The sequence below is a fragment of the Actinomadura sp. HBU206391 genome, assembly GCF_014323665.1.
Lineage (GTDB): Bacteria > Actinomycetota > Actinomycetes > Streptosporangiales > Streptosporangiaceae > Actinomadura_C.
The window spans coordinates 1-52,659 of the sequence record NZ_JABVEB010000031.1 but is presented as its reverse complement, the minus strand read 5'-3'; the positions used below and the strand labels follow the sequence as shown (position 1 = coordinate 52,659).

The window sequence follows — 52,659 nt, the reverse complement described above, 5'->3', positions numbered from 1 at the left end:
TCAAATAAAAGGCTTACTTACCAAGTCGTCGAGTCGCATTCTTGGCCACAAAGAGCCCGAATCGGGCATCTAGCCATTCTCTGCCTTGATGATTCACCCCGACGCCGACCTGGGCTGATGAAAGGCGCCGACGGTGATCGCGCACGGACCTGTCGGCCAGCCGATAGTGGTTGCCGCACCGGTCGGCTCACCCGGCCGCGCAAATCTCAGGGCCGGCCGAGCACATCCTCAGGGCTGGCCGAGGGCGGGAATCCCGTGCTTGTGAAGCGGCCGGAAAATGGATTGCCCGCCGCTCACGCCGGACCCTAACGTGACGGGCATGTCCGCCTCCATGTACGCGATCGTGATCGGGTCCGGCCCCTTCGCGGTCGCCAGGTGCGCCGGCAAATGGGCGCCCAACCAGGTGAGAAGGCCGCGGCGGGGCCGTACGGTCCTGGCCGTCCAGGACGCGTTCCGGAGTCTGATCCTTCTGCTCGACTCCGCCGTCACGGGGAACCTCACCGTGACGGGTGGCCGCCGTGCCTCAGGTGAGGCAGGCCGCCTTTTCACGCGTCTTTTTCGTACGCCCAGGGCCGCCGAGGAAGTCCCCATACCTCGGACAGGCCACCGGAGCGTCCATGAGCAAGCCTCATCGCACTGAGCTCATTCCATCTTCATTCTGGCCTGGTGGTGAAGGGGTGAGGATGGCTTGACGAAACCCGTAGACGCGAGTCGCGGTCAGATCGTGGGTCGAGCGAGGAGGGGCGCTGCCGCTCAGATCAGGAAAGCCGCACCTCGCAATAGCCCTGTGTGGACGGTCACGCATTCCGTGACCGTCCACACCCTGCGACTAGCAGGATCAGGATGAGTCACCGCAGTGTCCGCCGTCCTGATCTTGCTGACCGCAGGGTGATCGCTGTCTGAGGATTCTTGCCGTGCTCTCGTCGGCGGGCAGGAACGCTTCCAGGCGCAGTTCCGCGAGCGTGACGTCGACGGCGGTCGCGAACGACGTCAACGTGGTGATCAGGCGCAGTTCGCCTTCCGTCACTCGCAACCGCAGTGGCACGGCGAAGCCGAGATGCTCGGCCGGTGCGTGAACGGCGGGAAGGTAGCCCTCCAGCTCGGCAATGAACTCCTCCAGGCCGGGATCCCGACTCTGCCATGCCTGGGTGCGCAGGCTGCCGGTGACGTGGCGGCCCCACTCGGCCAGGTTCTCGACCCGTCGGGCCATTCCCTCCGGATGCAGAGCGAGGCGCAGCACGTTGATCGGCGGCTCCAGCAGGGCGGGCGCCGCGTCCTCGGTGAGGAGAGAGAACGCCGGGTTGGCGGCGACCAGCTCGCCGTGCGGCCTGACGACGACCGCCGGGTAGGGCCGGTGCCCGTCCAGGATGCGATCAAGCGCCTCGCGCACCGGGCCAAGTTCGGGGGCGTCGAGGCTGGATTCGGGATAGACCGGCGCATAGCCCGCCGACAGCAGGAGTTCGTTGCGTTCGCGCAGCGACATGCCCAGGGACTCGGCGAGCCGTACCACCATGGAACGGCCCGGTCGTGAGCGTCCCTGTTCGAGAAAGCTCAGGTGGCGCTGGGTCGTGTCGGCTGCGATGGCCAGTTCGAGCTGACTCCAGCGGCGGAGCGTCCGCCAGCGCCGCAGCTCGCGAGCGAACTGGCCGTGTTCGGCCGATACCGTCATGGCCCCATTCCTACCCGACCCCCGGCGCTGCGCGATTCCCTCCAGGGAATCGCAAAGGCGAAGGCCGGGAGCGCACACTACGGCGCATGAGCAACGAACTTGATGTGAAGAGGCTGGCCGACCGCTATATCGCCCAGTGGAACGAGCCCGATCCGGCAGCGCGCAGCACGCTCATCCGCGAACTGTGGGCGCAGGACGGAATCCAAGTTCTCCTCGACCCCCCCGAGGAGATTCGCCAGGCCGCCACGAGCCTTGCGTTTGCGGCGCCGCCGCTGGAAGTTCGTGGCCACGATGCCGTGGACGCCCGGGTGACCCGCGCCTACGAGATGTTCGTCGCGCCGGGCGAACACGTCTTCGAAGCCGACGGGGAGACGGTCGTCCTGCTGCCCAACGTGATCGGCGTCCGCTGGTCGATGGTGTCCTCGCGCAACGGCAAGGCCGTCGGCGGCGGCCTGGACATTCTGGCCCTGGACCAGGACGGCAAGATCAGTACCGACCACCAGTTCATCGGGGCGAACTGATGCGCTTCACCAGGATCGCCCGCACCGAGGACGGCGGATCGGCCTTCGAGGACGGCGAAATCGCCCTCGCCGAGCAGCACGTCGCCGACGGAGTGCCGCCCATGGTCGTGGGCGGCCTGCCGTCTGCGGGTGGCGTGGTGTTCCTGCGCAGCGATGAGTTCGGCAGCGCACCGCACCCTGCACCGCGCGAGCAGTGGGTGGTGATGCTGCGCGGGACGATTGAGGTGGAGGTCACCGACGGCAGCCGGCGCCGCTTCGGCCCAGGCGAAATGGTCCTCGCTACCGACACCGCGGGACGGGGCCATATCACCACCGGTGTCGGCGCCCCGCCGTTCGAGGCGCTCTTCATTCCAGTTTGACCAGCGGACAAACGCGGCCACCATCCAGTGCAGCGACTGGGGAGCACGGCCGGGCGTCCAGACCAGTCGCCCGGCCGTGCTCCTTCTCCATACTGGAGATGGTGCACACTCCATCCTCATCCGGCCTGGTAGTGCAGGGTGAGGATAGCCCGGACGATGACGGTCAAGCGGCTGGGTGAGCAGCGGGCTTCCGTAGCAGGTGCCAGCCCCCCGATCAGTGGATCGAGCTCTTCATGGCCCTCCACCGCAGGTGAGGTCCCATCCCCTAGAGGATCTCCAGGGGCTCGGCCTTATCGGGCGGCGGGAACGCAGTGGGCCCGCTCCCAGTGATCCAGGTGCGCCCCTCAGATCGTAAGAGCGCCGTGCGGGACGCTTGGGTCACCGGGAAGAGTCACGGTGACCGTGAGCCCGCCCTCGGGGCGGGGGTCGGCGCGGACTTCGCCGCCGTGCGCGCGGGCCACCGCCTGCACGATCGACAGGCCGAGGCCGGCGCCGGGCGCCCCGGCGCCGACCCGGTCGTCGCCGAGGCGGCGGAAGGGCTCGAAGAGCCTCGGTATCTCGTACCGGGGGACCACCGGCCCGGTGTTGGAAATCTCCAGCACCGCCTCGTCGCCTGGGCCGGTGCGGGTTCGCACGCTCACCCAGCCCTCCTCCGGCACGTTGTACCGGACCGCGTTCTCCACCAGGTTCTGGACCAGCCGCTCCAGCAGCACCGGGTTGCCGGCGGTAGGCGCCTCGCCGGCCTCGGTGCGGACCGTCACCGTGCCCGGCGGCAGCTGTGCCGCGACGTGCTGCACCACATCAGCCAGGTCGACATAGGAGCGTTCGACCAGCTCCCGCTCGGAGCGGGCGAGCAGTAGCAGCCCGTCGATCAGGCGTTCGTGCCGTCCGTTGATCTCCAGCAGGGTCTCGCCGAGCTGCCGGATCTCGACCGACGCGGCCCGGCGGTGCACGGCGACGTCCAGCAGCACCCGGTTGACGCTGAGCGGGGTGCGCAGCTCGTGCGAGGCGTTGGCGATGAACCGGCGCTGCCCGTCGAACGAATGATCGAGCCGCTCCAGCATGACGTCGAACGTGTCGGCCAGCTCCTTGATCTCGTCATGCGGCCCGTTCAGCGCGATCCGCTCGTGCAGGCCCCGGTCGGCCCCCGGCGCGTTCGCGATCCGCCGGGCGGTCTCGGTGACCCGCTGCAGCGGCTGGAGCAGCCGGCCGGCGATCAGCCAGCCGAGCGCGATGGCCACGGCGCTGATCACGGCCAGGGCGATGCCGCCCTGGGTGAGCAGCGTCCTCAGCGTGTCGTCGTGGAGGTCGCGCACGACGGCCTGCACCGGGCGCTGCAACGGCTGCGGCTCACTGCCCGCGACCGCCGCCGGCTTGTCGCGGTAGAACCGGCGGGAGACGAGCACGTATGTCACGCCGAGCAGCAGCACGCCAGTGAGCATCAGCAGCCCGCTGTACACCAGCGTCAGCCGGGCGCGAATGGTGAGCCTCTTCACGGGATCCGGTACCCCACTCCCGGCTCGGTCAGTACCACGGGTGGATCCCCCAGCTTGCGGCGCAGCTTCAGGATCGTCATCCGTACCGTGTGCGTGAACGGGTCGGCGTGCTCGTCCCATGCCTTCTCCAGCAGCTGCTCGGCGGAGACCGCGGCGCCGTCGGCGCGCAGCAGCTCGGTGAGCACCGCGAACTCCTTGGGGGACAGCGGCACGTAGCGGCCGTCCCGGTACACCTCGCGGCGGTGCGGGTCGAGCCGGATGCCGGCGCGCTTCAGCACCGGTGGCACGGCCGGCCGGGAGCGCCGTCCCAGCGCCTGCACCCGCGCGCCCAGTTCCTGCAACGCGAACGGCTTCGGCAGGTAGTCGTCGGCGCCGAGGACGAGCCCGGTGACCCGGTCGTCGATCTCGGCGGCGGCGGTGAGCATGAGCACCCGCGCAGCGCCGCCGCTGTTGACGATCTCCCGGCACACGCGGTCCCCATGGATCACCGGCAGGTCACGGTCGAGCACCACCACGTCGTAGTCATGCACGCCGATCCGCTCCAGGGCCGCGCCTCCGTCGTACACCACGTCGACCGCGTGCATGTCGCCGCGCAGCCAGTCGGCGACCGTGTCGGCGATCAGCGGCTCGTCCTCTACCACCAGGATCCGCATGCCTCCATGGTGACCGACCGTGACGTCACTTGGGCGTCAATGTCTCGCTGACAGCCGGGAAATGCCGTGCTTGCTCTCCTGGTGGGGCCGCCGGGCGCGCGCCCGGCCGTCCACCCACGAAGGGACGACCATGCGTATCAAAGCAGGACTCGCGTTGGGCCTGCTGCTCGCGCTGAGCCTCGCCGGCTGCGGGGGCAACGATGAGAACAATGGGGTCGCCGGCGCCGGCGGCACGCCCAAGGCTTCCGCCGGCGCCGGGTCCGGCGGGAAGGAAGCGGGCCTGAAGTACGCGCAGTGCATGCGCGAGAACGGCGTTCCGAACTTCCCGGACCCGGAGGTCGACGATAGCGGGCAGATCAGATTCAACGTACCCGACGATATAGCCGACTCGATCATCAACGCGGGGGAGGAGAAGTGCCGGGAGTACCGGCCGTTCGGCCGCGGGCAAGGGGGGCCGGATCCGCAGCGGATCGAGCAGCTGCGCAAGCACGCCCAGTGCATGCGCGCGAACGGGATACCGAACTTCCCCGATCCGCAGGACGACGGCAGCTCCCGGATCGACCCGAAAAAGCTCGGGTTGAGCGGTGAAGACGACCCCAAGCTGAAGGCCGCCGAGGACAAGTGCCGTCAGTTCCGGCCGACCGCCCCAACGGGGACGCAACGGGGGAACGGCTGATGAGCGGGGTCGGCGAGCGGCGCCGACTCGCCGGCCGGGTAATGGTGGTGTCGGCGGCCGTGGCCGCCGCCGGCGCAGCCGCCGTGGCCGCGAACGGCATCGGGTTCGGGGGAGGCGACTCGGCCGGCAAGGGCACCACCGGCCTTCCCCCGGCCACGGCGCAGGTCACCCGGCAGACGCTGGTGGACACCAAGAGCGCGAGCGGCGAGCTGGGGTACGGCAACACCACCAAGGTGCCCGGACGGCTCGCCGGCACCCTGACCGGGCTCCCGGCGACCGGCGCCACCGTGTCGCGCGGAAAGGCACTCTACCGGGTGGACAACGCGCCGGTGGTGCTGCTCTACGGCGGGCTGCCCGTGTACCGGGCGCTATCGCCGGGCACGGACGGCGCCGACGTCAAGCAGTTCGAGCAGAACCTCCGCGCCCTTGGATACGACGGGTTCACCGTGGACGACGAGTACACCTCGTCGACCGCCACGGCGGTCAAGCAGTGGCAGGAGGATCTGGGCCTCAAGGAGACCGGCACAGTGGAGCTGGGCCGGGTGTTCTACGCGCCCACAGCCGTGCGTGTGGACAGTCATCAGGTCGCGAAGGGCGACCCCATCGGCCCCGGGACCGCGGTGCTCACCTACACGAGATCGTCCAAGGTGGTGACCGTCGAGCTGACCTTCGACGACCGGCGGCTGGCGAAGAGCAAGGCCGCGGTGACCGTCGAGCTGCCGGACGGCAAGACGGTACCGGGCAAGATCGCCGGGACCGCCATCGTGATCAAACCGGCCGAAGGCTCGGAAGAGGAGGACACGACGATCATCGAGGTCACCGTCACCGTGAACGACCCCAAGACCCTCGCCGGGCTCGACCAAGCCGCGCTGGACGTGGCGTTCACCGCCTCCGAGCGCAAGGACGTGCTCACCGTACCGGTGGCCGCCCTGCTCGCGCTGTCGGAGGGCGGGTACGGCGTCGAGCTGGTCAAGGGCGACAGCACCAGCACCGTGGCGGTGAAGACCGGCTTGTTCGCGGGCGGCCGGGTCGAGGTGTCGGGCGAGGGCGTGACCGAGGGCGCGACGGTGGGGATGCCGGCATGAGCCCGGTCGTCCACCTCGAGGAGGTCACGAAGGAGTACCCCGGCGGGGTCGCCGCGTTGCGCGGCGCGAGTCTGCTGATCGGGTACGGCGAGCTGGTGGCCATCGTAGGCCCCTCCGGCTCCGGCAAGTCCACCATGCTGCACCTGATCGGCACTCTCGATCGGCCCTCGTCCGGGGCGGTGCGCATCGACGGGCACGACGTGGCCGCGCTTTCCGACCGGCAGCTGTCGGCGCTGCGGGCTTACCGCGTCGGGTTCGTGTTCCAGCAGTTCCACCTCGCGACTGGACAGTCCGCATTGGACAACGTCGCGGACGGGCTGCTCTACGCGGGCGTACCGGTGAAGGAGCGCCGGCGGCGCGGGGAGGCCGCGCTGGTGCGGGTGGGCCTGGGTGACCGGCTCGACCATTTGCCGCACGAGCTGTCCGGCGGCGAACGGCAGCGGGTGGCGATCGCCCGCGCGGTCATCGGCGAGCCCGCGCTGCTGCTCGCCGACGAGCCCACCGGCAACCTGGACTCGGCGGCAGGGGCGGGAGTGATGACCCTGCTGCGGGAGCTGCACGACGCCGGAACCACGGTGCTGATCATCACCCACGACCGGGAGATCGCTGCCGGGCTGCCCCGGCAGGTCGTCATGCGCGACGGGCAGGTGGTGTCATGACGACGCCGTTGTCACCGGCGCGGCTGCGCGCCGGAGACGTGATGCGGGTCGGCGGCACCGGACTGCGCACCCGGCCGCTGCGAGCGTTCCTGTCCGCGCTGGGCATCGCGATCGGCATCGCCGCGATGGTCGCGGTCGTGGGCATCTCGTCCTCCAGCCGAGCCGAGCTGGACCGTCGGCTCGCCGCGCTGGGCACCAATCTGCTGACCGTGGCACCCGGCAACACGATGGGGGGCGAAACCGCCGTACTACCCAAGGAGTCGCCGACGATGATCGCGCGGGTCGAGCCGGTCGAACGGGTCTCCGCGACCGGCAAGGTCTCCGAAGCCAAGGTGTACCGCAACGACCAGATCCCGGAGGCGGAAAGCGGCGGCATGACGGTCAAGGCGGCGGACCTGGACCTGCCCGGCACGGTGGCCGCCACGCTGGCCGACGGCGTCTGGCTCAACGAGGCGACCTCCCGATACCCGGCGGTGGTGCTCGGCTCGACAGCGGCCAAGCGGCTCGGCGTCGGCGCCGCCGGCGAGGACAAGCAGGTATATCTCGGCGGCGAGTGGTTCACCGTCATCGGCATCCTCGACGCGGTGACGCTCTCGCCGGAGCTGGACTCGGCGGCGCTGATCGGCTGGCCGGCGGCGGAGTCCTATCTGGACTTCGACGGGTACCCGACGACCATTTACACGCGATCGGCGGACGCCGCCGTCGATGACGTGCGGACGGTCCTGGCGGCGACCGCGAACCCGGAGGCGCCGGGCGAGGTCACGGTGTCCAAGCCGTCCGACGCGCTGGCCGCTCGGCAGGCGACCAACCAGGCGTTCACCGGGCTGCTGCTCGGGCTGGGCGCGGTGGCGCTGCTGGTCGGCGGCGTCGGGGTGGCCAACACGATGGTCATCTCCGTGCTGGAGCGCCGGGCCGAGATCGGGCTGCGCCGCTCTCTTGGCGCCACCCGGGGACAGATCCGGTTCCAGTTCCTCGCCGAGTCTCTGCTGCTGTCGGCGCTCGGCGGGGCGGGCGGGGCCGTGCTGGGCATCGCGGTGACGGGGGTGTACGCGTCCCTTCGGGACTGGTCCATCGTGGTGCCCGCCTGGGCGACCGCGGGCGGGGTCGGCGCCACTCTGATCATCGGCGCCCTCGCCGGCCTGTATCCCGCGGTCCGCGCCTCCCGTCTCGCCCCCACAGAGGCCCTCGCGGCAGCCTGAGCCTCTTGACTCGCCCGTTCGGGCTCAGGACGGCGCGCCGGTGCCCTCTGCCGCCGCGGTCCGTGAGGCGCCCGAGGGCGCGTCGCCGACGCCGAGACGCTGCCGTTCCTCGTCGATGATCTGGCGGGCCAGCGCCTGCTCGGAGATGTCGATCGCATCGGGGGTGGCGTCGGCCAGGTCGCTGCGGCGGGCATAGGCGTCGAAGAGCTGCGCCTTGCCGTGCAGGATGTTCAGCATGCGTTCGTCGACGCTGTCGGCCGCCAGCAGGCGATGCACCTGCACCTTGCGGACCTGTCCCATGCGGTGCGCCCGGGCGACGGCCTGGCTCTCCATCGTCGGCTTGACCTGCGGCTCACAGAGGATGACGACCGAGGCGGCCTGCAGGTTGAGGCCGACGCCTCCGGCCTGGATCTGGCCGAGCAGCACCGCGTGACCCTGCGCCGCGGTGAACTCGTCGACGACCTGCTGGCGGCGGATGGCGGTCAAGCCGCCCGCGATCGGCCCGTGGGCGTGTGGGCCGATGGCCTCGTGGACCGCGGCCAGCACGTCACGGAAGAAGGAGAACACCACGACCTTGAGATCGTTGTCGGCGGCCTCCTGGACCAGTTCGAGCAGCCGCTCCAGCTTCGCCGACCGGTCCGGCACGGCATAGGCGGCGCGGCGCATGGCCATGAAGTTCCCGTCGGCCACGGCTTTCCGGTAGACGGCTAGATCTGCCCGGCTCAGTTCCTCCCACTCGTCCACCTGTACGAGGTCGGGCAGTTCGGTGAGCACGTCCTGCTGATTGCGGCGCAGGTAGACCGGTGCGACGGCGCGGCGGAAGACCTGTGCGCCCGCCGCGGCGTCACTTCCGCGGATCTCGGGGAGCAGCCCGGGGCGAAGGTGGCCGACCAGGCTGCGGAACTCCTCGACGCGGTTCTCCATCGGGGTACCGGTCAGGAACAGCACCCGTTCCGTACGGTCGCACCACGCCGTGACCGCCTTGGATCGGCGGGCCTCCGGATTCTTGACGTAGTGCGCCTCGTCGACCACGAGCAGGTCGAGCGTGACGTCGCGCGGCACCTCCAGCCGGTGCAGGGTGTCGATCGTCGTGACCGCGACGCCGCCGTTGACGAGCCATTCCATCAGCGCGGCGGGACGGCCGGCGCGGTACAGAGGGAAGGCTTCGAGCGTGCTGCGGTTCTCGATCTCCCGGATCCAGTTGATCAGGACGCTGGCCGGGCAGGCCACGAGGAAGTGCCCACCGCCTCGCGCCTTCAGGTGCGCGATGGCGGCGATGGCCTGAATGGTCTTGCCCAGGCCCATCTCGTCACCGAGGATCACCCTGCGCTGCACGAGGGCGAAGCGGGCGCCGAACGACTGGTAGCCGCGCAGCGCGACCCTGAGGTGGGTGTCGTCGAGCTCCTGGGCCTTGACCTTCGCGGAGATGTCATCGGGCAGGAACCCCTCGGCCGAGACGCGCTCGGGTTCGAGCGCGGCGAACTCGGCGAGCAGGCTGTAGAACTCGGGCGCGCGGCGTTCGAAGTCTCTCCACGCCTCGGCGCCCGACACCTTCGGGCGGTGCAGATCCGCCGAGGCCCGGCGCAGCAGGAACTGGGTGCCGGACGACCGTTCCGTCGCCATGACGCCTCCGAGCCGCCCGACGGCCTCGCGTGCCCGGAGCCTGCCCTCGCGGCCCGCCACCAGCATCCGCAGCAGCCCGCCGGCTGGTCGTGCGGCGGGCAGCAGCGCGGCCAGTTCCTCCTCGACCGGCTTGGCGGCGTCGAGGGCACGCGGGTACTCCGGGCCGACGGTGAGCAGCCGGTGCAGCGCGACCAGCAGAGCCGTCGTGCCCGCGTCACGCTGGTCGACGTCGATCCGTACCGGGGCCATCTCCGCCGCCGCCAGCGCGATCTGCCCGGCGGCGGCGTGCACCTGTCCCGCCGTACGCGGCCCGATGCCGGGAACGAGTTGCAGGGCGTTCGGCGTGGTGTCGAGGACGTCGAGCACGGTCTTGTACCCGGCCTGTTCGAGCGCTCCCAGCCGGAGCCGCCCATCGGTGACGTCCTTGATCCGGGTGATCGGCACGGAGGCGAGGTCCGAGTGCGACGCATGCGCCCGTACGCCGGACAGGGCATGGTGGACGTCGGCACGAGCGTCTTGGTCGCCGGCGAGCAGGGCGCGTGCGTCGTCGAGGAGACGATCCGCTTCGCGGACGAGGGCCTTGGCCGCCTTCACCGTCGCGATCGCGCCGTCGCCGGTTGCCTCGTTCAATGCCTCCGCCCCTCCCGCCCGACCTCGGGTCGCAGGAGTCACCGTGGCCACATGCACGGCGATTGTCAACGGGACGCCAGGTCGGGGGACTCCCTTAACGGATCACGCTCGGGGATATATGAGGGTGCCGAATATCCGCGGGACGGGCCGACCGCCGTGGCCTTCGGAAAACAGATGTGGATCTTGTTAATTGGAACGGCGGCGCAGGCTAGGCCCTGAATTGGGGCCGAAATTGGGTCGGCTATGGGCCCAGGGACTCTGGGACGCGGCCCGGCCCTCTCCATACTATGCTCGCATGGCGAACCATCGGGACGCGTATCGAACGGAAGGCGTGCGAAGGCTCCATCGCGATAAGAGAGAGGGGCGCGACAGGGGAGACGGGCCGGTTTCGTATCTCGCCGTCGTCCTCTTGGTGGGCGGTGTCGTAGCCGCCTTGACGCCCGCGGTGGGCGGCACGGTGGTCTCTGGAATCGAGGCCTCGATATGCCGCGTCGCCAAGAGCGACTGCGTTCCCTCCGGCGCACCGCCGAGCGGCGCCTCTGCCGCCGATTCTCCCGCTCCCGCTACGCCTTCGCCTAGAACCGAGGCAAAAGCACCGAGAGTGCCGTTCGCACGCGGATTCACCGGAAACAGCCTGACGCTCAAACAGCAGTCGCCCCCGCAGGATCCGGTCGACGAGACCGCTTCGCTCTGCTCCCAGGGTTCGATCAAAGACCGGTACTGCGAGCAGCAGTTCGGGGAGACCGAAGCAATTCTCAGACAGACCGAAGTGGGCCGGAATGCCTTGAAGTTGCTCAAGGCGGACCATCGGAAGCCATACTATTTCGGGTCCGGCGGTGGAAGCCTGGCCCTCTCGGGGTTCGTCTCGCTCGATTTCAATGAGACTCCCGAGATGAATGCTTTCAACATCATCTCCAGTGTGGCCGACTGGACGCCATATTATCCCACGCTTGATCCCGACAAGATGAGTCGCCAAGAGTATGTCGACGCGCGTATGAATCGCGAGCTGGACAAGGCCGAGGCCAAGGTCCGCGCAGCCCTCATGCTGAAGGGGAATCCGGGTGGGCAGCCCGTCCATTACCTGATCGCTCCCGAGTACTACTACTACGCCGCTTATCGCGAAGCGATCGAGGCGGCGAAGGCGAGAATACCGCCACCTTCGCAGGCGGATATGGAGAGCGAAGCGCACAAAGCCGGCCGCGAGGCTCAGCGGAAATCTCTGGAGGAGACCGGTCGTGGGACCGAAAAGTTCGGAACGGACTGGGCCGCGTCGTGCAACTGGTGGGAGCGGCTGACCAGCAAGGACTGCTGAACGGCTGCACCTCCAGGCCATCGGTCATCGGCCACTCCACTGCTCGCTCTTGCTGCACTGCTCCGGTGCTTTGCTTCGGGGCTACGCCGGTCCGCTCGGCGTCACGGTCATCGGCGACAGTCCGTACGCCGATCACCACGGAGCATCATCATGGGCTCACGTGCTTTTCGCAACGGCGTTACGCCGGGAGCGCGGGCAGGCGGACGGTCACGATGAGACCGCCACCCGAGCGCGGTTTCGCGGTCACCGTGCCGCCGTGGGCGGTGGCGGTGGCACGGACGATGGACAGGCCGAGGCCGGACCCCCGGTCGGAGTGGACCCGGTCGGTCCCGAGCCGGCGGAACGGCTCGAAGATCGTCTCGATCTCGTAGGGCGGCACGACCGGTCCGGTGTTGGTGACGACGAGCTCGGCCCGGCCGTCGCGGCCGCGCGTGGCGACCGAGAGTTCGCCGCCCTCGCGGTTGTGCCGGATCGCGTTCTCGACCAGGTTCTGTACGAGGCGTTCGATCAGGACCGGGTCGCCCATGGCCGGCGCGCGGCCGAGATCGCGGTGGGCGGTGACGCCACGGGCGGTGGCCTCGGCGGCGGCCTGGCCGAGGACGTGCCCGGCCACGTCGGCGAGGTCGAGCGGGCTCGTGTCGACCACGGTGTTCTCGCTGCCCGCGAGTGTGAGCAGCCCGTCGATGAGCCGTTCGTGCCTGCCGTTGACGACGAGCAGCGACTCGCCCAGTCGCTTGACGTCGTCTGTCGCGTCGGGACGCCGCACGGCCACGTCGACGAGGGTCCGGTTGATGGCCAGCGGGGTGCGCAGTTCGTGCGAGGCGTTCGCGACGAACCGCCGTTGACCATCGAAGGCCCTGGCCAGCCGACCGAGCATGGTGTCGAAGGTGTCGGCCAGCTCCTTCACGTCGTCGCGCGGCCCCGCGTAGGCGATCCGCTCGGTGAGGTCGTGGCTGCGCGCCACCCGCCGGGCCGTCTCGGTGATCTTGTGTACGGGATGGAGCGCCCGGTCGGCGAGCAGCCAGCCGAGTGCCAGCGCGGCCGTCCCGACCACGCCCAGGGCGATGCCGCCCTGGGTCAGCAGCGACTTCAGCGTGTCCCGCTGGTAGTTCGCCTCGGCCTTGTCCAGCGCCCCCTGGAACTGCCCGATCGTGATGCTCGCCCCTGGCGGTGCCTGCTTGAGCAGAGAGGGTGGAGGGGCCTCCTTGCCTTCGATCCTGGTGGCGTGGACTCCGGGCTCGCCCGGCGGCCGGAGGTTGTTCTTGACCAGAAAGTAGGTCAGGGCGAGCAGGACGACCCCGGCGGCCAGGAACAGACCGCCGTAGAGCAGCGTGAGCCGGACCCGGATCGTGGGCCTCAGCCGGTCGGTGAGCGTCGTCATGGAATGCGGTACCCCACTCCCGGTACGGTCTCGATGACGGGCGGATCACCGAGCTTGCGGCGCAGCTTCATCAGCGTCACCCGGACGGTGTTGGTGAACGGGTCGGTGTGCTCGTCCCACACCTTCTCCAGCAGTCGCTCCGCCGACACGACCGTCCCGTCCGCGCGCATCAGTTCGGCCAGCAGCCCGAACTCCTTACGCGCCAACTGCACGAACCGTCCGTCCCGGTAGACCTCGCGGCGGTTCGGGTCGAGCCGGACACCGGCCCGCTCCAGCATCGGCGGGTCGGCCGGGCGGGCGCGGCGCCCCAGCGCATGGACCCGGGCCACCAGTTCCTCGAACGCGAACGGCTTGGTCAGGTAGTCGTCCGCGCCGAGCCGGAGTCCGTCGACCCGAGCCGGCACGGTGACGGCGGCGGTGAGCATGAGCACCCGGACGTGGGCCCCGGAGTCCACCACCGCACGGCACACGTCGTCACCGTGGACGACCGGCAGGTCCCGGTCGAGGATCAGCACGTCGTAGTCGTTCACGCCCAGATGCTCGAGCGCGGCGTCGCCGTCGTACACCACGTCCACGGCCAGTGCCTCCGCCCGAAGCCCCTCGGCGATCGAGTCGGCGAGCATCCGCTCGTCCTCGGCGATCAATACACGCACGTTCCCCGCCCTTTGGCTTCGTTACTGCCGCTGCCTGTCGCACAGCCTGCGCCAACGGGCGTAACGCGGGCATAACGAGAGGTGTTGCCATCGCCTGTCGACTGCTCATCTTCCCGGGACGGTCCAACGCACGGGCTCGGGTCGGCGTAACGCCGGCATAACCAGATCTGGTTACGGCGGGTTTAGCGGTCGAGGGCTGGACTGCTCGTCGACGGCCGGGAAACCCCTCCCGGCGCAGCCGACAAGGAGACTTACCGATGCGAGGACGAAGACTCGCGTTGCTGGCCCTGATCCCGATGTTGGTTCTCGGGTCGGCGGCCTGCGGCGCCGACGGCCCCTCGAGCGCCTCCACCCCCACGAGCAAGAAGACCGATGAGGCAAGTGCGATGCGCGCTTTCGCCAAGTGCATGCGCGAGAACGGCGTGAACATGTCCGACCCCGTACAAGACGGCGGCGGAATCCGGATCGAGGTGAAAGAGGGGCAGGGCGACGGCCCGGAGAAGCACAAAGCGGCCGAGGCGAAATGCCGCCATCTGCAGCCGAACGGTGGCGAGCCTCCCAAGATGAGCGCCGAGCAGGTGGCCAAGATGCGCGAGCATGCGAAGTGCATGCGCCAACACGGCATCGACATGCCCGACCCCGACGAGAACGGCAGGGTCACGATCAAGAGGACGAACAAGCCCGGCTCCAGCGGCGGGAGTAACAGCGTTAGCGTCGGCGGTGACCCGAGGAGCCAGAAGTTCAAGGACGCCGACAAGGCCTGCCGTCATCTCCGCCCCAAGCTCGGTCCCCCTGAGAAGGGGAACGGCAGTTGAACGGGAAGCGGGCCGCGCTCTTGAGCGTGGCCGGGGTGATCGCGATAGGCGGCGCCGGCCTCGCCACCGCGGGTCTGGGCGGGGGCGGCGAAGCGCCCCTCGCGCACAGCTCACTTCCGCCCGCGACGGCGCCGATCGAACGGACGACGCTGGTCGAGACCCAGACGGTGGGCGGCACGCTCGGCTACGGCACCACGAGTACCGCGACCAGCGGGGGCGGTGGCGGTGTGCTGACCTGGTTGCCGGGGCCGGGCGCCGTGATCACACGGGGGCGGGCCGCCTACCGGGTCGACAACGAGCCCGTGCCGCTGCTGTACGGGTCGCTCCCGCTCTACCGGACCCTATCCGCCGGCACCGAGGGCCCCGATGTGAAGCAGTTCGAGCGGAATCTGCGGGCCCTCGGCTACACCGGGTTCACGGTCGACGACACCTACAGCTCCGCCACCGCGGCCGCGGTGCGGCGCTGGCAGGACGACCTCGGGGTCGACGAGACCGGCAGGGTGGTTCCCGGGTCGGTGCTGATCGCCCCCCGCGCGATCCGGGTGGCCGAGCGGAAGGCGAACGTCGGCGACCGGGCCGGCGGACCGGTGTTCACCCACACCGGCACCACCCGGGTGGTGAGCGTGGACCTCGACGTGACGTACCAGAAGCTCGCCAAGAAGGGCGCTGAGGTGTCGATCGAGCTGACCGAGGACGAGACCACCAAGGGAAAGATCACCAAGATCGGCAAGGTCGCCAAGGAGGGCCAGGGGGAGGAGGACCCGACCACGATCGAGGTCACCATCGCGGTCCGCCGGCAGCGGGCGCTCGGCACGTACGACAAGGCGCCGGTGAACGTCAACCTCACCGCCAACCGGAAACCGGATGTCCTCGCCGTGCCGATCGGGGCGCTCGTCGCGCAGCCCGGCGGCGGCTACGGCGTCCAGGTCGTCTCGGGCGGAAGCGTCCGTACGGTGCGGGTCGAGACCGGCCTGTTCACCGAGGGCCAGGTCGAGATCTCCGGCTCGGGCCTGGCCGAAGGCCAGAGGGTGGGGGTCCCCGCATGACCCCGGTCGTGGAACTCCGCGAGGTCACCAAGACCTACCCGGGTGGCGTCACCGCACTGGACGGGGTGTCGGTGGCGATCGACGCCGGCGAACTGGTCGCCGTCGTCGGGCCCTCCGGTTCCGGCAAGTCGACGATGCTGCACCTGCTCGGCACGCTCGACCGGCCGAGCGGCGGCACCGTACTCGTCGGGGACCGGGACGTGTCCCGGCTCTCCGACCGGCGCCTCTCGGCACTGCGCGCCCGGCAGATCGGGTTCGTCTTCCAGCAGTTCCATCTCGCCGCCGGGGTGAGCGCGCTCGACAACGTCGCCGACGGCCTGCTGTACGGGGGCGTGCCGCCGGCGCAGCGGCGCCGCCGGGCCCGTACGGCCCTGGAGCGGGTCGGGCTCGGGCACCGGCTTGGCCACCGGCCGCATCAGCTGTCCGGCGGCGAGAAGCAGCGGGTGGCGATCGCCCGGGCGGTGGTCGGCGAGCCGGCGATGCTGCTCGCCGACGAGCCCACCGGCGCCCTCGACTCCGTCACCGGCGCCGGGGTGATCGATCTGCTTCGCGAGCTGGCCACGGCCGGCACCACGGTCATCCTGATCACCCACGACCGCGATATCGCCGAGCTTCTACCGCGGCAGGTCCAGATGCGTGACGGGCGGATCGTGCACGACGACGTTCGGGCGGGGGCGACGCGATGACCGGGCCGGCACTTCTGATGCGTGACGAGGACCTGCCGGCGAGGCTGGGGCCCAGGGATGTGCTCAAGGTGGGCGGAGCGGGCCTACGGGCCCGGCCGCTCCGGGTGTTCCTGTCCGCGCTGGGCATCGCGATCGGCATCGCCGCCATGATCGGCGTGGTCGGCATCTCGACCTCCAGCCGGGCGCAGCTCCAGGCCACCCTGGACCGGCTCGGTACCAACCTGCTGACCGTGGCGCCCGGCCAGGACTTCTTCGGTTCGGACGCCAAGCTGCCCAAGGACTCGGTCGGCATGATCGGCCGGATCCCCGACGTCACGGCCGCATCCGCCACCGGCAAGGTCCCCGACACGAAGGTCTACCGCAACGATCGCATCCCGGAGGGGGAGAGCGGCGGGATCAGCGTGCAGGCGGCCCGGCTCGACCTGCCCGGCACGATCGGCCTGTCCATGGCGACGGGTAGCTGGCTCAACGCCGGGACGGGCCGGTACCCGGCCGTGGTGCTCGGGTCGGCGGCGGCCGAGCGCCTGGGCGTCGCTCAGCCGAACCAGCAGGTCTGGCTCGGCTCGCAGTGGTTCACCGTGGTGGGCATCCTGAGTTCGAACCCTCTCGCGCCGGAACTGGACTCCGCCGCGCTGGTCGGCTGGGAGGCGGCGGCGTCCCGCCTGGGGTTCGACGGCCACCCCACGACCATCTACAGCCGGGCGGACAAGCACGCGATCGAGTCCGTACGGGCTCTGCTGGCCGAGACCGCCAACCCTCAGGCGCCCAACGAGATCAAGGTCAGCCAGCCGTCGGACGCGCTGGCCGCCGAGAACGCCGCCGACACCGCGTTCACCGGGCTGCTCCTCGGGCTCGGCGGGGTGGCGCTGCTGGTCGGCGGTGTCGGGGTCGCCAACACGATGGTCATCTCGGTCCTCGAGCGCCGCGCCGAGATCGGGCTGCGCCGCTCACTCGGCGCGACCCGGGGCCAGATCAGGCTGCAGTTCCTCACCGAGTCGCAGATGCTGGCGGCGCTCGGCGGCGTCGGCGGTGTGGGCCTCGGCATCGTCGTCACGGCGGTCTTCGCGGTGTCGCAGGGCTGGCCGACGGTGGTGCCCCCGTGGGCGATGGCCGGCGGTGTCGGCGCGACGCTCGTCATCGGCGCGATCGCCGGTCTCTATCCGGCGATCCGCGCCGCCCGCCTCGCACCGACCGAGGCTCTCGGCACCATCTGACCCGCCGCCGCCGGCTCCTGCCCATGGGGACGGGGGCCGGCCGCGCCGCGGCACCGACTCGGCCTCGGCCTCGCCCGCGCTCAGGACGCACACGATGGCAGTGGATCACCGCTACGGTCGAGCCATGGTTCGAGTGAACGGCGACGACGAGACCGGCACCGGACGGCTCACAACGCTCCACGGACGGCGATGTACGTGGGCACCGAAGGAGACCGCTCATGAACGACTTCGACTTCCTCACCGGTGACTGGGACGTCGCCAACCGGTGGCGGACGGATTTCCTCGATGAGACGAGCGAGTGGGAGGAGTTCCCGGCCGTCAGCATGGCCTCCCGGCATTTCGAGGGCGCGGCGAACTTCGACGAGATCGAGTTCCCGACGAAGGGCTTCGCCGGGCTCACCGTGCGTCTGTACGACCCCGTGCGCGAGGAGTGGTCCCTGTACTGGGCGAGCAGGCGTACCGGCACGCTGCGCCCGCCGGTCGTCGGCCGGTTCACCGGCGATCGGGGCGAGTTCTACGGGGACGACACCCACGCGGGCAAGGAGGTCCGGGCACGCTTCGTCTGGTCGGACATCACCGCTGAGTCCGCCCGATGGGAGCAGGCGTTCTCGGTGGACGGGGAGAAGACCTGGGTGACCAACTGGATCATGGAGTTCACCCGCCGTTGAGGATCGATGGCGTGCGGTCTCAGCGCTGGCCGGCGGTGAGAAGCAGGACGCCCGGCTCGATGCCGAGCCGGGCGTCCTGACGTCCCCCTCCCCAATGGGGGACCGGGTCAGCCGATGACCTTCACGAAGTCGTCGGCCTTGGAGTCGCCGAGACGGCCGCTGGTGAACCGCACGCTCCAGGTGCCGGACTGGTAGGCCCTGACCCGGGTGCTGAAGCTCCCGTTGGATCTGGTCTCGGTCGAGTCGATGTGCCGCCAACCGTGAGAGTTGTTCGGCCGGAAGTAGACGTGAACGCGCTGGTGGCCGAGCCCCTTCTCATGGCCGGAGCGGCTGCGCAGCGTGCCGCGAAGCTTGAGACGGCCGCCCTTGTGCACCCGGCTGGGATCGGCGTCGAAACCGACGATCTTCGTTCCCCTGTCGCGCTTCGGCCTGGCGGACCTGTCGTCCTTGGCCGACCGCGAGCGCGAATCGGTCAGGCCGGATACTTGACCGGTGGCGCCGTTCGTGAGCAGGCTTCTCGACGCGGTCCCGTGCCCCGAGGCCGCATCCGCGTACGCCGGCGTCGTCGCGAGCGCCAAGGCGCCGATGACGATGCCCCCGAGGGCGGTCGCGATTCGTCGATTCACCATGATGAAACTCCCCGTTTCTGCTGAACACCTGAATGGCGTTCATCGTGCTATGACGCGAATATTTTGAATCTGCTCATTGCGCGGTGGATCTCACCGCTCTGAGCAGCTGAGTGACCGTCCGGGCGGGTGCGTGATGACGCCGGTGAAGACCCCGAGCGTGCCGTCCGCGGCTCACCGCCCCGGACCGGTGGGCCGGCGTGTACCGGCGCCGAGTCGCCGCCGTTCGAGCTTGTTCCTGGAGGCCCGCCTGAGTGGCGTCGTGGGGGTGCCCCGGCCAGGTGAGCTTCTCCCAGGCCTCGCGGAAGGCCGTCGCGATCTCTTTGGAGACCGGACCGGTCGGCGGCGAAGGTGAGTCGACATGCAGCGGGTGCGCCATGTCTTGTCCTCCAAACTCGAACGAACAGAACTTCTGCTCAAAATATATGCTGTGCAGCAGAACATCTGTCAAGATGCTCATGTGTGACATAGGCCTCTGACCTGCACGGGAATCATCCGAGCTGCGCCGCGGTACGCCGTTGGGATTGGATCCGCGTACAGCGGAGCGAGGCGGCGGCTTCGGACGAGGCGGCGCAGAGCGCCTTTCGAGGCGCCGCCGAGGAGCGCCGGCAGGGGCGCAGGCAATGGCAGGGGGCACCGGCACGGGCGCCGGCCGGACGAGCTAGCGGCGCGCGGTGGAACGCCGTCCGCGACGGAGCCTCGGCGAAGCCGCGGTCGTTTCGGCGACCTCGATGTCGTCGACCACCTGACAGGGGTTGGCCTCTGGATCGAGCGTGTTGGCATGGGTCGCTAGGCTCCGCACCAGGTCGCGGAACGTGTCGCGCTTGGGTTCGTCCAGAGCGGCCAGTACATGATCTTCGGCCAGCCGCAGCCGTTGCTGCAGTTCCGCCAGGCGTGCGTGCCCCTTGTCGGTGGCGATGATGCGCCGGGCGCGCCGATCCGCGGGGTCGGGCTGACGCTCGACGAGGCCCGCGCTCTCGAGGTCGTCGAGCAGATACGTCATGACCGTACGGTCGACGCCGAGCTGCTGGGCGATCGCCAGCTGCGTCGCCGGGAGGGCTCGTGCGGCGATGGTGAGGAGCTGGTAGCCCCGGGGGCCACCGGGCAGGTCGGCCACCGCGTGGTTCGCGGCCTTGACGTAGGCCCGGAAGACCATGCCGAGCGCCCATCCCAGATCGGTATCGACCGCGCTCGCGCAGGAGTCCGCGTAGTCGCCGGTCGTGGGTGTGGAAACTTGCATGGCGCTCATCACCTGATCATAGCCTGTTGCAAAGATGTTCTGTGACACAGATTACTTCACGATCGGCCTGCTCGCATGGCCCCCACCGGTACCGGTCGTGCCCCGCCGGTGCACGCCGCTCATCGCCCCATGCGGTCATCGAGGGGGTCTCCGTCCGGAGTCGGCCATAAAGGAATGCTCGACAACTCGCTGATGCTCTCTGCCATCGGACAGAGCGCCGACCGGCACGACCGAGCCGACGGCACACCAGCGATGTGACCGCGAAGGTCACCGAGGAGACGCCCTGTGAACGTCACTGTGACGGCCCGTGCCGCCGCGCCGCCCGCCACCCGCCGTCCGTTTCCGCGTCGTCCGATCAAACGACCGGCGCCCGCGGGGCGTACCCGCCAACCGACCGGACGTGGCTTCGCAGGCGTCGCATGTTCAGTGACGGTCTTGGAGCGGCTCCCCGGCCAGGTCGGCGACGACCGCGGCATGGTCGGAGGGCCATACGCCGTCGACGGGGCCGTCGCCTACGCGCTGCACGGAGCGAACGCGCCCGATACCGCCGGGGCCGGGGGCCCCGACGTGGATGTAGTCGATCCGCACGCTCGGTTCGAAGGTCTGCGCGGCGAAAGGGTTCGCGGCATCCCAGGTGGCTGACGGCGTCGTCGGGTCCGCGTACTCCCAGGCGTCCACGAGAACCTGGCCGGGGACGGCGGGGGCCGTTTTGTAGCCGCCGAACAGCCGGACCTCATCCGAGTCCGGCCATGCGTTGTAGTCCCCGGTGGTCACCGGCGGGAAGGGGCCGTCGCGACGGTGGGCGGCGATGAACTCGGCGAAGGCCCTGACCTGTTCGCAGCGCACCGCCGACGCATGAGGGGCGGAGCTCAGTTGGGTGGTGAAGAACGGCAGTGGGTGCGCGGGCGCGTCCACCAGCGCATGCAGGGCCAGCCGGCCGTCGTCGTCGCCCTCCGCGGCCGGTAGCCGCACCACGTCGCGGTCCGCGATGGGCCACCGGCTGAGCACGGCGTTACCGATCTCGACGGCCGAGTCTCCGAGGCGTTCCTGCCACCTTTCGGGTGCGTCGGAGGCGGCCCAGGTCCAGTGCATGCCGAGTTCTTTCGCCAGCCAGGCCGCCAGGTTCTCCTCACCACGGGCCCACACCTCTTGCAAACCGACGACATCGGGCCGCGCCGTGCGCAGCACGGTGAGGATCGCTTTCCGCCGCTGCTCCCATGGGCCGAACCGCCACCACACATTCCACGTCATCACGCGCATCCGCAGCCCCTTTCCGTTTCCGCCCGTCCAGCGAACTTCGATCCGCCGCTCGCCGGGGTTCCCGCCGTGGTGATGGACACAGCAGGCCGAGTTGTGGATCGTCGGGCCCGTCCCGACCGTCTGTAAGGGGTAAGGGCCGTATCCGCCGCTCTCCAGAGGAGGCCAGGTGACCACCACGGCACCCCACAGGTCCGCCGCCCACACCGAGACCGGGGCGGCCCCGGGCACCTCGTCCCGGACGCGTCTCCGGCTACTGCGCAAGATCGTGGTCGCCGTCGTCGGGGTCGCCGTGATCCTCGTGGGCATCGTGATGATGGTGCTTCCGGGGCCCGGTGTGGTGGCGATCCTCGCCGGGCTGGGCCTGCTGGGCACCGAGTTCCCCGCGGCCCGTCGCGTCAGCGAGCGGCTACAAGCCCTCCTCCGCACCACCTGGCACAAGCTCCGACCACCCAAGAACAAAGAGCCGAAGCCCTGACCAGGGGCGCAGAAGGCGCGTGACCGGATCTCAGGCGTGCTTAGGGCTGCTATTGGTGAACAGCCAGTAGCCGTCCTTACCATCACTCGCGACGTCATGGTAGGCGAAACCGCGGGCGTAGAAACTAACATTCGCCTTGTTCTTCAGCTTGACATAGCAGGCGGAGTTTCCCCAATCCTGATTCATCTTGATCGCCGCGCGGACATCGCTGGTGATATCGCACTCGTGCTCTTTGGAGCGGCCGAGCGTGGGATAGATGTTAACCCCGATCTTTACTTTCGTCGGCGCCTTTCGAGTTTTGCGCAGTTCGACCTTCACAAGTACCCTCGCCGTGATGTAGCCGCCAGCGGACTCATAGACGCACGCCTGTGCGGTGTACCGTGGGTCGCCGCTGCTCGGTACGGGGACGGTCATCGAGCTCCGCTTACTGCAGAGCGTGTGGGCGTCGGCCGCCGGCGAGACCACCGCAAGGCCGCCCAACAGGCCGGCCGCCGCGATACCCATTACACCCGCTCGCCTCATGAGGTTCATGCGCACTCTTCCGTGGTAGGGGGTGCTCATTCTTACTTCTCACGTTGCCCGGCAAATAGGGTCTGTGGGCCTGTAACCAACGGGGCCCGGGGCTCACTGGTGACGTTCGAGGATGAGGGTGACCGGTGATCCGGTTCTTTGGGCTTATGAAGTGTGGGACTGGTCGACAATGCGATGGTCCTGGCAGAGGTCAGCGGAGATCGGCGAGCAAGTGCGGGATGAGACGTTCTTCCATGACGGCCTGGCCCGTCTCGGCGAGTAGCGGTGCGAGTGCCGGGTCCCACGAGCTGTCGGCCGGTGTACCGCGCAACGGTTCTGACGCGCCGGCTTCGAGAGCCGCGGCTGGTCGCGAGCAACACGCTCAGCACCCGGCGGTCCACGTCATAGAAGGCGTCGCCGCTGCGGTTGACGAACGACACCTAGTCGCCCGCGACCTTGACCAGCACGCTGATCTCGAGGAGGAGCTGGGCGACGGCGACCTGCGCGGCCGGCTGCTCCCGCTGCTTCGACCGGTCGCGCAGGTCGATGGTGCGCTGTAGCGAGCCCATGAAGGCGCTCGCAATCGCGGCCAGGCTGCCAGCCTGCCGATCAGTTCCAGCAGCAGGTTGTGGACGACCGCGGGATCGGGATGCGCGGGCTGGTCGGCTGCACGGAGTCCCCCACTCGGCCGACGACACGATCGAAGATCACCTTGCGGCTGACCACGTCTTCAGGAGGCTGTGTCGCCTTCAAAACCGCCTCTGAGGGCGCAGGCGCCCAGATAGTATTACTGAGCTGCACCGCTGAATTATGATTGTACGATGTCCGCCCTCGAACGCATGTCGATCAGCATGACACCGAGCGACAGAGCCCTCATCGAGGCCGCCGCCAAGACGGCCGGTGTCTCGGTTTCCGCGTGGATGGTGCACGCGGCCCGCGAGGAGGCCCGATGGGCCGTCGCGAATCAGATCGCTGACGAGATCGCCGCGGAGGTCGGGGTCACGGACACCGACCTTGCCTGGGCGGCCGAGGCGCTTGGTCTGGACGCGGATGTCTGACAAGGCGCTGCACCGTCAGTACATCCTCGACGCGGGTGCCCTGATAGCGTATGAGAAGCGCAGCAAGCGGGTCGCCGCGCTCGTCAAGCTTGCGGCTGCGAACCGCATCGAGCTGGTGCTTCCGTCGGCGGTGCTGGCACAGGTCTGGCGCGATGGATCCCGGCAGGCGCTGCTGGCTCGTGCGTTGCGCAATCCGGGTCTGGTCGAAGCCCCACTGCATCACGACGACGCTCGCCGGGTAGGCGACCTACTTCGGGAGTCCGGAACGGCCGACGTCGTCGACGCACACGTCGCCGTACTGTCGGACCATCTGCACGCTCCGGTCATCACGTCTGATCCCGGCGACCTCACGAAGCTCTCAGCGCACCTCGAGTTGATCACGGTGTGACGCAGGCTCGCCTTGCCTCCGCGCCGCGTGGGGTGGTGCGCCGCGTGTGTGCGTGTGCCGGAGGTGACAGCTTGGACCTTGATGTAGGAGCCGCCCGAGTCGCCTGCCATGACGGTGACGAAGGCGGCCGGGTCGCAGCTGCCCGACCCGGCCGCCGGCTCCTGGGTGAGATATCAGTCAGTAGGTATAGGCGTTCGTGAGTCCGACCCTGGTGACCATGCCGCTGGCCTGTTCCACGGCGAGCACGACTGCGGGGAGGAGGTCCCCGCCATAGGGCTCCACCCGGGCGAACCTGACCCCGCGCGGGTCGGCGTTGGAGATGGCGCCCAGCGCGTTGACCGGCACGGGGGAGCCGACCAGAAAGGGAGTCATCGATCTCTCAGGACGGATCACCCAGAACCGAACCTGCCCGTTCGGGATCAGGCCGTTCCCCCACGCCCACAGGTAGTTTCCAGCGTGGTACTCCTTGAGCTCCGTGGTCAGCCGAATGGTCGAGTCCGGGGCGTTCGCGGGTTCGAGCATCCGCAAGGGCGCGTAGTAGTTGTCGTTGTAGGCCTGGGTGCGGCTGTCGGGAGTGACACAGACCAGGTCGTTCGGCCGCACCAGACGCCAGACGAACCCGGCCTTGCAGGTGTTCGGCCCATAGGCCCCGCCACCCGGTTGCCGACGCGATGCGGCCAGCGCGTTCTCGGTCGCCGCCTGGTCACGGATCTGCGGCGTCACGCACACCTGGTCGTACGGCACCGCGTCGCGCCACACGAAGCCGTTCTTGCAGGTGTACGGCCCGTACGGCGCGGCGCCGGCCGGAGCCTGGACCGCCACCAAACCGGCGGCCAGTGCCAGCGTTGCGACCGAGCCACCCAACACCCGGCGCCACAAGCTCCCGGCGCCACCCTCTCCACGCTGCGCGGCCTTCTTCATCTGCACTCTCGTTGACCTTCCTCCCGTGAACCCGTCAGGCGATAAGACGCACCGGGCCGACGTGACGACCGGGTATCGAAGATCATGTCCACTTCCGGATCACAGACGATCAAAAGAACGGGAGCCGGCGTCTAAGGCGCTGTCCGCACGTGATCGTGAGCACGCCGGCCGGCGGGGACGGCGCGCCCACTCAGGTATCTCGGGCAGGGAAAGGGCGGACCCCGCAGCCCTCGGGCGTGCAGGTGCGGCCGCCCGCCCCGAACGGGGCCGATGAGCACTTGGTCGACCTAGGCGGGCTTGCTCACGTCCATGGCGCGTTCTCCGAAGTCGGCAGGCCACGGCGCACCCAGAGCGTCCCACCATGCGAGGTACGGCTCGCCGAGAGTCGACGGCCGTGCCCCGTCGAGGCTCCAGGTCGCGGAGACCTTGTCCAGTGGCGCCGGGTCGACCCCGAACAGTTCGGCGGCCGCCCGGCGTGCCTCTGGTGTGTCGTGGTCCGGCAGCGTGGATTCCTCGTTCTGCTCGTCGATCGACGCGACGTGAACGGACTCGCCGTCGGGACCGACCACCTCGTGAAGCACGCCGTACTCGTCGAAGTCGGCCGCGGTGATGGCGCGCCGGGCCCAGGCCGGGACGAGAGTGCTGATCGTCGCTGACAGGTGAGGCGTGAAATCGGCCAGAATGTAGACCCGGCCACCCTCGACCAGGGTGAGCAGGGGCCGGTCGCCCATCTCGAGGTTCTCGGACAACGCGGCGAGGAAGCCGCCGCTGTCCTGTCCGTCCTTAAGATCCACGCACGCCCAGCCGCTGAATGATGACATGCCGGAAACGGTAGCCAAGAACACCGACATGAGGGCCACGAACGCGACTCCGCTGACCGATCACCGACGCCTACGACGTGCCGGGTGATGCCTGGTCCAGCCGGTGCAGGACGGATCCGGCCTGTGCCCGCTGCCGGTCGCAGGCCTCCGGCTCGGTCGCCGCGAGCGCGTCGTACCGGGCGACCGCTTCTTCGGCGGCGCGGCGTCCCTCATCGAGGGCGTCCATCGCGGCAAGGCGAGCCTGGGCGAACACCATGAGCGCGTGCGCGCACTCGCGCTGTAGCGGCCCGGGTTCTGCTCGGCGAGCGGCCGATACATCCGTACCGCCTCGCTCGCGGCGGCCAGCGCCTCCTCATACCTCGCCATGTCGTCGAGGATGACCGACCGGTTGTTCAGCGCCGTCGCCAGTTGCGGCTCGCTCGCCGCCGCGTCGGCGTCAACGTGCCCGCGCTCGATCTCGACGGCCTCGGCGTTCGCCGCCAGGGCCTCGTCGAACCGGCCGACCTTACGCAGGCGGGAGCTCAGATTGACCAACGCGATGCACAACCTCAGCTCGACCTTGCGGACCTCCGCCTGGGCTTTGTCTCGTTCGTACCGGCGGTAGGCGCGGTCCGGGTAGTCCAGGAGCTCGTCCGGCTCGTCGAACGAGAGCTCCATCGCCTGCTGATCCGCTCGTTCCCGCTCCACTACCTCGCGGTAGCGCGCCACCGCCTCCTCACCGGCGGCCAGCGCCTCACGATGCGAGCCCAGCGAGGCCAGGCGGTTGCCGTGGTTGTTCAGCGCGCCGGCGAGCGTGCCTCGAAGGCACTCATCGGTGTCCGCAGGCCCGCGGAGCACCTGCACGACGTCCGCGAAGGCCGCACGCGCCTCTTCATACCGCCCGACACAGGCGAGCCGCCGGCCCAGCGTCTCCAGGGCGCCGGCGTACTTGACCGGCTCGTCCTCGGCCTTCCTGCGCCAGAACCGCACGGCCTCGGCAGCGGCCGTCAGGGCGTCCTCGAAGCGGCCGACGCGATCGAGGCGCTCCGAGTAGTCGTCCAGCGCGTAGGCGAGGACGTACCCCTTCGGCGTGCCCGCGCGCTTAGCGGGCTGCTCCCGGATCTCATCGACCGCGGCGGCCGCGGACTCCACCGCCTCGTCGTACCGGCCGAGCTTGACCAGGATCTCGGTGAGCCAGTAGCGCGCGGTGTTCGCCAACTGCAGCGCGTACGTTTCGGTGCCGACCAGGCTCAGGCTCAGCCGCCGCTCCTCACGGGCGATCGGCAGCGCCTCTTCGTATCGCCCGAGTCCCATGAGATTGGAGCGAAGCGCGGTCAGGGTGCGGCGAAGACCTACGGCGTACGTTCCCGGCCAGGTGGCTTCCAGCCTCCGATACACCGCGAGCTCTTCGAGGTACGCGAGCCGTGCGAGGTCGTGCCAGGTCAGTTCCTCCAGTGCCTCAGCGACGTAGTTCAACGATCGGGGGAGATCGTCCGGGCTCGACCACGTCCCCGGCGGCCGGTCGCGCATCTCCTCGACCCGGTCCAGGTGTCCCCGCGCCATCCGCAGCGAACGGCCGGGACGATCCAAGCCGGGCGGCACGTCGCGCTGAAGCATCTGATGGTCGATCCGCTCGACGTTCACCTCGTTCACCGCTCGTGAATAGCACACCCGATGGCCATGGGCCATCAAAGGTCATCACGATTTCCAATTCTCGTGCTGTAGGAGCTGGCGGATTGCTTCCTCGGCCATGAACTCAGTACGCAGTTCGGCACGTAGCCGGCTCCCCTGTGCTCGGGAGGCCGCAATAGCTGTTATTCCTGCGGTAATGAAGGCGACGATGATGGGGACACCTACTGAAGCTATCCCTTGGGTCATGTAGATCACGTTAGACGGCCCGTACCGCGGCCGGACAGGGCCGTACAGGAAACGGCCTCAAGCGGCCGCAAGCCTTCCGACCACCTCAGCCAGCGGGCTCGGGCCTATGACCGGCTCAAATCCGCGAAGATCGCCGACCGGAATCCGGTCTTACGGCCCGGTCTCCATCGGAGTGCGCGGAATGTCTTGATCGCGCGCAAGAGGCCACGTTATCGTGCGGTTGCCGACGTCACATTTCAGCCATGAGGGGTGTGGAAAATGACCGACAGAATAACGTTCAGCTTGGACGAACGCAACATACCTTGGTTCAAAGCTGAGGACGAAAATTATGGGCCGATAGGCTCATTGCTGACCAGCGACGTCCAAAACGTGGAGCCCTGGTGCCTCAACCTGCTCGCCTGGATCGAGGATGTGCGGAACGGTACATCAAAACAGGAGTCATGGCAGGGAAACTCGTGGGGCGTGCTCATAAGGCCGGCAGAGTTCTCTCAGCAGGATATCTACTCGGACTGGAGCGGTTCGTATTCTCTCGATGACGCGCACGAAGTAATACTAGAATATTGGCGCTTCATGGCGCCCAGCCCGGCCGGTAGAAGTCATGCGATAGCCGAGTGGGAGACGGAGAACGGCCGTGCACACCCATGTCGGCCGCATCTGTGACCCCCGCCGAGCTTGTGGAATTCGCCCAGCGAGAACTCGCCTTCCTCGCGCAGGGCGGGATGGACGGGCTGGACGAGCGCGGCACGCAGACGGTACTCGCCTATGTCCGGCCGGAGATCACCCTGGAACTGGAATTGGACTGGCGGGAGGAGACGGCGTTCATGCTGGTCTGCCGGACGGTTGGCGGCCGCCCTCCGCCCGGCTACTACCGGCACGACGGTCGTCTGATGCGGATGCACCTTGCCGAGGCGTTGACCGGGGTGACGAGTCGGACAGGCGCGCGGCCGAGCGGCTGCGCGGGATCGCCGGCCCGTCCGGCGACAGCGCGATGAGACGACAGACCGCCGAATATGCGGCGGTCATCCGCGAAGGGGGGACCAGCGGCTCCGCCGCTTCGCACGACTGTTTCAGGAGGAAGATCCGAGCGGCTCCTGAGCAGGAGGTCTGCGCGCTCGCTGTTCAGGGCCAGGCCTCGTCATCGTTCCGGTCAAGTGCGGGCGGCTCGTAGCCGAGAAGAGGAAGTTTCACCAGGTAGTGAAGAGAAGGGTGAGGAGTTGGCCGTCTTCGCTCTTTGCCTCGAACCCCAGAGGCTCGCGCTCGCGGCACTGTCACGGCGTAGCAGCTCCGCCAGTCTCCCGACGGACGACCTCGATGAGGTCACCGACCTCTAAGTGCATGATCGCCGCAGAGGAACCCCTGCCGTGATCATGCAGTTGTTCGCGGTGGTGTCTCGTCGCCTGGCGTGCCGGGCGCTTTGTCGGCCAGGCTGCATCGAGGGATTCTGGATGAGCTGCGTGCCGGTGGGCGGGACTTGTCGCGGGGTGCGATCGGCTCGTCCACCACGCCACCGGCATCCGCGTGCGCGACCTGCCGATCACCCTCGACAAGCTCCTGAGCTGACCGGGCGCCACGGGCGAAGCGGACAGCCCCCGGCTTCCTACCGCACGCTTTTCCTACGGCACCTGCGGCGCACGGTCAGGCGCTTTCCGGTCGTACTCCTCGCGCGCCCTGTCCACCTCGGGCATGTGCGCCTCGGCCCACTCCTTGAGGTGGCGCATCGTGTCCAGCAGGGAAAGGCCCAGTGGCGTGAGCTCGTAGTCGACGCGGACGGGCACCGACGGGGTCACCGTGCGGGTCAGCAGCCCGTCTCGCTCGAGAGCCCGCAAGGTCTGGGTCAGCATCTTCTGGCTCACCCCGGCGATCCGGGCGGAGAGTTCGGAATAACGCATCCGACCCTCCAGGCCCAGTGCCACGATCGCGAGGCTCGCCCACTTGTTGCCGATCGTGTCGAGCAGCCGCCGGCTGGGGCAGGAGGCGGCGAACGCATCGAACCGCGCCGCCGGCGCGTCAGCAGTGGTCACGTCCATGGCTTACCTCCGGGTGCTTACACCACTTCAAAGTGCCTACTTCCCAAAAGAGAGTAAGTCACCGATGGTTGTGCCGTCCACCCATCGTAAGGAGAGCCATCATGACGCTCGCATTCGTGTCCAAGCCCGACGCCTCCGCGCTCACCTTCGAGGAGGTGACCCTGCCCCCGCTGGGGCCTGGCGACCTGCGGGTCCGTGTCACGGCGGCATCGGTCGATCCCGTCGACACCCTCTTCGCCGGCGGACCGGCCCGGACGATCTTCGGACTCACCGGCACGGTCGGCCTCGGCTGGTCCCTCACCGGCGTCGTCACCGAGACCGGTGCCGAGGTCACCGGCTTCTCGGTCGGCGACCCGGTCGCCGCCGTACACCGCGACTTCACGGCCCCGGTCCGCGCGCATGCCGAGGAGACCGTCGTGCCGGCGATGGCCGCCGCGCTGCTCCCGGGCGGCGTCGATCCGGTCGACGCGGCCTCCCTCCCGCTCAACGCCTCGACCGCAGCGCAGTTGGTGGACCGGCTCGGCCCTGCCGACGGGCGGACCCTGCTGGTCACCGGCGCCGCCGGCGCCGTGGGCGGGTACGCCGTCGCGCTGGCCGCCCACGCCGGCTGGACCGTCACCGGACTGGCGCGCGAATCCGACCGCGACTTCGTGCTGAGAGCCGGGGCTCGTGAGCTCGTCACGGAGCTGCCTGGCCCGTCGTTCGACGCCGTCGTCGACGGCGCGGTCCTGCACGCGGCGGCCCTCGTCGCGATCCGCGACGGCGGGACGTTCGTCGGCGTGACCTCGTCGTCTCCCGCGACGTCCGAGCGGGGCATCGAGATCGGCATCGTGAACGTCGAGCCCGACGGCGCGCGGCTCGCCGGCCTGCTCGCCCTCGCCGCCTCCGGCGTCCTGGAGCTGCGGGTGGCCGGCCGGGTGCCGCTGGCCGAGGCCGCGACTGCGTACGACAAGGTCGCCGGCGGTGGCCAGCGGGGCCGGTGGCTGCTGGTGCCGTAAGCGCGGCCGCGTTGACTTGCGGCGTGTCGTTGGTGTCGCCGAGCGCACACCAACGACACGCCGCAACTCAACGAAGGCGGTGACATCGCCAACGGATCGTCTCCGGTCAGGGAGTCGTGGCCTTGATGGCGTCCTGATCGGGAGCGAGACTCGTTGCGATGCCGATCGCATGGGGGACACATGACCCGCCTGGCCCTGTCGCCGAGGATCCTCGACCACCTTGACTTCGGAACTCCTTCAGCCGAACGGGACATAGGACGTGGCCTGGAGAAGTGTTTCGTCGAGTCCGCGGCCTATCAGCGCGTGCATTCCGGCGCGAAGACCATCGTCTTGGGGAATCGGGGAGCCGGCAAGAGCGCCATCTTTCAGGTGATCGCCAAAAGAGAGCGGATCGCGGGAAGCAACGTCATCGAGCTTTCTCCCGACGACTATTCGTACGAGCTGCTCAGCTCAGCATTGGCGGCCGAGCGCGCGGGCTCCTGGGCGAAACACGGAGCATATGCGGCGGCGTGGAAATATCTGATCTACGTGCTGGTCATGAAGGAGATCGCGAGAAAGGGAATGCGTCTTACCAAGAACGGTGGGGCCGATATTCACCGATACATCCGGGACAATCACGCCACCAGCCAGCTGGGCTCCATCTCTCTCCTGATCTCCTATCTGAAGAGGCTCGAGGGCATAAAGATCGGCCCACTGGAGGCGGGGGTGAGGACACGCGAGCTGGACAGGCTGTACAAACTGGAAGAGATCCACAATCTGCTCCCCTCGCTCAGGAACGTGCTGGAACGGCGGCGCGTCGTCGTCTTCGTCGACGAACTCGATCGCGGGTGGGACTCGTCGGAGGACGCCCAGGCCTTCGTCTCCGGGCTCTTCCAGGCCTGCGTGTCCATCAACGGCCTGCACCGGAATCTACGGGTCTACGTCTCGCTCCGGCAGGAGCTGTACGACGACATCCCGGCGCTGTACGAAGACGCACAGAAACATCGCGACCTCCTGGAGAGGATCCACTGGTCAGAGGAGTCGCTGCTCGAGCTCATCGCGAAGAGGATCCGCTATTCGGCCCAGGAGAGGGGGTACGACAGCGAGATGCTGCGGCGGATTCCTGACCGTGCCTGCTGGTCCGCCGTCTTCGCCGGGGATTCCGACCGGTTCGGGGAGAGCTCGTTCGGATACATGATGGAGAGAACGTTGTACCGGCCACGGGAGATCATCCAGTTCTGCACGGAGGTGCTGGAAACCGCCCGGGGCCGCGCCTCGGGTCTTCCGCTGCCCTTCGCCTCCATCACCAGGGCCGAACACGGTTACTCCGCCGAGCGGGCCAAGGACATCGCCGCTGAATACCGGTACCAATATCCCGGACTGATGAGCGTCTTCGACGTGTTCCGCGGGCGAAGTCATACCTTCGCCAGGGACGACCTCGAACTGCTCTGCCTCGCACTGGCGACCGGCGAGATCCCGACCCGCAACAGTCATTCATGGCTCACCTACTGCGAGCCGGACGCTCTCATCGAGATTCTGTGGCAGGTCGGATTCCTCACGGCGCAGCCCATCGGTGACGAGGTCGCCCACCGCACGGGCAACGGCGCGTTCTTCGGCGCGCATCAGGTCCAGCACCTCAATCTCGCCGCAGTCCAGCGCTTCCAGGTCCATCCGATGTTCCGCGCCTATCTCGGCCTCGAAGACCCGGCTTCCCGTATTCACTCGTAAGCACGGCCAGGTGGTGGACGGGGCCGATGCGGCGAAGCGGCCGGTCGGCCGGCGACCGGCTGTGCCGGGCTCTGGCGGGTGGTTATCGTGATGGCGCTGAGGCGATCACGATCGAACGCGGGTGAGCCGATGAGCAAGCGGCGGTGGCTTCGGAGGAGCCGCAGGCACGGCCATTCGTCGGAGGCGCCGGAGGCGTCGCCATCGCGGCGAGCGGAGGTGGCCCGAACCGACCGGCACGCGGTCGAGAGCCTGCTCGCCGGAACGCCCCGCCAGGCGGAGTCGGAGGTCACCGCCACCTGGGCCGTTGGCGACCGGGTCATGGGCTTGTACGAGGTGCTGGACGTCCATGAGCAGGGCGGCATGGGCGTGGTCTACCGAGTCCGCCACCTCGCCTGGAACACCGAGCTTGCGGTCAAGAGCCCGCGCCCTGAACTGTTCCGCGGTGACGCGGATCGGGAAAGGTTCGTCACCGAGGCCGAGACCTGGGTTTCGCTGGGCCTGCATCCGCACGTGTGCAGCTGTTACTACGTGCGCACCCTCGGCGGGATCCCGCGGGTGTTCGCCGAGTACATGGACGGCGGAAGCCTGCGCGACTGGATCGATGAGCGCCGTTTTCACCACCGCCGTGGGCAACAGGACCTGGCGCGCGTCCTCGACGTGGCGATTCAGATCGCCTGGGGCTTGCGGCATTCGCATGACCAGGGCCTGGTCCACCAGGACGTCAAGCCGGCCAACGTCCTGCTCGACGCGGCCGGCACCGCCAAGGTCACCGACTTCGGGCTCGCCCGGGCGCGCCCCATGTCCTCCGGCGCCGGCTCGGTGGCCGGAGCGAGCGTCCTGGTGAGCACCGGCGGGATGACACCGGCCTATGCCTCGCCGGAACAGATGGCGGGCGCGGATCTCGGTAGGGCCACCGACATCTGGAGCTTCGCCGTCACCGTGCTGGAGATGTTCACCGGCGAGGTGAGCTGGATGGCCGGGCCCGTGGCGGGCGCGGCCCTCGCCGACCTGCGCGAACGGGGCGAGCTCGCCCGGATGGGCATGCCGGCGGCCGTCGCCGCCCTGCTCGCCCGTTGTCTGCGCGATGACCCGGCCGAACGCCCTGGCTCGATGTCCGAGGTGGCCGCCGTACTGCGCCGGATCCATGCGGACGAGACCGGCCGGCCGTACCCCCGGCCGGAGCCCGTCGCGGCGCGGCTGCGGGCGGATGAGCTGAACAACCGTGCCCTGTCCCTGCTCGACCTCGGCCGGCGTGAGGAATCGGATGCGGCCTTCCAGGAGGCGCGGGCGGTCGACCCTCAGCATCCCGAAGCCACGTACAACGCCGGCATCCTGCACTGGCGCGCGGGCCGGATCACCGACGAAAGGCTCGTGCGCGACCTCGGAGCCGTGTACGCCAGCACGGGCGAGTCCGCCCGGGCCGGGCACCTGCTCGCGAACGTCCATTTGGAGCGCGGCGACCTCGCCACGGCCGCAGCCCTGCTGGAGGAGGCGGGTCGTCGGGAGCCCGGGAACGAGGAGATCCAGGCGGCCGTCGACCTCGCGCGTTCCGGCCGGATCAGCGGCGGCGGCCTCCTGCGCGCCGTGGAACATCCGTCCTGGGCGACGGCCTGTCTGAGCGCCGATGGTCATATCGCGGTCACCGGCGACGGCGACGGCACGGTGCGGCTCCTGGACCTTGTGGACGGCCGCGGCCTGGCCGCGTTCCAGGCGCACGGCGGCGGGGTGAAGGTGGTCAGCCTGAGCCTGGACGGGACGAAACTGCTGACCACGGGACAGGAGATCGTGGGGAACGGCTGGCACGACACCCTGCGGCTGTGGGACCTGCGGACCGGACATTGCCTCAGCGCCCACGTCCATGACGCCAGCGTCGAATCCGCGTGCCTGCGGGCCGACGGGGCCCTCGCCCTGTTCGGCAGCAACGACGGCACCGTACGGGAGTGGCGGCCGGGTGTCGGCGACCGCATCGTTGCCGGGCCTTCCGAGACCCGGTACGCGCGAAACGCGATCGTCAAGCACCCGGTGTGCCTGAGCGCCGACGGCCGCCTGGGGCTCTCCGGCAGCGGGGGCAGCGCTGAGCCACGCCTGTGGGACACCGAGACCGGCCGGTGCCTGCGCATCTTCGAGGGGCACACGGACAGCGTGTCCGCGGTCCATCTGACCCCCGACGGCCGCTGGGCCCTCTCCGGCGGACAAGACCGTACCGTCCGGCTGTGGAACGTCGAGACGGGCGAGTGCGAGCGGACCTTCGAGGGGCACACCGCCGAGGTGCTGGCCGTCTGGGTCACCGGCGACGGCCGCCGGGCGGTGTCGGCGGGCTGGGATCGGTTCGTACGGCTCTGGGACGTCGAGACCGGCCGCTGCCTGCGCTCCTTCGAAGGCCACACCAGCCACGTAGCCTCGGTGTGCATGACGGCCGACGGAGGGCTGGCGCTGTCGGGCGGGGGCGAAGGAAGCGTCCGGTTGTGGGAACTGCCCGATCCCGATCGGTACTGGTGTTCGCTCATGCCGTGCCGCCCGCGTCCCACCGCTGAACTCTCCGACCTCGACGCGCGGGTGGAGTCACTGGCCGACGAGGCCGAGCGGGCCGTCGCCGAGGGGCGTCCACGGGAGGCGCTCGACCTGCTGACGACGGCCAGGGAGCTCCCGGGGCATGAGCGGGCGCCCCGGGTGCTGCCGGTGTGGCGTACGCTCGCGCGGTCCTGCGTACGGGCGGGACTCAGGGCCGCCTGGGCGTCACGAACCCTTGACGGGCACGCCGAGTGGGTCAAGCACGTGAACGCGAGCGCCGACGGGACGCTCGCCATCAGCCAGAGCTGGGACGAGACCGCGCGGCTCTGGGAGGTCGAGACCGGTCGTTGCCTGCGCACGTTCGACGGGCACGACGGGGTCGACGCGGCCGCGCTGAGCGGCAGCGGCCGGTTCGCGCTCATCGGCCACTGCAACGGCGACCTCCGGTTCTGGGACGTCGCGGAAGGCCGTTGCCTGCGCACGTTCGAGGGCCCGCGCGGCCTCAGCGAGATCCGCCTGAGCCTCGACGGCCGGCTGGCGCTGACACAAGGCCGGATGGAGCACACCGTGCGGCTGTACGACACCCGGACCGGCCGCTGCGTGCGATCCGTCGAGGGGGCCAACGGCGTGCACTCCATCGCCCTGAGCGAAGACGGACGTCTGGCGCTCATCGCGAACGGGGAGTACAAGGTTCAGGTATGGGACCTGGCGGGCGATCGTCAGTTGCCCCCGCTGAGCGGACACACCAGGTTGCTCCGCGCGGTGTGCCTCAGTGCCGACGGACGGCTCGTCCTGTCCGGGGGAGCGGACCCCGAGATCCGGCTGTGGGACCTCGCCACCGGGCGATGCCTGCGGACCCTCACCGACGCCGTCGACAATGTGAAGGCGCTCAGCATGAGCGCTGACGGGCGCTTCGCGCTCTCCGGCGGCGACGATGCCGCCCTCCGGCTGTGGGACCTGGGCACCGGTGAATGCCTGCGCACCCTCACCGGTCACACCAACCGCATGACCAGCGTCGACCTCAGTGCCGACGGCCGCTTCGCCCTGTCGGCCGACATGGACGAGACCGTCCGTACCTGGGAGCTCGACTGGGAACTCCAGGTCCACGACCCGGCCGAGTGGGACGACGGCGCGCGGCCCTTCCTTGAGCAGTTCCTCGCCCGGCAGATGACCCTCGCCGTGTCCGGACGCGGCACGCCGTCCTGGTCGGAGGCGGACTTCGACGACCTGATCCGCCGGCTCGAGTACGCCGGTTACGGCTGGTTGTCCGCCGCTGGCGTACGGGCCGAGCTGGAACGCCTCGCGGAGGACTGGCAGGGGCCGCCGCCACCGACCACCGGATGATCCGGCGGTGCCGACCGCGTCCTACATGTTCTGGGAGACCGATTGGGAGATCGATTGGGTGCTCGTGCTCGAGACCTGATGAAGGCGGCCGTCACGCTCGAGGTGACCGAGGGGGCCTTGCGAGGCCGGAGGTTCGTCTTCGACGAACGCTCCACCTGCATCGTGGGGCGCGCGTCGGACTGCTCCCCGCGGGTTCCCGATGACGGTGACCACCGCACCATCTCGCGGCACCACTGCCTGCTGGACATCAACCCGCCGGACATCCGCGTACGCGACTTCGGCAGCCTCAACGGCACGTACGTCAACGGCGTCAAGATCGGGCAGCGGGAGGCAGGCCAGGCACCCGGGGAGGCGGACCACTCGAAGTTCCCCGAGCACGACCTCCGCGGCGGCGACGAGATCGCGCTCGGCCCGACCGTGCTGCGCGTGCACATCGACGCCCCCGAGCCGGAGGCCCCAGGCCCGGCGCACGCACCGTCCGACCCGGGCGAGGTCATGCGGCGCCTGGTCGACCGGGCCGCGGCCGGCGAGCCGGCCCTCGCGACGCTCGCCGACTACCGGCTGGAGCGCGAGCTCGGACGAGGCGGAACGGGCGCGGTCTTCCTGGCCCGGCACAGGGTCACCGGGACCCCCATCGCGGTCAAGTCCATGCTGCCCAAGGTGGCGGGGGACGACCGGGCGCGGGGGCGATTCCTGCGAGAGGCCGAGGTCGGCCGGAAGCTGCGGCACCCCCACATCGCCTCGCTGTACGACGTCGGCAGTGACGGCCGGACGTTCTTCTTCACCCTGGAATACTGCGCCGGTGGCAGCGTCCACGACCTCGTCACCGGGCGCGGCCGCATCCTCACCGTCCAGGAGGCGCTGCCCATCGCGTTCCAGGTGCTCGACGGTCTCGGTCACGCGCACCGGCAGGGCGTCGTGCACCGCGACCTGACGCCGCACAACGTCCTGCTGCACCCCGGACCGCCCGGCGAGGCACCCGTGGCGAAGGTCAGTGACTTCGGGCTCGCCAAGTCGTTCGACCAGGCCGGTCTCAGCGGGCTCACCCGCACGGGCAGCGCGATGGGCAAGCCGTACTTCATGCCGAGGCAGCAGGTCATCAACTTCAAGTACAGCAAGCCCGAGGTGGACGTGTGGGCCCTCGCCGCCTGCCTGTACTGGATGGTCACCGGGGCCTTCCCCCGCGACTTCCCCCCTGACAAGGACCCCTGGCAGGCCGTGTTGCAGGACGCACCGGTCCCCGCCCGGGAACGGAACCCGGCCGTCCCCCGGCGCCTCGCCGAGATCCTCGACCAGGCGCTACGGGACCGTCCGGCCATCGGGTTCACCACGGCCGCCGACCTCCGCCATGCACTCGAGCGAACCTGACGGGGGCGCCCCCTCTTTCCCCGTGACGACGCGGCAGGTCACGTCGTTCTTCAACAGCCTTATTAAAGTACCTCCGTCGAAAGTTTCGACTCGGCGCCAAGTCTAAGATCCCGCAGTTTCGTCGGAGTCGGTCGCGGGGAAGACGTAGTGGATCATGCGGCATAAAGTCAGGGACAGCGAGCCTTAACGGATTGCTCGTTATACGGCAAGGTATCGCCGCGCGGCGCAATTGTTTTATAGTAGAAATCCAATTCCGGTCCTTTTGTTCACATTTTTTGTCAAGGTGGTAAGCTCCATGGGATTTCGGAAGAGTGTGGCGATTGCCATGTCCTGCTCGGTTCTCGCTGGAGGTGCCGCTCTCGGCGTGGGCGCTCCTACCCCGGCCGGAGCCGCAGTGGCTACAGCTGAAAAGAGCGGCCGCGACTTAAATGTGAACCGTCATCGGGAACGGGTCGTCGTCGCCAATCGAATCAGAATCGGCGACTCCGACGAGAGCGACGGTGACGCGCCCGAACCCGATCCCGGCACCACCTTTTCTGCGGATGCCGCCGGTGGCGAGGGCGGTAGAGGTGGAGGTGAGGCGCCGCCGGGTGATCGGTCCGCTGCGGCGATGCTGTCGTACCTGCGGGATCTGGCCGCGAACAGGAAGTTCACCGGCGCGGTGCTGGTCGTACGGCGTGGGCAGGTGCTGGTGCGTTTCGCCGCCGGCGAGGCCGACGCGGAGAACCACATCCCCAACCGGCCGGACACGGTGTTCCGGGTCGCCTCGGTCACCAAGCAGTTCACCGCGATGCTCGTGCTGAAGCTGCGCGACCGTGGGTTGCTTCGCCTGGACGACCCGATCTGCCCGTATCTCATCCCGGTGTACATCAAGACCTGCCCGACGGCGTGGCGGCCCATCACGATCCGCGAGATCCTCACGCACACCTCCGGCATCCCCGATATCCAGGGGCTGCCCGGCTTCTTTTCCAAGCTCTCGCAACCGACCACGACCCAGGAACTCATCCAGCGGTTCGTGAACTTGCCACTGGACTTCAAGCCCGGCACCAGTTGGAAGTACAGCAGCTCCGGTTACATCCTGGCCGGAGCGATCATCCAGTCGGTCACGCACAAGCCGTACGGCACGGTACTGCACGAAGAGATCACCGGCCCGCTGAACCTCCGGCACACCGGCTACAGCAGGGGAAATCCGCCCCCGGGCTATGCGAAGGGCTACCTCACGCTCGGATCACCGGCCCCGCCCATCAACGGCTCCCAGGCATTCTCCGCGACCGGCATCTACTCCACCGTCGACGACCTCGTCCGCTGGGACCGGTCATTGGGCGCATACCTGGTCGCGCCACCCGCCACCGTCAAGGAGGCATGGACGCCACAGGCACCGTGCCCTCCCAACGGCTGTCTCAACCTGCCGTCGAGCGCGTACGCCTTCGGCTGGCTCGTCGACCGGCTCAACGGGCACCGACTCCGATACCACCCAGGTCTTCTCCAGGGCTACGCAGCGAGCAACATGTACCTGCCCGACGACGACATCGCGGTGGTCGTGCTCAGCAACGTCGAGGACACCGACACCAACGGCATCGCCCGCCACCTCGCTACGTTGGCCCTCGAGTCTTAGCGTGCGGGGGTGCTCAAACGCACATGGGCGCGTGCTCCTCGGCGGACCACCGAGGAGCACGCGTCGCCCAGTCGGCCACGGTCAGGGCAGCGGCCTCGGGCGAAGGCCGTCGAAGACGACGGCCCGAGCCCGGTCCCGCGCCACCGCCGACCGCGCCTACTGGCCACTGTCGGCCGAGGAGACAAGTCGAGCTTTCCGCGCTCTTGTGGTGTCCGATGGTATTCGTACTCTAAGTGATGGAGCATGTGCGTTCGGCAACATCGTGATCCCGCGCTGGAGGAGGTGATGCACACGTCGCACGCGGGAGCAGCGGAGTCCCCGATCTCCCCTGCACCTGTGACGAATCCGCGGAGGTGCCGCCCGACCGCTCGTTCGTCCAGGTGCTGAGCCGCCCCCCACACCGGAGGACGTTCCTCATGTCGACGACCGCACCGGCGCCCGGCGCCCCCGTTTCCCGGCGCTGGATCGCTCTGATCTTCATCGCCCTGGCCCAGCTGATGGTCATCCTCGATGCGACCATCGTCAACATCGCGATGCCCTCTGCCCAGAGGGCTCTGGACATCTCCGACGGCAACCGCCAGTGGATGATCACCGCCTACACCCTCGCCTTCGGTGGCCTGCTCCTGCTCGGCGGGAGGGTCGGCGACCTCATCGGACGCAAGCGGACCTTCCTCGTCGGCCTGGTCGGCTTCGCCGGGGCCTCGGCGCTCGGCGGTGCGGCGCAGACCGAGGGTGTGCTCTTCGCCGCCCGCGCTCTTCAAGGGGCGTTCGGGGCGTTGCTCGCCCCGGCCGCGCTCTCACTGCTCGCGGTGACGTTCACCACCCCGAAGGACCGCGCGAAGGCGTTCGGCATCTACGGCGCGATCGCGGGAAGCGGCAGCGCCGTCGGCCTGATCCTCGGCGGCGTGCTGACCGAGTACCTGAACTGGCGCTGGGCGCTGTACGTCAACGTGCCGATCGCCGTCATCGGCCTCGTCGGCGGCCTGGTGTTCATCAGAGAGCCCGCCTCCCGTAACCGCTCCCGCCTGGACGTCCCCGGCACCGTCCTGGTCACCGCGGGGCTGGTCTCCCTGGTCTACGGCTTCACCCGCGCCGAGTCCGAGGGCTGGGGCGAGCGCGGGGTGATGGGCCTGTTCGTGGCAGCGGGCGTCCTCCTCGTGGCCTTCGTCGCCGTCGAGAGTATGAGCAGGGCTCCACTGGTGCCTCCGCGAGTGGTCGTCGATCGCGTCCGCGGCGGTGCCTACCTGGCGGTCGGTCTCGCAGTGATCGGGATGTTCGGTCTCTTCCTGTTCATGACGTACTACCTGCAGACCATCAAGCTCTACTCGCCCGTTCGGACCGGCCTGGCCTTCCTGCCGATGACGGTCGCCCTGATTTTCGGTTCGACACAGATCTCCGCACGGCTCGTGAACCGCGTGCCGCCGCGGGCGCTCATGGCCCCCGGCCTGCTCGTGGCCGCCGGAGGTACGGCGCTGCTCACCCGGCTCGAGGTCGACAGCCCCTACACCCATCTGGTGCTGCCGGCGATGGTGCTGCTAGGCCTCGGGCTGGGCGTGATGTTCATGCCGGCGATGAACCTCGCCACCTCGGGTGTCGACCCGCGCGACGCGGGCGTGGCGTCGGCGATGGTGAACACCTCGCAGCAGGTCGGCGGCTCGATCGGCACCGCGCTGCTCAACACCATCGCCGCCACCGCGACCAGGACGTACGTCGTCGAGCACGGGAACGGCCTCCCATCGCCGCAGGTCGCGGCGGCCGGCCTCGTGCACGGCTTCACCGTGGCACTGTGGTGGGCCGCGGGCGTGCTGGTCCTGGCCGCACTCACCGTCATCGGACTGATCAATACCAGGCGGCGCGGCCGGATCGTCGCTTCGCCGGTCGTCGTTCCGCCGGACGTGGGCTCGCCGGTCACCGACTCGCCGGTCACCGACTCGCCGGTCGTCGGCTCGCCGGTCGCCATGGACTCGGAGGTGTCGACCGAGAGCGTGCCGGCCCGGCGGCTCGCCGGTGTCGGCGCCCGTATCGATCCGTACGAGAACCCTGAGAACGACGACCTGGACACCTGGGGATTTCCGCCGCCCCCCGGAGCGGCGATGGCGACGATCGGCGGCGACGGTGACGGCGGCTCGGGCACCCGGATCAGCGGATACGTACGAGGCGGCGAGAGCATCCCGATCGCCGGTGCCGCGCTCACTCTCATCGACCCGCACGGTCACCAGGTCGGCCGGGCCACCACCGCAGGGGACGGTTCCTATGCGCTGACCGCTCCCGGCGGTGGGACGTACATGCTGATCGCCGCGTCCGAAGGGCACGAGCCCCAGGTGGCCGCCGTCGTGGCCGGCGACGAGCCACTGTTCTACGACCTGACCTTGTCAGGCGGCTCCGGCGTCGAGGGCGTGGTCCGCAGCGCGGCGACCGGAGCCCCGGTCGCGAGCGCCATGGTGGTGGTGACCGATGTCCGCGGTGAGGTCGTCACCTCTGCCAGGACGGGTGAGGACGGCGGATTCTCGTTCAACGAACTCGTCCCAGGTTCCTTCGTCCTCGCGGTGAGCGCGCGCGGCCACCGGCCGGCGGCACTCCCGATCGAGGTCACCCGCCAGGGCACCACACGGCATGAGGTCGAGTTGCAGCCCGGTGCCCGGGTGCAGGGCGTCGTCCGCGCCGGACGGGCGAACCTGCCGCTGGCCGACGCCAGGGTCACCCTGGTGAACGCCACGGGCGACGTCGTCGCCACGGCCACCACCGGGCCCGACGGCCTGTACGCCTTCGTCGACCTCGACCCGGGCCACTACACCCTGGTCGCGAGCGGCTATCCGCCGGTCGCCACCGCGCTCACGCTCGACGGGACCGACGAGAGCGGGTTCGGCCTGTCGCTCGGCCATCCGGATGAAGCCTGAGGGGAGCGGGACCGGCTATGGACGAGCGGGGACTTCGCGTACGGGTCGTCACCAAGAACGGCTGGGCGATCCACCACGCGGTGATCACAGTGACCGACATGACCGGCGAGCAGATCGCCCGCGCGCCGGCGGACGCCGACGGCGTGGCGCGCACGCGGCCGCTGCCAGCAGGGGCCTACACGGCGATCGTCACGGCCGTGGGCCACATGCCTTCGGTCTCCACCGCGATGGTCGGGCAGGCCGGGGCAGCGGACCTCGGTACGGTCATGCTGGCCCACCAGGGCGGCGCCGAGCTGCCGCCTCCGGGACCGTGGACGATCGACCCGGCGCACTCCAGCGTCGTCGTGACCGCACGGCATCTGGGTCTGTCCAGCGTCCACGCGCGATTCACCGAGTTCGGCGGCAGCATCCAGGTCGCCGAGCACGTCGAGCACTCCCGCGTGGCGGCCGAGATCAAGGCCGCCACGGTCGACACCGCCGTCGCGATGCGCGATGACCACCTGCGCAGCGCGGACTTCCTGGACGTCGAGCGGTTCCCGCTCATCACCTACACCGGCACGCACGTCGCCTCGGCGGGCGCCGACCGCTGGACGGTCCACGGCGAGCTCTCCCTGAAGGACGTACGACGTCCGGTCGAGCTGGACCTGCACTACCTGGGCACAGGACCCGACCCCTGGGGCGGCACCCGGGCCGCGTTCCGCGCGACGACCGAGTTGCGGCGCTCGGACTTCTCGATCACCTACAACCAGATCCTGTCCGGCGGGATCGCGGCCATCGGCACCACGCTCCGCGTCGAGCTGGACATCCAGGCCGTACAGGGCGAGCGCCTGCCCCAGGGGTGATCCGTGATCGACGCGCTGAGATGGTTTGCCCCCTGTTCGAGAGCGGCCCAGCGACAAGCGCAGCCAGGGCGTACTCCAAGCGCTTGTCGCTTCGGAGAAGCGGCGACTCACTCCGATCGGGCCGTGCCGCCGGCCTGGAGCCAGCCGTTGATCGCCTTCTCTCGCAGCGCGTCGAAGGCCTTGACCGGGTCCGCCTCATAGGACCATGGCACGCTGCCGATGGCGGGCCCGAGCCGGGTGAACTGGTGATAGGCCTCCACGAGTCGCTCGGCCCTCGTCAGGGAGTAGGCGAGCAGATGCCGGGCGCGCGGCAACCGGGGATGCGCCGGGTCGACCGTCTCGAGCGCGGCCAGCACGCCGTCGATCGCCCAATGCGCGTAGTCACGCCGGTAGATCTCCCAGTCGTCGGTTCCGAATGCGTACTCGAACATCGCCGTCAGGCAGAGTGTGGCCAGCAGTGATCCGCGCGGTGCCGAGGCCGCGGCCCGCTTCGCGAACTCGAACATCAGCTCATGGGAGCCGTGCCATTTCGCGCACCAGTATTGAAGAGCGACCTCGTGCGCCGCCTCGTGGTGCGGTGCGCGTTCGACGAGCCGCCGCCAGGCGACGTGGAATCTCTCGTGCGGGTGCCCGAGCCCGAGGTGGACCTGAAGGACGCTGACGAGCGGGGTCGGATCGTTCGGAGCCATGTCGGCGGCACGGTCGCTCGCCCTTTCGGCCTCCCCGAGCACACGGGCGAAGCCCTCGAACTGCAGGCGTGTCACGTGCGAGGCCGGAAGCGAGGAGCGCACCCCCCAGGCCAGCTCGACCAGGCCGACCGCGTCGATCACGGCGGCATCCGCGTCGTACGGCCGCTTGGCGAGCCACTCACGGACGAAGCGGTCGTCCTCGGCCGCGACCTCCCCCAGCCGGCCCGTGCAGAGAGAGCGCAGCTCCCAGTGTCGGCCGATCCTGGCGAGCAGCTCGGCGGCGGGCTGCCATGCGCCCTGGGAGGCCGCTTCACACGCAGCGTTCACCACCTCGGGCAGTACGACGGAATTCTCGGTGGTGAGCCGGTCCGTCGGCACCATCCCGTACGCCGCGAAGTCGATGTTCTGACCGGACGGCCGGTTCAGGGTTTCTGCCATGTTCCCTTCCTAGGCGCCCAGCAGCGCGCGCATCGCACGGCTGTCGGGGGATTGGGCCAGTACGGCATCGAGCGCGTCATCGAGGCTGACCGGTGCGCCGGCGCGCAGTTCGAAGCGGTCGATTTCGGCCCAGTCGATGGCCCATCGGGCCGCGCCCCGCTCGGCCAGGTTCAGTTCGGTGAGCGGCCGGAGCATCCACGACAGCAGGGTCTTCTGATGCTCGGCGCGGACCCTGCCGGTGGTGTGCGCCACCTCCTCGGGCAGGGCGAGGCGGGCGGTCACCTCCGAGCGCCGTCCCTGATCGACGAGATCGAGCAGCGCGACGAGAGCGTCCGGGCGGCCGGTGGCCGCGGTGACGGCCTCGACGAGCGGCTGGGCCCCTTCGGCCGCCCGGGCCCTGCCCGCTTCGTGCATGAGCGTCGGCCAGTCGACGATCCGCTTCTGCGCCGCCTCGTCGGCCAGCGTCGACCGGGCGAGCACGGTGAAGGCCGCCTGAGGGTCGCGCAGCAGCATTGTCGCTCGTGCGTTCTTATCGTCGAGGGGGCGGCCGTCATCGGGGAGTGCCTCGATCATCGCGATCCTTTCCTGGATCGGCGGATGCGAGTCGAACGGATGGGCCTCCTGCTCCGGCGGCTCGGCCCGGATGGCATCGAGCTCGGCCTGCCGAGGGGGCGCGGTGAGCATCCGGGCGAACCCGACGAAGAACTCGTTCGGGGAGGGCAGCAGCCCCAGATCCCAGCCCGTGGTGACGTACCGGCTCATATAGAACTCGAAGGCGGCGTCCAGGGCCGGGATCTGGCGCAGCGCCGCGGCCGCGTTCGCGCGCCCGGCGATCCGCACGGCGTCCAGGTCGGCCGCGAGTTCCTGGCCGCGGCTGATCGCCTGTGTGGTCCGCAGGTACCGCTCCGCGTACGCCTTGTACAGGCGGAACATCACCGAGTCGGTGCCCCGTGCCCTGCCGTACAGCTCGACCGTCCGTAGCACGCCGCGACGGCCCCGGTAGATCAGCCCGGCCATCCGGGTGTCGTGGTTGGCGTAGTGGCCGAGCTCGTGCGCGATGACCGCGTCGAACTCGCTGCGGGTCAGGCCGATCAGCAGGGGCACGCCGATGTACATCCTGCGCTTGCCGGGGATGAGGCCCAGGAAGCGCGCGTTCTCCTGTACGGCGGCGTTGACGTCGGAGATGAGCCTGATCTCCGCGGGCGGACGGGTTCCGACGTGGTGGGCCAACTCCCGGATCCGCTGCCACAGGACCGGCTCATCCCCCTCCGTGATCGGTACGCCCGGCGGCTTGCGGTCCTCGGGGTCGCGCCGTGCGAGCATGCCGCGCACCGTTGGGAACACGAAGATCAGGCTGAGGACGACGAACTTGCCCTTGCCGGCATCGAACCAGGGGATGGCCAGGACGAGGGCATCGATCACGATCACTAGGCCGAGCAGCCCGAATCCGATCAGATAGAAGCCCATGAGCAGCGCGACCGCTGAGATCACGCGGGATCGGACCTTCAAGTGTCGTTCCACCTCGGCTGAGACATTCCTTCCGGCTGTGACGGACCAACCATCTGGCAGACCTCACTTGCCGGCCTCCGGGCCGGAGAAGGGCGAGATTACCGTATTTGTCCGGACATGTGCTCTGGTGTGAAGTCTGCGTAGCTTGTCGCCGATGGTCCAAGTCCTTGGGCAGACCGGCCCGGATGACGGTGACCTTGTGCAGGTCCCGGCCGGGTACTCCTCCCTTTTATGATCTCCAGTCGCAGGGATCGGTGTTCCGCGGCATGTGGCCGGTTCGATCTCGGCCATCGAAGGAGACATGTACCTGTGGAGACTGGATCGTGGTCACCCCCCATCCCCAGCGGGGCTGTCGCGGTGGACGCGTGGAAGCGACTCGACCGCCGGACCCGGCGGGACCTGCTGCGAAGCGCGGCCGCTCACCCCGACCCGAGCGTGGCCGCGGTCGCGGTCGGATACGCACGGACGAATCTGGGCGGGCGATGGTGGCTGCGTTCACTGCGGTCGGTGTGGTTCGCCCCCGTTACGTGCGGCGTCGCCACGTTGCTGGTGGTGTCGGGCTCCGTTCGGCGCTGGCCGCAGCTGTCCGCGCTCGTGTTCGCGAGTTGTGCGGTCGCCTTCCTCTGGGACGTGGTCAGGGTCACGAGGTTGCGGCTCGCGCTCATTCGGATGGAGAACGCCAACGCTCCGAGCCTGCTCGCCGGCGAGACCGTCACATCGACCATCGGCCGGGCGGACCCCGTACAGGCGGGAGTCGGCGAGAGCCTCATCGTCGGCTATGACGGCAAGACCCTGGTCCGTTGGTACGCCGGAGTGGCGGTGCCATGGGTCGCCGCGGTCGCGGTGTCGCTGGTCGGAAAAAGGCCGATCCTCTACGTCCCGGCGATCGTCGCCGCGATCCTGCTGACGCTCGTCTCGGCCTACTTCGTGATCCTCGCGGTCATGGGGATACGGCCGGGCCGCAGGGCCGCGGTGCTGGATCGGGAGGGGATCTCCAGCCCCTTCTTCGACGTGCATGTGGACTGGCGGGAGGTCGTCGAGGTACGCGTACTCCCACAACGCGCATCGGTGCGCGCGAAGACCCGCCACCGGGTGGTCGCCTTCGTCCTGGCCGACCCGGAGGGGGTGCTTGAGCGGATCGGGGGCGTGAAGGCGAAGGGGGCCCGGCTGGATCACCGCTACTACGGTTCTCCCCTCGCGATGGCCGATCAGATTCTGGATCACAGCGCCGATGAGATCGCCGCCGCCGTCCAGAACCTGACCCCGGTTCCGGTACGCCGCTTCGACGGATGACCGGCCCTGCCTGTCGACGGAGTCCGCGAGCTGTTCGAGAAGTACGGCAGGAACCTCAAGGGCTGACATGGCTCGGCAGGTGATCAGACGGTGATGGCGACTTTGCCGCGGGCGTGGCCGCGCTCGATGTGGCGGAGCGCCTCGGGGAGCTCGGCGAACGGGTAGGTCCGGTCGATGACGGGGGTGAGCTCTTCCTTGTCCATGAGCTCGGCCAGGAACCGCAGGTCCGTGGAGTTGGGCTTCCAGCTGACACTGGCGATGCGCTGGCTGACGAAGGGGGAGGTCAGGGCCCCGCGGATCATCTGCCCCGCCGGGCCGAGCAGGCCGCCGCGGGGCGAGGCGATGCCGCCCACGATCACGAGCGTCCCACGGGAGGTCAGGGGGCGCCGCAACTCCGCCAGCGACCGGTCGCCCACGATGTCCATGAGCAGGTCGTATCGCCGCTCCCGTTCGGTGAAGTCCTCGCGGGTGTAGTCCACGACGTCGTCCGCGCCCAGCGAGCGAACCAGCTCGACGTTGCGGGTGCTGCACACACCGGTGACCTCGGCTCCGAACGTCTTGGCGAGCTGGACGGCGAACGTGCCGATGCCGCCGGAGGCTCCGTTGACGAGGACCCGCTGCCCGGCGGAGATCCTCCCGACGTCCCGCAACCCTTGCAGTGCGGTGTGCGCGGCCATCGACACCGACGCCGCCTGTTCGAAGGTGAGGCGGCTGGGCTTGACGGCCAGCCTCTCCTGCGGGACGGCGACGGCCTCGGCGAATGAGCCCAGCTTGACCTCCCCGAAGACTTCGTCGCCGGGACGCAGCCCGGTCACGTCGTCGCCCACCCGTTCGACGACGCCGGCGAGGTCGGCGCCGAGGACCAGACCCGGTTTCGGCCGCCGCAGGCCGATGCTCAGCCGTACCAGCTTCGGGTGGGCCCGCAGGTGGCGCCAGTCGTAGGGGTTGACGGAGGCCGCCCGCACCCGCACCAGCACTTCGTCTCGGGCGATGTCGGGTTCGTCGACGTCCCTGAGGGCCAGCACGTCGGGCGAGCCGTAGCGGTCCCAGTTCCAGGCCTTCATGGCGTCTTCCTTTCGGTGGTGTTCACCTGGGTGACAGAGGGTCCCGGCGCCGTCGTACGGCGTAAGGCTGTCATACGACGTAAGGTAATCGTACGGCGTAAGGGAGTCAAGAACCATCGCAGAAAGAGACTCGGTCGCTGACAAAGGGTGACGGCGCGTCCGGCGCGCTCAGTCGCCTTCGGAATGGGTCACGAACCGGCGGCGCGGCGCCGTTCCAGCCCTTCGAGGATCAGGTCGAGCGCGAACTCGAACTCGAACTGGTCGTCGCAGAAGCCCAGAGTGCCATCCGGATCGTCGTGGACGGCGTCCGCCAGCATTCGGGCGATGTTCGGGAACCGGTCGGCCATCTGCTCCATCATGGCGGCGGCCTCGGCATTCGCGGTCTGGGCGCCGCCCGGCTGGAACAATTCCTGAGTGAAGCCGACGGCGCGGCTGCCCAGGACGTGCAGCGCACGGTGGGCCAGATCGAACGAGAACCCGCCCGCCCGCAGGATGGCGATGACGTCGTCGTAGTAAGCGATGACGAACGGGCTCGTGTTGGTGCGGGTTTCCAGTACCTGCGGGGCCCAGCGGTGACGCAGCAAGACCTCTCGGGCGGCGAGGATCCGCGCGCGCAGTGCCGCCTGCCAGTCCTCTTCCGGGCGCGGAGCCTCGACCTTGTCCGCCGCCGCCATGATCTCCCCGAGGATCACCTCGACGACGCCGTCGAAGACGGCCTCTTTGTTGGCGACGTGGTGGTACAGCGACATCGCCTCGACCCCGACCTCCTGCGCGAGCCGGCGCATGGTGAGCGAGTCGAGGCCGTCGCGGTCGGCGAGCTCCACGGCGGCGCGTAGCACCCGCCTCCGGCTCAGCGGAATACGGGGCTGCTCGGTCAGGTCGTCGGCGTCGGCCCGTAGGGTCATGGATCTTCCTCCCGGCGCACTCTACCCGTACACGGTAAGTCTCCCCGATCCAAGCCAGGCGCCGGCCATCAGGATCCGGCTCCGCGATCCCGTGCCATGAGCCGGGAAACACGGGCTAGGGAGCCGGCGAGTCAGGTGGGCTCGATGGCGTCGATCTCGGCGAGGATGGCCTGCTTGCGGTCCGCGTCCAGGAACGAGGCGCGGACGCCGTTACGAGCCAGGTTGGCGAGGTCCTTCCGGCCAAGACCCAGGTCGCGCGCCGCCACGCGATACTCGTTCGTCAGCGTCGTGTCGAACATCGGCGGGTCGTCGCTGTTCAGCGTCACGTAAAGGCCCTCGGCGAGCATGCGGGGGAGCGGGTGCGCCGCGATGTCCGCCACCTGCTTGGTGCACACGTTGGAGGTCGGGCACACCTCGAGCGGAAGCTGCGTCTCCCGTAGGTACGCGACGAGCTCCGGGTCGTCCAGGCAGCTGATCCCGTGCCCGATCCGCTCCGCCTTCAGATTCCGGATCGCCTCCCAGATCGTCTCCGGGCCGGTCATCTCCCCGGCGTGCGGCACGCTGTGCAGGCCCGCCGCGACCGCGGCGCGGAACGCGTCCCGGATCGCCTCCTCGTGCCCGAGGCGGTCCTGTTCGATGCCGCCGATGCCGAAGCCGACGAGCTTCTCGGGCGGGTGGTTCAGCGCATGGTCGGCGGTGGCGCGGGCGGCCGCGGCCCCGAACTCGCCCGGGATGTCGAAGACGTACGCGACCTCGATCCGGTCGGCGACCTCCCGGGCGGCCCGGTCGAGCGCCTCCGTCACGGCCGGCATCGTCATGCCGACCGACACGTGTGAGAACGGAGTCACCGTCAGCTCGACGTACCGGACGTTCTGCGCGGCCAGATCGCGGGCGACGCCGGTGACCAGCGTCGCGACGTCCTCCGGCTCCCGTACGAGGCCGTTGACCGCGAAGTAGACATCGGCGAAGTGCGGGAAGTCGCGGAACTCGCAGAAATCCCGCAGGGCCGCCTCGTTGGTCGGTACGTGGTGGCCGGTGTGCCGCTGGGCGAGCTCCAGCACGGTGGGAACGGACGCGGAACCTACCAGATGAACGTGAAGTTCGACCTTGGGCAGCGCATTGATGAAGTCATCCGTGACGGTCATGGCCGGGAAGCTAACAGTCCTAAAACACCCCAAGCCAGAGATCGAGCCCGAATCTGACACAGATTGGTCAACTTCCGCCGCACAGGTCTTCTACCCCGGAAGATCATTCAGCAGCGGTACGAGCTGCTCCTCCTCATAGTCCAGGTGGGCCTCCAGCTCCTGGGTGAGTCGGTTCACCTCGCTCAGCAGGGTCTCAGGGGCGACATCGTCGACCGCCAGCAGCGTCTTGAGCTCGTCAAGCAGCCGCGCGATCACTTCGTGCTCGGCCCGCAGCCGTGCCATCACCGCGGCCAGTTCCGGATGGCGGCTCTCCAGGTCCGGGAACATGAACGCGTCCTCCTTCGAGTGGTGACCGTGCAGGCCCTGGCACATGGTCAGGCAGTTGACCCGCAGCTGCGCGACCACGCGGGGTCCCGACCGGGCCACCTCCGCGCGGATGAGGGCCAGCTCGCGGCGGAAGCCGTCGTGCATGGTGATCAGCGCGTCGCCGAAAGTGCCGGCGGGCGGCCGGAATTCGATCGGCATCAGCGCCACCACCGGCAGGACGCGGCCCGATTGTTCCTGGTACGTGCCCCAACCCGGGTCCGCCTCGACGGCGCGGGCGAACACGCGCTCGCGTTCCTCGCCCTCGAGCACGACCGCCTTGGCCTGGTACGTCCAGACGCCGTCCTCCACGGTGACTTGCGGGTTGGCGAGCAGGTTGTGATACCAGGCCGGAGGCCGGGGCGCGCCGCCGGCCGAGGCGATGATGAGCATGCGGTCGCCGTCGGGCAGGCAGCCGAGCGGCGTGGTGTGTTCGGCGCCGGTCCTGGCGCCCACGGTGGTCAGCAGGAGCAGCCGGGCTCCTTCGAAGGGGCCGCCGACCTGGCCCTTGTTGGCGCGGTATTCGTCGATGATCTGCTGGTTGAAGTCCATGGGCATGCTGAGTTCTGGCTCCTTGCGGCGGGTGTCGATGACATGGGAAACCCGCACGGGCATGCCGACGCAAGCGGGTTCTACGACACCGCAAGAGGCATGGGACGACGCGCGGGCGCGGTGTGCTCAGGCACGACCGGCAGTGTGAGTGGCCACGGTGTCATCCCCTTTGATTCGGCGCCTCCATGCCTCCGTCCGTCCTCCCGGCAGCGACACGCGACGCGGCAGCCATTACGCCCACATTCCGAAAGAAGTGTCAAGGCGTACGAACTCCGCAGCGGAACACCTTTCAGCGGAGACGCAGGCGAGAGTCGAACTCGCACGGACGGGCTTGCGCAGGCCTGCCTCCGCACCCGCGAACCGCGCCTAGCCGCCTCGGCCCCCAACCGCGGCGTTCAGGGCTCGTTGGCGGCCTGCGGTCGGGCTAGGGCGTGAGTGTGGCCGCCACGTCCAGGGCGGCGGTGTAGGCGGCGTTGGTCGCCTGGTTTTTGGGGATCGGGACGCGCTTGTCATTTCCTGCGTAGGTAACGGCGACCACGACGTGGCCGCGCTGGAAGCTCGCCAGAGCGAATTTGTTGTCCTTGTCGAATCCTGCGACCGCTTGGTCGCCCAGGCTCGCCAGGACGCGGAAGTCTGCGCCCGACTGGTCGCGCAGAACGTAGTGGTTGATGAGGAAGTTGCGTTGAGCGGCCGCGACGCTCGGGAAAGCGAAGGTCGTGACCTGGAGTTGGCGGCGGTACGTCGCGCCGGTGTCATCGGGTGGGGTGCTGGCTCTCCACTGGCAGGTCTGGCGCGGCGGTGGCGGATCGGACTCGTGGGTCCCAGGCGTGAGGGTCAGGGGTTCGGGCAGGGTGATTTTTTCGCCGCCGGCGCCCTTGGTGACCTTGGCCAGGGTCTGCTTGGACACCAGCGCGCACGGCGGGCGGACCGCGGGTGGAGCGGCCGTCTTGACGGCAGGTGCCAGTCGCGGCCGCGCCTGTGTCTTCATGGCCTTCGCGGTCTCCGCGGCGGCACGGAAGGCACCCTTGACCGCCACCTGCTGGGAGATCGGCGGTGCGTCCCCGTTGGGGCCACCATCATCTGAACCGCCGAAGCGGGCTTCGACCACCGCGTTGGAGACCCGGAAGCGGACCAGAGCCCCCTCATAGACAGCGCCCTTGTCATTGGGATAGACCAGGTTCGCTTCCTCGCCGAGCCCGGAGACGGGCTTGGGTGTGGGGACGGAGTCGCCGAGCGGACGCCCCGCGATGTGCTCCATGGCCTGGCTCATCGCCGAGCCGACCGGCGGCCGGTAGGCGAAGATGCGGACCTGGAGTACGCGCGAAAGGAGGCTGTCGCGGGAGTACCACTCGCACTCCATGTGAGCCGAGGAAGCAGGTTCCTTCTGCTGACCTTCCGCGTCGGCTTGGGGGGACAACGCGCGCACTGTGGCCCTGGAGACGCCACACTCGCGCGGAAGATCCTTATCGTCGATCAGCGGCCCAGTCGGAACCGCATCGGTACCGCCCCGCGGCACCGCGAGCGGGCCCGGCATGACGTCCGCGGCCGCCGGCTGGGCAGCCTCCTCGCGAAGGAAGACTGCGATTCCGATGGCCAGAAGCAGAGCGAGCGCTCCGGCAGTGGCCAGCATTCTTCGGCTCATGGTCGATTATGACCATAATGCCGGGCCGAGATCCGGACGATCCAAAAGCAACAGTCAAGCGGCCGGGGCCATCCGAGGCTGGGCGGATTCCAGGGATTTTCCCGCCACGGGTCATTCCACTGCGACGCCCAACTTAGCTTGATCTTTAAACTGCCTGTTCGAGGTGGGTGGTGAGGGTTTTCTCGCGTTTGATCGTTTTGCCGGCGTCATGGTGGGGTGCGGGCCGTTGGTTCTTGGATCCGGGCGGTC

The 52,659-nt window shown here is 69.1% G+C and carries 47 protein-coding genes and 1 tRNA gene; 24 read left to right on the top strand and 24 right to left on the bottom strand.

The features are described from left to right. Nucleotides 1-838: 838 nt before the first annotated feature. Nucleotides 839-1,669 (bottom strand): helix-turn-helix domain-containing protein, encoded by an 831-nt coding sequence (locus tag HKK72_RS13550; RefSeq protein ID WP_187234687.1) that lies wholly within the window; start codon nt 1,667-1,669, stop codon nt 839-841. 86 nt (nt 1,670-1,755) lie between these two features. On the opposite strand from HKK72_RS13550, the gene HKK72_RS13545 reads away from it, so the two are divergent. Both HKK72_RS13545 and HKK72_RS13540 read left to right on the top strand, forming a co-directional pair. Continuing rightward, nucleotides 1,756-2,190 carry a hypothetical protein gene (locus HKK72_RS13545; protein ID WP_187234686.1) on the top strand — a complete coding sequence of 145 codons (435 nt, stop codon included), beginning with the start codon at nt 1,756-1,758 and terminating at the stop codon, nt 2,188-2,190. Further along, nucleotides 2,190-2,549 carry a hypothetical protein gene (locus HKK72_RS13540; RefSeq protein ID WP_187234685.1) on the top strand — a complete coding sequence of 120 codons (360 nt, stop codon included), beginning with the start codon at nt 2,190-2,192 and terminating at the stop codon, nt 2,547-2,549. The genes HKK72_RS13545 and HKK72_RS13540 overlap by 1 nt, the downstream gene beginning before the upstream one ends. Nucleotides 2,550-2,893: 344 nt before the next feature. Here HKK72_RS13540 and HKK72_RS13535 read toward each other — a convergent pair whose 3' ends face one another. Both HKK72_RS13535 and HKK72_RS13530 read right to left on the bottom strand, forming a co-directional pair. Next, nucleotides 2,894-4,045, bottom strand: a complete 1,152-nt coding sequence (locus tag HKK72_RS13535) for a HAMP domain-containing sensor histidine kinase (RefSeq protein ID WP_315987227.1) — start codon at nt 4,043-4,045, stop codon at nt 2,894-2,896. Then, complete coding sequence (locus tag HKK72_RS13530) at nt 4,042-4,698, bottom strand: response regulator transcription factor (protein WP_187234684.1); 657 nt, start codon at nt 4,696-4,698, stop codon at nt 4,042-4,044. The genes HKK72_RS13535 and HKK72_RS13530 overlap by 4 nt, the downstream gene beginning before the upstream one ends. Nucleotides 4,699-4,852: 154 nt before the next feature. Here HKK72_RS13530 and HKK72_RS13525 point away from each other — a divergent pair, with 154 nt between their 5' ends. Genes HKK72_RS13525 through HKK72_RS13510 form a run of 4 tightly spaced genes read left to right on the top strand, consistent with a single transcriptional unit; the run spans nt 4,853 to nt 8,317 of the window. Beyond that, the gene (locus tag HKK72_RS13525; RefSeq protein ID WP_187234683.1) at nt 4,853-5,374 is read left to right on the top strand and encodes a hypothetical protein; all 522 of its coding nucleotides are present in this window, start codon (nt 4,853-4,855) and stop codon (nt 5,372-5,374) included. After that, entirely contained in the window at nt 5,374-6,459 is a 1,086-nt protein-coding gene (locus HKK72_RS13520) for an efflux RND transporter periplasmic adaptor subunit (RefSeq protein WP_222720662.1), read from the top strand. The genes HKK72_RS13525 and HKK72_RS13520 overlap by 1 nt, the downstream gene beginning before the upstream one ends. Further along, nucleotides 6,456-7,118 (top strand): ABC transporter ATP-binding protein, encoded by a 663-nt coding sequence (locus HKK72_RS13515; RefSeq protein WP_187234682.1) that lies wholly within the window; start codon nt 6,456-6,458, stop codon nt 7,116-7,118. Before HKK72_RS13520 ends, HKK72_RS13515 begins: the two co-directional genes overlap by 4 nt. Further along, the gene (locus HKK72_RS13510; protein WP_187234681.1) at nt 7,115-8,317 is read left to right on the top strand and encodes an ABC transporter permease; all 1,203 of its coding nucleotides are present in this window, start codon (nt 7,115-7,117) and stop codon (nt 8,315-8,317) included. The genes HKK72_RS13515 and HKK72_RS13510 overlap by 4 nt, the downstream gene beginning before the upstream one ends. A 24-nt stretch (nt 8,318-8,341) precedes the next feature. Here the strand turns inward: HKK72_RS13510 and HKK72_RS13505 are convergent, their stop codons facing one another. After that, nucleotides 8,342-10,570: a DEAD/DEAH box helicase gene (locus tag HKK72_RS13505; RefSeq protein WP_222720661.1), complete on the bottom strand. Its 2,229-nt coding sequence runs from the start codon at nt 10,568-10,570 to the stop codon at nt 8,342-8,344. Between the two features lie 295 nt (nt 10,571-10,865). On the opposite strand from HKK72_RS13505, the gene HKK72_RS13500 reads away from it, so the two are divergent. Then, nucleotides 10,866-11,882 carry a hypothetical protein gene (locus HKK72_RS13500; protein WP_187234680.1) on the top strand — a complete coding sequence of 339 codons (1,017 nt, stop codon included), beginning with the start codon at nt 10,866-10,868 and terminating at the stop codon, nt 11,880-11,882. 178 nt (nt 11,883-12,060) lie between these two features. Here the strand turns inward: HKK72_RS13500 and HKK72_RS13495 are convergent, their stop codons facing one another. Further along, nucleotides 12,061-13,263 carry a sensor histidine kinase gene (locus tag HKK72_RS13495; protein WP_187234679.1) on the bottom strand — a complete coding sequence of 401 codons (1,203 nt, stop codon included), beginning with the start codon at nt 13,261-13,263 and terminating at the stop codon, nt 12,061-12,063. Further along, nucleotides 13,260-13,916: a response regulator transcription factor gene (locus tag HKK72_RS13490; RefSeq protein ID WP_187234678.1), complete on the bottom strand. Its 657-nt coding sequence runs from the start codon at nt 13,914-13,916 to the stop codon at nt 13,260-13,262. Before HKK72_RS13490 ends, HKK72_RS13495 begins: the two co-directional genes overlap by 4 nt. A gap of 257 nt (nt 13,917-14,173) precedes the next feature. Here HKK72_RS13490 and HKK72_RS13485 point away from each other — a divergent pair, with 257 nt between their 5' ends. From HKK72_RS13485 to HKK72_RS13465, 5 genes are all read left to right on the top strand, one after another. Continuing rightward, nucleotides 14,174-14,731: a hypothetical protein gene (locus HKK72_RS13485; RefSeq protein WP_187234677.1), complete on the top strand. Its 558-nt coding sequence runs from the start codon at nt 14,174-14,176 to the stop codon at nt 14,729-14,731. After that, a complete protein-coding gene (locus tag HKK72_RS13480) occupies nt 14,728-15,777 on the top strand; it encodes a peptidoglycan-binding protein (RefSeq protein ID WP_187234676.1) in 1,050 nt (349 codons plus the stop codon). Before HKK72_RS13485 ends, HKK72_RS13480 begins: the two co-directional genes overlap by 4 nt. Continuing rightward, on the top strand, nt 15,774-16,463 hold the full coding sequence (locus HKK72_RS13475; protein WP_187234675.1) for an ABC transporter ATP-binding protein: 690 nt from the start codon (nt 15,774-15,776) through the stop codon (nt 16,461-16,463). Before HKK72_RS13480 ends, HKK72_RS13475 begins: the two co-directional genes overlap by 4 nt. Further along, nucleotides 16,460-17,677 carry an ABC transporter permease gene (locus tag HKK72_RS13470; RefSeq protein WP_187234674.1) on the top strand — a complete coding sequence of 406 codons (1,218 nt, stop codon included), beginning with the start codon at nt 16,460-16,462 and terminating at the stop codon, nt 17,675-17,677. Before HKK72_RS13475 ends, HKK72_RS13470 begins: the two co-directional genes overlap by 4 nt. Nucleotides 17,678-17,895: 218 nt before the next feature. Further along, complete coding sequence (locus HKK72_RS13465) at nt 17,896-18,345, top strand: hypothetical protein (protein ID WP_187234673.1); 450 nt, start codon at nt 17,896-17,898, stop codon at nt 18,343-18,345. A gap of 107 nt (nt 18,346-18,452) precedes the next feature. Here the strand turns inward: HKK72_RS13465 and HKK72_RS13460 are convergent, their stop codons facing one another. The 3 genes from HKK72_RS13460 to HKK72_RS13450 all read right to left on the bottom strand — a co-directional run bounded on the left by HKK72_RS13460 (nt 18,453) and on the right by HKK72_RS13450 (nt 21,462). Continuing rightward, nucleotides 18,453-18,974 (bottom strand): hypothetical protein, encoded by a 522-nt coding sequence (locus tag HKK72_RS13460; protein ID WP_187234672.1) that lies wholly within the window; start codon nt 18,972-18,974, stop codon nt 18,453-18,455. 658 nt (nt 18,975-19,632) lie between these two features. Continuing rightward, complete coding sequence (locus tag HKK72_RS13455; RefSeq protein ID WP_222720660.1) at nt 19,633-20,220, bottom strand: MarR family winged helix-turn-helix transcriptional regulator; 588 nt, start codon at nt 20,218-20,220, stop codon at nt 19,633-19,635. Between the two features lie 414 nt (nt 20,221-20,634). Continuing rightward, nucleotides 20,635-21,462, bottom strand: coding sequence for an endonuclease/exonuclease/phosphatase family protein (locus tag HKK72_RS13450; protein WP_222720659.1), 828 nt, complete (start codon nt 21,460-21,462; stop codon nt 20,635-20,637). 175 nt (nt 21,463-21,637) lie between these two features. On the opposite strand from HKK72_RS13450, the gene HKK72_RS13445 reads away from it, so the two are divergent. Beyond that, a complete protein-coding gene (locus tag HKK72_RS13445) occupies nt 21,638-21,946 on the top strand; it encodes a PGPGW domain-containing protein (protein ID WP_187234670.1) in 309 nt (102 codons plus the stop codon). A 30-nt stretch (nt 21,947-21,976) separates the two neighbouring features. Here HKK72_RS13445 and HKK72_RS13440 read toward each other — a convergent pair whose 3' ends face one another. From HKK72_RS13440 to HKK72_RS40910, 3 genes are all read right to left on the bottom strand, one after another. Continuing rightward, nucleotides 21,977-22,507 (bottom strand): hypothetical protein, encoded by a 531-nt coding sequence (locus HKK72_RS13440; RefSeq protein ID WP_187234669.1) that lies wholly within the window; start codon nt 22,505-22,507, stop codon nt 21,977-21,979. Between the two features lie 160 nt (nt 22,508-22,667). Next, complete coding sequence (locus HKK72_RS13435; RefSeq protein WP_187234668.1) at nt 22,668-22,787, bottom strand: DUF2399 domain-containing protein; 120 nt, start codon at nt 22,785-22,787, stop codon at nt 22,668-22,670. A 109-nt stretch (nt 22,788-22,896) separates the two neighbouring features. Further along, nucleotides 22,897-23,025 carry a hypothetical protein gene (locus HKK72_RS40910; RefSeq protein WP_261986784.1) on the bottom strand — a complete coding sequence of 43 codons (129 nt, stop codon included), beginning with the start codon at nt 23,023-23,025 and terminating at the stop codon, nt 22,897-22,899. 252 nt (nt 23,026-23,277) lie between these two features. Between HKK72_RS40910 and HKK72_RS13430 the strand changes: the two genes are divergently transcribed. Beyond that, on the top strand, nt 23,278-23,514 hold the full coding sequence (locus HKK72_RS13430; protein WP_187234667.1) for a plasmid mobilization protein: 237 nt from the start codon (nt 23,278-23,280) through the stop codon (nt 23,512-23,514). Continuing rightward, the gene (locus tag HKK72_RS13425) at nt 23,507-23,902 is read left to right on the top strand and encodes a PIN domain-containing protein (protein WP_187234666.1); all 396 of its coding nucleotides are present in this window, start codon (nt 23,507-23,509) and stop codon (nt 23,900-23,902) included. Before HKK72_RS13430 ends, HKK72_RS13425 begins: the two co-directional genes overlap by 8 nt. A gap of 177 nt (nt 23,903-24,079) precedes the next feature. Here the strand turns inward: HKK72_RS13425 and HKK72_RS13420 are convergent, their stop codons facing one another. The 3 genes from HKK72_RS13420 to HKK72_RS13410 all read right to left on the bottom strand — a co-directional run bounded on the left by HKK72_RS13420 (nt 24,080) and on the right by HKK72_RS13410 (nt 27,276). Further along, nucleotides 24,080-24,823 (bottom strand): hypothetical protein, encoded by a 744-nt coding sequence (locus HKK72_RS13420; RefSeq protein ID WP_187234665.1) that lies wholly within the window; start codon nt 24,821-24,823, stop codon nt 24,080-24,082. A gap of 287 nt (nt 24,824-25,110) precedes the next feature. Then, nucleotides 25,111-25,644, bottom strand: coding sequence for a hypothetical protein (locus HKK72_RS13415; protein WP_187234664.1), 534 nt, complete (start codon nt 25,642-25,644; stop codon nt 25,111-25,113). A 60-nt stretch (nt 25,645-25,704) separates the two neighbouring features. Further along, the gene (locus HKK72_RS13410; RefSeq protein ID WP_187234663.1) at nt 25,705-27,276 is read right to left on the bottom strand and encodes a tetratricopeptide repeat protein; all 1,572 of its coding nucleotides are present in this window, start codon (nt 27,274-27,276) and stop codon (nt 25,705-25,707) included. Nucleotides 27,277-28,142: 866 nt separating this feature from the next. On the opposite strand from HKK72_RS13410, the gene HKK72_RS13405 reads away from it, so the two are divergent. Continuing rightward, nucleotides 28,143-28,493 (top strand): hypothetical protein, encoded by a 351-nt coding sequence (locus tag HKK72_RS13405; RefSeq protein ID WP_187234662.1) that lies wholly within the window; start codon nt 28,143-28,145, stop codon nt 28,491-28,493. A 621-nt stretch (nt 28,494-29,114) separates the two neighbouring features. Here the strand turns inward: HKK72_RS13405 and HKK72_RS13400 are convergent. Beyond that, nucleotides 29,115-29,528, bottom strand: coding sequence for a winged helix-turn-helix transcriptional regulator (locus HKK72_RS13400; protein WP_187234661.1), 414 nt, complete (start codon nt 29,526-29,528; stop codon nt 29,115-29,117). 101 nt (nt 29,529-29,629) lie between these two features. Here HKK72_RS13400 and HKK72_RS13395 point away from each other — a divergent pair, with 101 nt between their 5' ends. From HKK72_RS13395 to HKK72_RS13365, 7 genes are all read left to right on the top strand, one after another. Beyond that, nucleotides 29,630-30,526 carry a zinc-binding dehydrogenase gene (locus tag HKK72_RS13395; RefSeq protein ID WP_187234660.1) on the top strand — a complete coding sequence of 299 codons (897 nt, stop codon included), beginning with the start codon at nt 29,630-29,632 and terminating at the stop codon, nt 30,524-30,526. A 180-nt stretch (nt 30,527-30,706) separates the two neighbouring features. Beyond that, entirely contained in the window at nt 30,707-32,233 is a 1,527-nt protein-coding gene (locus HKK72_RS13390; RefSeq protein ID WP_222720658.1) for a P-loop ATPase, Sll1717 family, read from the top strand. Nucleotides 32,234-32,449: 216 nt separating this feature from the next. Continuing rightward, nucleotides 32,450-36,088, top strand: coding sequence for a protein kinase domain-containing protein (locus HKK72_RS13385; RefSeq protein ID WP_187234659.1), 3,639 nt, complete (start codon nt 32,450-32,452; stop codon nt 36,086-36,088). Between the two features lie 54 nt (nt 36,089-36,142). After that, nucleotides 36,143-37,456 carry a serine/threonine-protein kinase gene (locus HKK72_RS13380; RefSeq protein ID WP_261986783.1) on the top strand — a complete coding sequence of 438 codons (1,314 nt, stop codon included), beginning with the start codon at nt 36,143-36,145 and terminating at the stop codon, nt 37,454-37,456. A gap of 610 nt (nt 37,457-38,066) precedes the next feature. Then, entirely contained in the window at nt 38,067-39,071 is a 1,005-nt protein-coding gene (locus HKK72_RS13375) for a serine hydrolase domain-containing protein (protein ID WP_187234658.1), read from the top strand. A gap of 416 nt (nt 39,072-39,487) precedes the next feature. Then, entirely contained in the window at nt 39,488-41,968 is a 2,481-nt protein-coding gene (locus HKK72_RS13370; RefSeq protein ID WP_187234657.1) for an MFS transporter, read from the top strand. Between the two features lie 17 nt (nt 41,969-41,985). After that, nucleotides 41,986-42,810, top strand: a complete 825-nt coding sequence (locus tag HKK72_RS13365; protein WP_187234656.1) for a YceI family protein — start codon at nt 41,986-41,988, stop codon at nt 42,808-42,810. Nucleotides 42,811-42,917: 107 nt separating this feature from the next. Here HKK72_RS13365 and HKK72_RS13360 read toward each other — a convergent pair whose 3' ends face one another. Next, nucleotides 42,918-43,937, bottom strand: a complete 1,020-nt coding sequence (locus HKK72_RS13360; RefSeq protein ID WP_187234655.1) for a hypothetical protein — start codon at nt 43,935-43,937, stop codon at nt 42,918-42,920. 9 nt (nt 43,938-43,946) lie between these two features. Further along, entirely contained in the window at nt 43,947-45,428 is a 1,482-nt protein-coding gene (locus tag HKK72_RS13355; protein WP_187234654.1) for a M48 family metallopeptidase, read from the bottom strand. 327 nt (nt 45,429-45,755) lie between these two features. Between HKK72_RS13355 and HKK72_RS13350 the strand changes: the two genes are divergently transcribed. Beyond that, nucleotides 45,756-46,739, top strand: a complete 984-nt coding sequence (locus tag HKK72_RS13350; protein ID WP_187234653.1) for a hypothetical protein — start codon at nt 45,756-45,758, stop codon at nt 46,737-46,739. 83 nt (nt 46,740-46,822) lie between these two features. Here HKK72_RS13350 and HKK72_RS13345 read toward each other — a convergent pair whose 3' ends face one another. The 6 genes from HKK72_RS13345 to HKK72_RS13320 all read right to left on the bottom strand — a co-directional run bounded on the left by HKK72_RS13345 (nt 46,823) and on the right by HKK72_RS13320 (nt 52,128). Then, nucleotides 46,823-47,803, bottom strand: coding sequence for an NAD(P)-dependent alcohol dehydrogenase (locus HKK72_RS13345; RefSeq protein ID WP_187234652.1), 981 nt, complete (start codon nt 47,801-47,803; stop codon nt 46,823-46,825). 188 nt (nt 47,804-47,991) lie between these two features. Continuing rightward, nucleotides 47,992-48,708, bottom strand: a complete 717-nt coding sequence (locus tag HKK72_RS13340) for a TetR/AcrR family transcriptional regulator C-terminal domain-containing protein (protein WP_187234651.1) — start codon at nt 48,706-48,708, stop codon at nt 47,992-47,994. Nucleotides 48,709-48,839: 131 nt separating this feature from the next. After that, entirely contained in the window at nt 48,840-49,853 is a 1,014-nt protein-coding gene (add, locus tag HKK72_RS13335; RefSeq protein WP_187234650.1) for an adenosine deaminase, read from the bottom strand. A gap of 90 nt (nt 49,854-49,943) precedes the next feature. Continuing rightward, a complete protein-coding gene (locus HKK72_RS13330) occupies nt 49,944-50,831 on the bottom strand; it encodes a nitroreductase/quinone reductase family protein (RefSeq protein WP_315987225.1) in 888 nt (295 codons plus the stop codon). A 233-nt stretch (nt 50,832-51,064) separates the two neighbouring features. Then, a tRNA-OTHER gene (locus HKK72_RS13325) sits at nt 51,065-51,135 on the bottom strand. Nucleotides 51,136-51,192: 57 nt separating this feature from the next. Then, nucleotides 51,193-52,128 (bottom strand): hypothetical protein, encoded by a 936-nt coding sequence (locus HKK72_RS13320; protein ID WP_187234649.1) that lies wholly within the window; start codon nt 52,126-52,128, stop codon nt 51,193-51,195. Nucleotides 52,129-52,659 lie beyond the last annotated feature (531 nt).

What these genes read in the sequence shown, in the direction of transcription:
- HKK72_RS13550 (WP_187234687.1), bottom strand. Translation starts at nt 1,669, where the DNA reads ATGACGGTATCGGCCGAACACGGCCAGTTCGCTCGCGAGCTGCGGCGC.
- HKK72_RS13545 (WP_187234686.1), top strand. Translation starts at nt 1,756, where the DNA reads ATGAGCAACGAACTTGATGTGAAGAGGCTGGCCGACCGCTATATCGCC.
- HKK72_RS13540 (WP_187234685.1), top strand. Translation starts at nt 2,190, where the DNA reads ATGCGCTTCACCAGGATCGCCCGCACCGAGGACGGCGGATCGGCCTTC.
- HKK72_RS13530 (WP_187234684.1), bottom strand. Translation starts at nt 4,698, where the DNA reads ATGCGGATCCTGGTGGTAGAGGACGAGCCGCTGATCGCCGACACGGTC.
- HKK72_RS13520 (WP_222720662.1), top strand. Translation starts at nt 5,374, where the DNA reads ATGAGCGGGGTCGGCGAGCGGCGCCGACTCGCCGGCCGGGTAATGGTG.
- HKK72_RS13515 (WP_187234682.1), top strand. Translation starts at nt 6,456, where the DNA reads ATGAGCCCGGTCGTCCACCTCGAGGAGGTCACGAAGGAGTACCCCGGC.
- HKK72_RS13510 (WP_187234681.1), top strand. Translation starts at nt 7,115, where the DNA reads ATGACGACGCCGTTGTCACCGGCGCGGCTGCGCGCCGGAGACGTGATG.
- HKK72_RS13500 (WP_187234680.1), top strand. Translation starts at nt 10,866, where the DNA reads ATGGCGAACCATCGGGACGCGTATCGAACGGAAGGCGTGCGAAGGCTC.
- HKK72_RS13495 (WP_187234679.1), bottom strand. Translation starts at nt 13,263, where the DNA reads ATGACGACGCTCACCGACCGGCTGAGGCCCACGATCCGGGTCCGGCTC.
- HKK72_RS13485 (WP_187234677.1), top strand. Translation starts at nt 14,174, where the DNA reads ATGCGAGGACGAAGACTCGCGTTGCTGGCCCTGATCCCGATGTTGGTT.
- HKK72_RS13475 (WP_187234675.1), top strand. Translation starts at nt 15,774, where the DNA reads ATGACCCCGGTCGTGGAACTCCGCGAGGTCACCAAGACCTACCCGGGT.
- HKK72_RS13470 (WP_187234674.1), top strand. Translation starts at nt 16,460, where the DNA reads ATGACCGGGCCGGCACTTCTGATGCGTGACGAGGACCTGCCGGCGAGG.
- HKK72_RS13465 (WP_187234673.1), top strand. Translation starts at nt 17,896, where the DNA reads ATGAACGACTTCGACTTCCTCACCGGTGACTGGGACGTCGCCAACCGG.
- HKK72_RS13460 (WP_187234672.1), bottom strand. Translation starts at nt 18,974, where the DNA reads ATGGTGAATCGACGAATCGCGACCGCCCTCGGGGGCATCGTCATCGGC.
- HKK72_RS13455 (WP_222720660.1), bottom strand. Translation starts at nt 20,220, where the DNA reads ATGAGCGCCATGCAAGTTTCCACACCCACGACCGGCGACTACGCGGAC.
- HKK72_RS13450 (WP_222720659.1), bottom strand. Translation starts at nt 21,462, where the DNA reads ATGACGTGGAATGTGTGGTGGCGGTTCGGCCCATGGGAGCAGCGGCGG.
- HKK72_RS13440 (WP_187234669.1), bottom strand. Translation starts at nt 22,507, where the DNA reads ATGAGCACCCCCTACCACGGAAGAGTGCGCATGAACCTCATGAGGCGA.
- HKK72_RS40910 (WP_261986784.1), bottom strand. Translation starts at nt 23,025, where the DNA reads ATGGGCTCGCTACAGCGCACCATCGACCTGCGCGACCGGTCGAAGCAG.
- HKK72_RS13430 (WP_187234667.1), top strand. Translation starts at nt 23,278, where the DNA reads ATGTCCGCCCTCGAACGCATGTCGATCAGCATGACACCGAGCGACAGA.
- HKK72_RS13425 (WP_187234666.1), top strand. Translation starts at nt 23,507, where the DNA reads ATGTCTGACAAGGCGCTGCACCGTCAGTACATCCTCGACGCGGGTGCC.
- HKK72_RS13420 (WP_187234665.1), bottom strand. Translation starts at nt 24,823, where the DNA reads ATGAAGAAGGCCGCGCAGCGTGGAGAGGGTGGCGCCGGGAGCTTGTGG.
- HKK72_RS13415 (WP_187234664.1), bottom strand. Translation starts at nt 25,644, where the DNA reads ATGTCATCATTCAGCGGCTGGGCGTGCGTGGATCTTAAGGACGGACAG.
- HKK72_RS13405 (WP_187234662.1), top strand. Translation starts at nt 28,143, where the DNA reads ATGTCGGCCGCATCTGTGACCCCCGCCGAGCTTGTGGAATTCGCCCAG.
- HKK72_RS13400 (WP_187234661.1), bottom strand. Translation starts at nt 29,528, where the DNA reads ATGGACGTGACCACTGCTGACGCGCCGGCGGCGCGGTTCGATGCGTTC.
- HKK72_RS13395 (WP_187234660.1), top strand. Translation starts at nt 29,630, where the DNA reads ATGACGCTCGCATTCGTGTCCAAGCCCGACGCCTCCGCGCTCACCTTC.
- HKK72_RS13390 (WP_222720658.1), top strand. Translation starts at nt 30,707, where the DNA reads ATGACCCGCCTGGCCCTGTCGCCGAGGATCCTCGACCACCTTGACTTC.
- HKK72_RS13375 (WP_187234658.1), top strand. Translation starts at nt 38,067, where the DNA reads ATGCTGTCGTACCTGCGGGATCTGGCCGCGAACAGGAAGTTCACCGGC.
- HKK72_RS13370 (WP_187234657.1), top strand. Translation starts at nt 39,488, where the DNA reads ATGTCGACGACCGCACCGGCGCCCGGCGCCCCCGTTTCCCGGCGCTGG.
- HKK72_RS13365 (WP_187234656.1), top strand. Translation starts at nt 41,986, where the DNA reads ATGGACGAGCGGGGACTTCGCGTACGGGTCGTCACCAAGAACGGCTGG.
- HKK72_RS13360 (WP_187234655.1), bottom strand. Translation starts at nt 43,937, where the DNA reads ATGGCAGAAACCCTGAACCGGCCGTCCGGTCAGAACATCGACTTCGCG.
- HKK72_RS13345 (WP_187234652.1), bottom strand. Translation starts at nt 47,803, where the DNA reads ATGAAGGCCTGGAACTGGGACCGCTACGGCTCGCCCGACGTGCTGGCC.
- HKK72_RS13340 (WP_187234651.1), bottom strand. Translation starts at nt 48,708, where the DNA reads ATGACCCTACGGGCCGACGCCGACGACCTGACCGAGCAGCCCCGTATT.
- add (WP_187234650.1), bottom strand. Translation starts at nt 49,853, where the DNA reads ATGACCGTCACGGATGACTTCATCAATGCGCTGCCCAAGGTCGAACTT.
- HKK72_RS13330 (WP_315987225.1), bottom strand. Translation starts at nt 50,831, where the DNA reads ATGCCCGTGCGGGTTTCCCATGTCATCGACACCCGCCGCAAGGAGCCA.
- HKK72_RS13320 (WP_187234649.1), bottom strand. Translation starts at nt 52,128, where the DNA reads ATGGAGTGCGAGTGGTACTCCCGCGACAGCCTCCTTTCGCGCGTACTC.